Raw genomic sequence first — 56,116 nt, forward strand, 5'->3', positions numbered from 1 at the left:
GGCCAAGGATTTCTACGTCTCGCCGTTTTCCGATCCCGGCGACGAGTTCGATTTCAAACTCGGAATTCCCGGCGAAACGTGGCGGGTGAATATCGACGACTACTCCGCGGGAGAGCGAGTCCTGCTGAGTTCCGTCCGTGGAGAACGTCGCGAGCTGACTTCGCTCCGGCTGCTAGGATATGCATTCAAATACCCGCTGTTGTCCCTGAAAATCATCGGTCTCATCCATTGGCACGCGCTTCTGCTGTGGATTCGCAAGGTGCCGTTTTTCCGGAAATCCGAGCGGCGGGAAGCGCAACTCGACGTGATGAGACCTCACTCAAGCCTCAAGAAAAACCTGCCATGAACGCCACCATCGAACTTGAAGACGAATTGGTCCCAAGCGAGTCCGCCAGCCATGCCACCCGCGGATTTGCCGAACGGATGGTGATCCGCCTGCTCGAAAAAATGCCGTGCGGCGGATTGCGGCTGGAACATGCGGACGGACGCATCCGTTACTTCGGCGCACCCGGCGCGCCTGTTACCGCGCGCGTTGTGGTTAGAAATGATGAATCGTTTTTCAAACGCTGCGCCTTTTACGGCGACATCGGCATGGGCGAGGCCTACACCGACGGCCTGTGGGACACGGATGACATCGCCGCGGTGATTTCCTGGTTCATCGAAAACATGAACGCGCTCAAAGGTGCTGCCAGATCATCGGGCAATCTCCCCGGCGTGAATCTTTTGCAAATCGTCAACTGGTTTCGCCATCTTCGCCGCGAGAACACCGTGGCCACCAGCCGCCGGAACATCGCCGAACATTACGACCTCGGGAATGATTTCTACCGCTTGTGGCTCGATCCCAGCATGACCTATTCCAGCGCAAGATTCGAAAGCGCCACCCAAAGTCTCGAAGATGCGCAGCGTGGAAAATACGATGCCATATGCCGCAAGCTGAAGCTGAAATTCAGCGACCACGTTCTGGAAATCGGCTGCGGCTGGGGCGGATTCGCGGTGCATGCGGCGAGAAATTACGGATGTAAGATCACTGGCGTCACGATCTCCGAGGCCCAGGCAACCTACGCCCGGCAGCGGGTCGCTGACGAAGGATTGGAAGACCGGATCGAGATTCGCATCCAGGATTACCGCCACATCACCGGCAGGTTCGACAAGATCGCCTCGATTGAAATGTTAGAGGCGGTGGGCGACAAATTCCACGATTCGTTCTTCGCGAAATGTGCCGAAGTGATGACACCCGATGGATTGCTGGGCGTCCAGATGATCACCGTGCCGGATTGCCGCTACGCCGCCCTGAGCAAAGGGGTGGACTGGATTCAAAAACACATTTTCCCCGGCTCGCTTCTGCTCAGCGTGGGACGGATCAATGATGTTCTGTATCGGACCGGCGACTTGTTCATGCACGACCTCGAAGACCTCGGCGCGGATTACGCGCGGACCCTTTCCGCGTGGTATGATCGGTTCAACGAAGCGCAGGCCGGGGTGAGATCGCTCGGTTTCGACGAGCCGTTCATCCGGTCGTGGAATTACTATCTGAAATACTGCGAGGCTGCATTCGCCACGCGCAACATCTCTGTGGTTCAGGCGATCTACACCCGGCCTAACAACGCGACGCTGCATCATCGATTCGAGGAGGGCAGGGGATGATGGCGGGCACCGGCGACATGATCGAAGGCTCCCGGGAAACCTGTTGGCGGCGCTGGTTCGTCGCACCGGTGAAAGTGCAACTCGGCCAAGGAATGTCCGCCGAGCGGATTTCGTGGACCATTGCCCTCGGAATCGTGCTCGGGGTTTTCCCCGTCATGGGCACACCCACTTTGCTGTGTTTGTTGGCTGGCTGGGCGCTCTGTTTGAACCACGTCCTGTTGCAGGTATTCAAGGAAGCGATGTATCCTCTCCATTTGGCGCTGATCCTCGTCTTCATCCGTCTGGGAGAGCGGCTCTGGGGAGCGCCGTTGATCAGCTTTTCGATTCCTGAATTGCTCGGAAAATTCAAAGCAGACCCGCTTCAGTTCGCTAGAGACTTCGGCATGGCGGCATGGCATGGCGTCAGTGCCTGGCTGCTGATTGCGCCGGTGGCTGCTGTCCTGATCAAGTGGGCGATCACGCCGGGTGTTAGGCGACTTGCTGAGTCGTTGGAAAAACGCAAGGAGGTCGTGAAATGACTCCGTGGCTCGCCGCTGTCTGTGGTGCCGCCACAATGTCCGTGGCGTTCATCATCGCGTGGGGATTGGCGCGGAAATGGGACAACTATTCCCTTGTCGATGCCGTCTGGGCATTCGGCATCTGCTTCACCGGGATTTTCTGGCTCGCCGCGTGTGGCGACGGGAGTGTGAAACTCTGGCTGGCCGGCGGCCTTCTCGCGATGTGGAGCTTGCGGCTTGGTTCGCATTTGGAACGCCGCATTCGCAGGGCGCATCCGCAGGAAGACGCCAGATATACCAAGCTGCGCGAAGTTTGGTCCGGGCGAGTGCCGGCCGCGTTCTTCTGGTTTTTCCAAGTCCAGGCGCTTTCGGTGGTCATCCTGGCATTGCCGTTTTTATTCATCGCCGCGGATCGCGACCGCGCCTGGAGTCCATGGGAATCGGTGGGACTCGCCATCACTTTGTTAGGAATCTGCGGTGAGGCTTTGGCGGACGCGCAGATGACCCGGTTCAAATCAGGAAATCCCGGTGAAAAGGAAATCTGCCAGAAAGGCCTGTGGCGCTACTCGCGTCACCCGAACTACTTTTTCGAATCCGTGATCTGGCTGGGATTCTACATCTATGCCTGTGGATCCGCCTGGGGTTGGACCACGATCCACGCACCCGCGATCATCGTTTTTCTCCTGCTGAAAGTGACCGGCATTCCACCCACCGAGGCTTCCGCCGTTAGGCGAAAGGGCGACGCCTACCGCCGCTATCAGGAAACCACCAGCTCCTTCATCCCTTGGCCGCCGAAGCGGATGGGCTAACCGATTTTCACCATGATCCACACCAACGACCTCCTCGCCAAAGGCATCATCCCGGACGGGTTGATCCGCATGGGCATCCGCTCCCGACTTGCCGGGACGCTGGCTCCTTTTGAAAATCTCAACTGCGAACAGCGCCAGGCCAGGCTGATGCGGCATGTCAGCGAACTCCGCGCCGCCCCCATCGCCATCGCCACGGATGAGGCGAACGAGCAGCACTACGAGCTTCCCACCCGCTTCTTCGAGCGCGTGCTCGGCAAGCACATGAAATACAGCTCCGGCTATTGGGATGACGGCGTCACCGACATCGACGCATCCGAAGCGCGGATGCTCGCCATCACCTGCGAGCGCGCCGGACTGGAGGACGGCCACCGCATTCTCGAACTCGGCTGCGGTTGGGGTTCGCTCACGCTGTGGATGGCCGCGCATTATCCGAACTCACGGATCACCGCCGTCTCCAACTCGCGCACCCAGAAAATCCACATCGAATCCCAACTCGCCGCCCGCGGCCTAACGAATGTCGAGGTCCGCACTGTCAACATGATCGACTATCAGGGCGAAGGCTCCGCGGTGTTCGATCGCGTGGTGTCGGTGGAAATGTTCGAGCACATGAAGAACTACGAACGGCTGATGGAGCGCATCTCCACCTGGCTGAAACCCGGCGGCGCCCTATTCGCCCATATTTTCACCCATCGCGAATATGCCTATCACTACGAGGCGGAGAGCGAGGACGATTGGATGGCGCGCTACTTCTTCACCGGCGGCCAAATGCCGTCGGACGACCTGCTTCTTTATTTCCAGGACCACCTGTGGATCGAGGACCACTGGCACGTCAGCGGCACCCACTATCAGAAAACCTCCGAGGCATGGCTCACCCGGATGGATGCCGCCCGCGACGAGTTGCTCCCGCTCATCGGCGAAACCTACGGCCCCGACCAGCAAACCCGCTGGTGGGTTTACTGGCGCGTCTTCTTCATGGCCTGCGCCGAACTCTGGGGCTACCGCAACGGCGACGAGTGGATCGTCTCGCATTACCGGTTCCGGAAGCCGATGTGACGGGAGGACCGTCAGGACAACTTCGAAATTGACTTGCTATCAATGATAGCGGACTGTGTCCCCATGGCACAGTTGCTGGTCCGAAATCTTGACGATGAGTTGGTCCGCCACTTGAAGAAGCGGGCAGGCGAGCATGGCGTTTCCGTTGAGGAGGAGCATCGCCGGATCCTTCGCGATGCCTTGCTGGCGGACTCGGGTGTGGAGCGCAAAAGCTTTTGGCAGGTATTGAGCGAGATGCCCGATGTGGGCGGGGATGTTTTGTTCGAGCGGGAACGCAATCTTCCCGGGCGGGGTACGGAGCAAACGCTTTTCGAGGACTGAAATGCGCGGCTACCTGATCGACACCAATGTGCTGAGCGAGATCCGGAAAGGTCCGCGGCGGGCGCAAACCGAGGTTTACCAATGGTGGCTGGGCATGAAGGATCAGGAACTGTTTCTCAGCGTGATGACGCTGGGAGAAATCAGGAAAGGAATTGATCGGCTGGGTTCCCGCGATGTTTCGCAAACCTTGGCGCTGGAGCGGTGGCTTAACGATGTGAAACAGACTTTCAGGGAGCGGCTGATAGAGGTTACTCTGGCCGTCGCAGAGCATTGGGGACGGTTGCAAGCCGTTCGCTCCCTGCCGGAAGTGGATGCTTTGCTGGCAGCGACTGCTTTGGAACATGACCTGACGCTGGTGACTCGTAATGAGGCTGATTTCGGAGGTTTGGGAATTCGGATTTTGAATCCATTTCTCCCTCCACCTGTCCGGTGAATTTATCACTTACCCATGAAAGACATCCAGACCACCGTCGACACGCATATCTCAGAAGCAGATAGACGGTTCGTCGTGCAATCTCTGGTTGCATACAATGAGACCCGAGCCGCATCAGAAGATTACTGTGATCTCACTGCTCTTTCTCGTAGCGACGGCATCATTGTCGGTGGTCTTATCGGATATACACATTGGAACTGGCTATTTGTCCGGCAACTTTGGGTCGCTGAAGACCATCGACAGCGCGGAATAGGTAGCCGCCTCATGGCTGCCGCAGAAGGGGAAGCATTGGCTCGTGGCTGCATTCATGCGCATTGCGATACATTCGATTTTCAGGCACTTCCTTTTTATCAGAAGCTGGGTTACACCACTTTCGGCACCTTGGCCGACTATCCGGTTGGCCATACGAGGTACTTTCTTTCAAAGCAAGGCCTAAAGGAACCGGAACCGAACCAGTTCGTCCAGCCAACGCCGTAAACATCGTGGCTGACGAAAGATATTCGCCAGTAAATGAATCAATTCCCTCATGCTAGAACTTGAAAATGTTATCAAGCGCTACGGTTCGCTAACTGCCCTTGATGGCGTTTCGCTCAAGATCGAAGCCGGGGAATTTTTTGGCCTTCTCGGACCTAACGGCGCGGGCAAGTCCACGCTGATGTCCCTCGTCGCCGGTCTGCGCTCGCCTGACGCGGGCCACATCACGGTAAACCGTCAGGCGCTCTCGAACCGGCCCGAAGCTCGTGCCGCTCTCGGGCTCGTACCGCAGCACATCGCGCTCTATCCGAAGCTCAACGCCGACCAGAACCTCCGCATCTTCGGGCAACTATACGGGTTGCGTGGCTCCGTGCTTCGCGACCGCATTGATGAAGGGTTGGAGGCGATGCAACTGACCGACCGGCGACGCGATCCCGTGCAGAATTTTTCGGGCGGCATGCAGCGCCGGCTCAATATCGTGGCGGCGCTGCTTCATCGGCCCAAGCTGTTGCTCTGCGACGAGCCCACCGCCGGGGTGGACCCGCAGTCGCGCAACGCGATCTTCGAGTTTTTGGAAAAGCTGAATCGCGAAGGACTGACGGTGATCTATTCCACGCACTACATGGAGGAGGCCACGCGGCTTTGTTCGCGCATCGGCATCATTGATCATGGCAAAGTTCCCGCCCTCGGCACTTTGGATGAATTGCTGCTCAAGCTGCCGTTCGAGGAGGAAATCCGATTTCCGCTAGACGACTCCACCACTCCGCTGGCCGCCCGGTTGGCCTCGTGTGGCGCGGTCGAGGAAGGGGAGGGGCATTTCCGTTTTCGGCCGCAGCCGGGCTACAAGCTTTCCAGTTTCTATCAACTCACCGAGTCGCTCGGCCTGCCGGCGCGACTCTTCACCAGCCAGCGGCCGACACTCGAAGCGGTGTTCCTGCACCTGACGGGCCGCACCCTTCGCGAATAAACTCCCCGCCATGCGCACCATTCTGATTCTCGTTCGCAAGGACTTCACCCTTTTCTTCCGAAACAAGGCGGCGGTGTCGCTGACCTTCATCGTACCGTTCGTGCTGATCTGGGTCTTCGGCCAGGTATTCGGCGTGAATCGCAAGGACTCAGGCCCGAACGGTATCCCGCTGGCCGTCGTCAATGCCAGTGCCGACCCCGGAGCCGGGAAGCTGGTGGCGGCGCTGCAAGGCGAAAAAACCTTCAAGGTGGTCACGAAAACCGTGGCCGACGACAAGTCGGAGCGGCCCCTGCGCGAAGCCGACCTCCCGGCCCTGATGCGGGCTAACAAATTCCGCTTTGCCTTGGTGATTCCTGATGATCTTTTCAACGGAAAAAGCATCGGCCTGCACCTCAAGATTTACACCAATCCCCGCAATGAGATCGAAACCCAGACCGTCAACGGCATCCTGCAAAAGACCATCTTCTCCAGTGCGCCGCAACTGGTCGTTCAGTCATTGATGGCTACCGGCCGGGAAGTGATTGGAGCGAATAACATGACCGGTTTCAACAAATCGATGGCGGATAACATCGCCAAGTCGTTTGGTGGGGATCCTGCGCAAATTCTTAAAAGCATCGAGTCAGGAGATTTCACCGGCGGCCTTTCAACAGGAGGCGCCGGCAGCGATCCTGCAGGCGGTTCGTTGATGTCCCGGCTCATTCGTGTCGAGTCCATCCAAGTGGCTGGAAAGGACGTGAAGTCACCTGCGGCCACACGCATCGTGGGTGGCTGGGCGATGCAATTCCTGCTGTTCGCGCTCAGCGCCGCGGCCTCGGCGCTGTTCTACGAGCGCGACCAAGGCATTTTCTATCGAATCCTCGCCGGCCCGGTAAGCCGGGCGCAGATCCTTTGGAGCAAGTTCGTCTTTGGGATTTTGATCGGGATGCTCCAGCTCATCACGCTGTTCCTCGCCGGACGCCTTCTTTACGGAATCGACGTCGAACATCACATCGGATTCCTGCTGCTGGTCTGCGCGTTTGCCGCCGCTGCCTGCACGGCCTTCGGAATGTTGTTAGCGGCGGTGTCGCCCTCGCCCGAGGCGGCCACCGGCCTCGCCACGTTTGTGATCCTGCTCATGTGCGCAGTCGGGGGCGCCTGGTTTCCCGTGACGCTGATGCCGGAGTTCATCCAACAGATCAGCAAGGTCACCTTGGTCTATTGGGCCATGGAGGCGTTCTCCCAGGTTTTGTGGGCAAATGCCACGTTCCTTGAACTGCTGCCCACCCTCGGCATCCTCGGCGGCATGACCGCCCTGGTGATGACCATCGCCGTGTGGCGGTTCAATCGGGGGAAGATCTTCGGCTGAAACTCATCCTGCTGCCGCCGGTGGAGAGGGGCTGATTTTTGATCGCATCGCATCCCCCGACTTCTCGCGTATCCGATTCACCCATGAAATCGAACGATTCCTGCAAACCGTTTACCCGCAGACTCTCCACGGTCCTTTTTCTCCCCGCTTGCCTCGGCCAACCCGACTCGATATCGTCCGGGACAGACAGAGCGAACTGTTAGGCAAATAAAAAACCAGTGCTCCCCGCAAATACAACCGTGGTTACGCCAAAGACTTTCGATCAGCTCTTCTCGGATGAAGCGCTTATCGCAGAGTTTGCGACAACTGAGGAAGAAGAGAAATATGAGAAGCTCGACTCTTTTTTGATTCACCTGATCCAAACCGTAGTAACGCGCCATTTCGGATCGGACGAGTCCAACCAACTTCATGTCGGGGAAGACTGGTGGCCTAATCACACAAGGTATGTCGATACGAATGCGACACAGTTCAAAGTCGGCTTTCTTGACGATCTTCACCAACTACTCACTGACGATTACGAGAATTATCGATTTCAGATATGCGTTTACGAAGACATGATGGAAGGAGCAAGCTACGTAGGATCGATGGCTCTATACTCAGACAGGCTTGTCATTGAGGAAAACTTGAACAAAGCACTGAAGCAACAAATACAAGAATTCTAACAATGCTAGCTGCAGCAACCGCCACTAGCCCCCTTGTCAGCAACATTGCCCGTAATTTGAACCCTAACTCCCGCCTCGACGCTCGCCCCCGCTAGTGGCGGCGCGTGCTGTTTGACTTACTGAAAGAAATGAAAACGCGGCACAACGAGCGCTACGAGAGCGACAACACGCCAAGCAGCGAGGTCGCTCGGAAGTATCGTGAAGTCATCCACGAAGATGAGCACGAAGCCAGCCTTGCATTAATTTCCTATCGGGGAGGGGAGGAGGAGTTTCGCCTCGGTAAGGAATATTGTTCCAGCGACGATCCAGGTGATCGCGCGACGGGAGCGGATATCTTGGCCCAATTAGGTTGGGGGGACCAAACCTTCAGGGATGAGAGCATTGAGATTCTCACTCGCCTACTCGACGACTCAGATGTCTATGTCGTCTATTGTGCTGCGGTTGGACTTGGCCATCGGTCAGCAGATTCAGCTATTCCCGCACTTGTCCGGCACATCGAGCATCCTGATCCGCTGGTTCGGTACGGTGTCGCATTCGGTCTGCTCGGTCTCGATGACGCCCGTGCCATTGCAGGGTTGATCAAGCTCACGGCGGATGACGACCGTGATGTCCGGAATTGGGCGGTATTCGGATTGGGGACGCAGATCGATACGGACACTCCTGCCATCCGAGATGCTTTGCGAGAGGTATTGAGTGATTCCGACCACGAGATTCGAGGTGAGGCGCTCGTGGGTCTAGCGAAGCGTGGGTATCCTGCGATTATCCCGGAATTGATCAACGAATGGAAAGACGATGATGTTAGCATCTTGAGTATTGAAGCAGCGGGGATGACTCGAGACCCACGTCTGTTTCACCGTTTGAACCAGTTTACTGAGATTCTTACTCTTGATGATGACCCTTCCTTTGCGAGCAAGCTGGCTGACGCGATTGCTGCCTGCACACCGAAGGCAGGACAAGGCGGCGCATCCGGCGGCGACAATCGGCCAAATTGAATTCGAGCTTCCATCTGCGCCACGGATGCTATGAAACGTTCTGCGAGATGTTAGTCGAGACCGGCCCCATTCATTTTCAACATCCGTTCGTTCATCCATTTCGAAAATTCTTCTTTCATCTCGAATTTCTCTTCCAAATTTGCAATGAACCACACTTTTCCGACTTTTCGAAACATCAAACCCATCGCAGGAACCGTAGGTGCGCCCTCCATCAGAAATGTGAGCTCATATTGAAATCCAAGTTCCAAACCGTCACAGGGCTTCCGCTTCTTCAAAAGTTCGAAAAACTTCGGGATCTCATCTGGAGGAATTACCGTATAGTCGGGAGCCCCAGCTTCAATTTTACCTGAAAGGCCGAATCTGTCATCTATCACCATGGGTAAAACAATCGCCTCATAACACTTGTTTGTTTCGGCTCTCCGCAGAATTTGTTCAATCGACATAGGCTTTTCCGCTTCCTTTTTTTCGGTTGGCTTCGGATCGCCTGCGGCAAATGCAATTGTGAAAATCGCAATGCCTAACGTTAGTGTGATGGTTCTGATCATCTTTTTTGAGTTTGGAAATAGCGGGTGAGACCATCTGCTTAACCTGCCAGATGCGGATATGGAGTTCCACTTGGGGCGAACAAGCAAGTAGCAAACCGAGTGGGAAGTGAAAGCCGGATCCACAAATGAAAAGAGAGGCCGAAAACAAAACGCCCGGCTTCCATTGAGGAGGCCGGGCGTTGGGGATGGGACGCGGAAATCAAGCTTGTGGCGGATCGGCCGGGGTTACGGGTTCTTCGGGTTCGCCGGGGCGGAGGGCGTAGAAGACACCCCATTCGCGGGCACGGCGGCGGAGGGTGGGGGATTCGAGCTGGCGGAGGGCGAACTCCACCTCGTCCCACACGTCGCGGATGAGTTGGTCGGCCTCGGGGCGGAGTTTGTTCACGTCGGACTGCTCGCTTTCGAGGAGGTCCTTGGCGGCGGTCTGGAGGGTGAGCTCGGTATTGTAAGCCGTGAGTGCGGTGGAAACATCGGCAGCGGAGGGCATGGCCATGGAGGGCTCGGAGAAATTGGCGACGCGGCGCGGGTCGCCCTTGATGATGCGGTCCGCCCAGAGCAGGAGATCCGCCTCGGAGTCGAGTCCGGGGACGGTTTCCTCGTTCACGCTCAGGTCATAAACCGCACGACCGGATGGCGAGAAAACGCCGCGGGCGACGCCGAATTGGAAAACCTGGATGAAATGGCTGACCATCATCCGCAGTTTGTTGCCTGTCAGATTCAAGGCGGTGGTGACGGATGTCTGCCGGCCGAGGGCATCGGCGCGTTCGGTGACTTCCTTTTCCCACTTGGGGACGAAAGCGGTGAGGCGGGTGGCGGTGTCCGCGCTGATGAGGCGGGCGGGGCCGGTGACGGCGGCGGATTTTTTCAATCCGGCGCTGAGAGCTTGGCTGCGGGCGGGATCCGATGCGGGTAGCTGGCGGAATGGCATGGTCGTGATGGGGTTGGTGTAACAGATGGGGACCGCCCTTATGACGGTTTTCCTTCATCTGTTTTTAACAGATGTGAAAATCAGATAGGCGTCAAACCATTACGCCGGAAGTGATGGGTGAATTCGGCTGTTATCAGTTTCTCGGGAAAAATCTGCCGGAGAGCGGATAGGGGGGCCGAATTTTCGCTACAAAACGGTTTCCCGGCCATTTTAGGCAGTTTGGATGCAAAAGGTGCCCGCTGGGTTGTAGTGGACGGGCTTTTGCATGCAAAAGGTGGCCAACTACGTGTGGGGGATGGGCTTTTGCACGCAAAAGGCAGGCGCTGGCGTGTGGGGGACGGGCTTTTGCAGCCACGGAATTCCCGGCGGTAGGATCTTGAGTGGCTGAAATCTGGCGAGAAGGCGGATCTTGGAGGGTGTGATCGAATGTGGGGGGGCATTGGCTCAGAGGCTGTCTGAAAATGCCAATCCGGGTGCGGTGGCTGATACTCCTGCCATTTTTTTCGCGTGAACTGCGGATAGGGGGCATGGACGTGTCGTCCATGCCTGGGGACGAGACGTCCCCACGTCCTATTTTAAGATGGCCTCTCAGTTCGATTTTGTCTGATAGAGGCGGACATAGTCAACGAGCAGGGTGTCCTCGGCAGGCATAACGCTCTCCCACTGACCAGTGGGGCCGCACCACGGCGCGCCTTCCACACTTACTTTGATGAACGCCGGGTTACGGCAAGTGCCCTGGGATTTGGCGAGCGGGTTTCCATCATTGCCCTTTTCGGCACCCAAGCCCATGGCGTCGGACTCTTGGACGGACACGCCGTCGATGGTGTAGATGTACTTCGCCTCGTCCCAGTAAAGGCCGAAGGTATGGAATTGGCCGTCGAAAAGTTCGAGGTGCGGCCCACTGTTCTTGCCGCCGGAGTTGTGATCCTTGGCGTAGCCGCCCCAGTGCAAGTTGTGGGATAGTTGACCGAGGTTCCACTGATTGAAGTTCTCGAAAATGTCGATCTCCGTGCCGAGGCGGGTGTCGGTATTCCGGCCGGCGACGACATCGCCCGCTAGAAGCCAGAAACCAGTCCAATAATCGCTGCGGACGTGGTTAGGGAGACGCAGGCGCGTCTCGAGGTAACCGTATTTGTAGCTGAAAAGGTAATCCTTCGGATCGTAGCCTTTGCTGGTACGGATACACGCGCTCTCGTAACGGAAAATGGGATCGTCGGTCTTGAGGATCTTGATAGTCACGACACCGTTCGCGACCGAGACGTTGCGGCCGTCCCAGCGGGAGGCGCCCTGCCGGTCCTGATGCGGCGTGTCCCACTTGGTTCTGTCGAGCTCCGTCCCGTCGAATTCGTCCTGCCACACAAGCTTGAACCGTGAGAGATTAATCGGTGCGAGCGCTGCCCCGGAGGTCGGCTTAAGGAGATCCGCGAAAAGTTTTTCGAGACCGGCCTTCCACACCACGTATCCTTTTGCGCCGAAGTGGAGCTGGTCCTTTTCGTAGAGCGAGAGGTCCTGCTGCCCATCCGGGCCCATGCAGGCGGCGCTTAAATCGAACAACCTCGCGTTAGGATACGATTTCACCAGCTCGACCAATCCAGCGTTTAACGCCTCGCGGGCACCGGGCTTGAGCGGTGCCTGGGGGTTGCTGCTGGGGGCGACGGAGCTGATGACGACGGGCATCTTGTCGTTGAAAGCGACCGCCATTTTAAGGATGGCCTCGATGTTGGAAACGGCGTCATCAGGGTTGCCATGGGCCGTGAGGTCATTGCTCCCCGCGCACAGGAAGACCATTTGCGGATTGAGGCACAGCACGTCGTGTTGGAAGCGGAAGAGGACGCCGCGTGAGGTGTCGCCCCCGACGCCGCGGTTGGCGATTTTGTATTTTGGAAAGTCCGCTTGGACGGTTCTCCAGTTTTCCGTTAGCGAGTCCCCGACGAAGACAATCGCATTCTCGTCCTTCGCGCGATTGTCGAAGTATTTGCGGCGTATACCGTCCTGCCAACCGAAGGTGCGGATCGGGCCTTTGCCGGGCCACAGCTCCTCGCGGGCCTCGGGATAAGGCGTGTAGGTATCGCCCGTGCTGATGATTTTCGCGGGGGCACGGGTGACGGGCGAACCGTCGGCGGATTTGATTTCGTAGAGATACTCGCTCTGTGCCCCGTTGCGTGGGAGGTGCGAAAAGGTGGTCCACTGATACTCGGGGTTCGTCCAAGCGCGGCGGTCTTTGAACTCTGTGTAGCCGAATGGAAGCGTGATGCCCACCCCTTCACTGCCTTCGCCTTGCAAAAGGAGACGCAGTCCGTCTGCCTGGTAGAGGAATGGATTGTCGCTTTTCGCCTCGGGGAATACTTTCATTTCGCTGTCGTTGATGGACCAGCGGACCTTTCCCCCCCATGTGCCGGGAGCGGCGACCGTGAATTGCTGCGAGACTTTGAAATTGCCGTCCGGCAGGTTAGAGACCTTGAAGACAAGTTTGCCGCCTTCGAGGGATTCCAGCGTTGCCTGAATACCCTCGCCGTAAGTGAGATGCGCGACTTGGTTCGACACGTCCACCGTGCGGGCAGGGCTGCGGTCCGCGCCGTCGCGGAAAATGGCAGGGTATTCGAGTTCAATAGTCCCTACCGGATCCTTTGCCTTGAGTTCGATGAATTTCGCCTCAAGGCTCACTTCCACGGCGAGGGCGGGAAGCGCGGCAAACAAAGCCAGAGAAGAAGGAAGGATAATTTTCATAAGGTGAATCAGGAGCAATGAAACGGGCGGAGAGGTGGGAGTCGTGAAATCGCCGTGCGGCCCCTTTACCACAGTGTGATAGTCGTTCTTTCAGCGCCGCATGCCAGTGGGACGACCTGCGACGAAGTCACTCGGAGCGGGCGAAATGGAGTGAAATTCTCCCACGATTGGGTGACTGAAATTCGGAAGGGTGGAGGAAGCGTGCGGAAATTTTGACAGCCGGGCGAACTTGGCTATGGTCCCGCCGTTCCCACGAACCTACCCTTTTACCCATGAGCGAAACCACCGTCGAAAAACACGTCTTCCAGGCCGAGATCCAGCAATTGCTCGATCTGGTCGTCCACTCCCTCTACACCGACAAGGAGATCTTCCTGCGGGAGCTGATTTCCAATGCTTCCGACTCGATGGAGAAGCTCCGCCACATGGAGGCGACGGAGAAAAACATCCACGAGCCGACGCTGCCGTTGGAAATCCACATCACCACGGACGCGGAGGCGAAGACGCTGACGATCGCCGACCACGGGATCGGCATGACCCGCGCGGAGCTGGTGGAAAATCTGGGCACCATCGCCCACTCGGGGACCAAGGCGTTTCTCAAGTCGGTGAAGGAAAGCGGCAGCACGCCGGGCAACATGATCGGCCAGTTCGGCGTCGGGTTTTACTCGGCGTTCATGGTGGCGGATGAAGTGAAGGTGCACAGCCGCAGTTGGCGCGAGGATGGCGAGGAACTCGTCTGGATCAGCGATGGCAAGAGCGGCTACGAAATCGAGGAATCGCCCGGCCAGGAGCGCGGGGTGAAGGTCGTGATGCATCTGAAGGAGGAGCTGAGCGAGTATTCCGAGGAAATCCGCATCAAGCACCTGATCGAGCGCTACAGCAATTTCGTCGGCTTCCCGATTTTTCTCAACGGCACGCGCGTCAACGAGGTCGAGGCGCTATGGCTGAAGAACAAGTCGGAGATTTCCGAGGACGAATACAAGGCGTTCTATCAATTCGCCTGCAAGGCCTTCGACGAGCCGGCCTACCGCCTGCATTTCAGCGCCGATGCGCCGATCGCGATCAACTCGCTGGTGTTCGCGCCGAGCGAGAATCCGGAGCGGATGGGCTTCGGGAAAGTGGAGTGCGGCGTTTCGCTTTACTCGAAGAAGGTCCTTATCGATGCCGAGCCGAAAGGCCTGCTGCCCGACTGGATGCGTTTCATGAAAGGCGTCGTCGATAGCGCGGATCTGCCACTGAACATCTCCCGCGAAACGATGCAGGACAGCGCGCTGGTGAAAAAGTTAGGCGCGGTGATCAGCAAGCGCGTGATCAAGATGTTTGAAAAGGAAGCTGAAGCTGATCCGGAGAAATACCGTGGCTTCTACAAGAAGTTCGACCGCTTCTTTAAGGAAGGCATCGCCACCGACTATGCGAACAAGGATGCGCTGGCGAAGCTGCTGCGTTTTGAAACCTCACTAACGGATGCAGGCGCGGTTTGTGGTTTGACGGACTACGTTTCCCGCGTGAAGGACGGCCAGGAGTCGATCTACTACCTCGTCGGCGGCAGCCGCGAGCAGGTGGAAAGCAGCCCGTACATCGAGGCATTCAAGGCCCGCGGGCTGGAAGTCGTCTATTTCACCGATGCAGTGGACGAATACGTCGTGGAGTCGCTCGGCCAGTTCGACGGCAAGAAACTCGTTTCCATCCGCCACGGCGGTGTCGATCTGGAAGACCACGCGCCGGAAGGTGATTCTCTATCCGAAGAGCAGACCGCCGCGCTTTGTGATTTCCTCAAGACGGAACTCGGCGACCGCGTGACCGCCGTCGCCAGCGGCAAGCGGCTGGTGGACAGCCCGGTGATCGCGCTGGTGCCGACCGACGGCATGAGCCCGCAGATGCGCCAGATGATGCGGGCGATGGATGAGAATTTCAAAGACGACATCAAGGTGGAGCTGGAAATCAACCCGCGACATCCACTGGTGAAGAAGCTCGCCGAGGCCAAGGACTCGAATCCGGAGCTGGCTAAACTCGTCGCCCTGCAACTGCTCGACAACGCGCTCATCGCCGCCGGTCTGTTGGAAGACGCCCGCGACACGGTGACCCGCATGAACAAGCTGATGGAGAAGGCGATGGGCTGATGAAAGTCTTCTGCCCTGAATGTAAAACCAGTCTATCAGGCCCGAAGTCCGCGATGGGAACGCGGGTGGATTGTCCCGAGTGCCGTCATTCGTTCTTTTGGACGGATCGCCAGCACGCCGGGGATTCCTTCGTGATCTATGACCTCGAAACGACCGGGCTCGACCCGGAGCAGGACGAGTTCATCCAGATCGCGGCGATGCGTTTCACGGCGGGCAGCCTTTGCCCGGAGGACACGTTCGCCAGTTTCGCGAAACCGCGGAGGTCGATTTCCTCATTCATCGAGAGCTACACCGGAGTGGGGAACCGCCACGTCGCGAATGCGAACCGGCCGGAGGAAGTGTTGTGCGAGTTCGCGGCCTGGTCGGGGGATTCCACGCTGATCGCCCACAACGGGCTGCGCTTCGACAGCAAATTTCTAGCAGCCACCTGCCGCCGCCACGGCTTGCCGATGCGCGAGGTCCACAGCATCGACACGATCCACATGTCGAAGATGCTGTTCGGAAAAGTCCGAGGCACGGGGCACTCGCTGGATCACCTGATTTCCCGCCTGCGGATTGATTCCCAAAACATCCGCCGCCACGACGCGCGGGGGGATGTTGAAATCCTTGGTCGTGCAGTGGCAGGGATGTGGCAGCGGTTAGGGCTGGATCGCTCGTTCAACGGCGTGCCCCGGCATGGGGCATTCCTGCCGATAGACCGGGGCTGACCTAAGCGGAAACACGCGCGTAAACCCGGGTGTCACGGAAGCGGCCAGTCAGATCGAGACGCTCGTTGCGGAGGATTCCTTCGAGCTGGAAACCGGCACGTTCGGCGAGCCTCCAACTGGCGGTGTTCCGGTCGTCGGTAGTTAGGAAAACCCGTGAGGCGTTGAGTTTTTCCAACGCATGGTGCGTTAGGGCGCGGACTCCCTCGGTGATCAGGCCGGAACCGGAAAAGCGGGTGCGTCCCCAGTAACCGATTTCAAACTGGCGCAAGTCCCAGTTGGCATCGTGAAGACCGCTTCCGCCAACGAGGTCACCCGTATCGCGGAGAAAGAAGAAGGCCATGAGGTCTTCATTCCGCAAAAACCGTTCGTGGGCGCGAAGGCAGGATTGCTCGGAGTCCTCGACGGTTGGTCGAGGCGTCACCCAGCCGAGCCATGGCGAAAGTTGGTTGATGGATTCGAGAATCGCCTCATTGAAAGCCACACCATCGCCAGGCTTGGCGACCCGGATGAACAAGCGTTCGGTCTCGATTTCCTTGGGGAGCTTTTTCATATCACGACACGAAAAAGCCCGGCCCGCCATGAAGGCGAGCCGGGCTTACAAGTTGAATTACTTGGAGGAGTGCATCATTGGTGCTGGAGCTGGTGCTGGAGCGGATGGGCAGCACGAAGCGGCGAAGATGGCGACAGCAGCAGCGGCGATGATGAATTTAACGGATTTCATGTTGTTTGGTCGGTTGTTGGTTTGATTGCCACCATGCGACCAGCGCATGGCGACCCACAACCACTAGCAGTTCGGAAACACGAATCAAGTGCGGATTGCGCTGGTTTTCAGGGTGCAACCGCTGAAATTCCAATCAAATCCCGAATCACGCCGCGTCCTGGTCCGCGCGCTTGCGGCGAATGTTGGGCGGACGCTCGCCGAGAACCACTTGGCGGTTGATCGTCACGGACTCAATATCGTCGCGGGACGGGATGTCGAACATGACTTCCAGCATCATTTTTTCGAAGATGGAGCGCAGGGCGCGTGCTCCGGTGCCCCGGCGGACTGCTTCCTCGGCCAAGGCGCGGAGAGCATCGCGGGTGACGCGGAGTTTCACGTCGTTCATGGCGAGCTGCTTGCCATATTGCTTCACCAAGGCGTTTTTCGGCTCGGTGAGAATGGACATGAGCTCGTCCTCGGTCAGTTTCCGAAGCGAGGAAATCACCGGAAGGCGGCCGATGAATTCGGGGATCAGTCCGAAATGCAGGAGGTCTTCCGGTTGCACTTTCTCAAGGACGTTCACCGTTGGGTCGTCGAGATTTTCCCGCGAGCGATCCGCGTGGAAGCCGAGGGTGTTGCTGCCGAGACGGCGGCGAACCATGTCTTCCAGGCCGACGAACGCGCCGCCAACGATGAAGAGGATTTTCTCGGTGTTGACTTGGATATATTCCTGCTGCGGGTGCTTGCGGCCACCTTGCGGCGGAACGTTGCAAACGGTGCCTTCGAGGATCTTCAACAAGGCCTGTTGAACGCCCTCGCCCGAAACGTCGCGGGTGATCGAGACGTTCTCGGTCTTGCGGCCGATCTTGTCGATTTCATCGACGTAGATGATTCCGCGTTCGGCGCGGGCGACATCGAAGTCGGACGCCTGGAGCAGGCGCAGGATGATGTTTTCGACGTCCTCACCGACATAGCCGGCTTCGGTCAGGGTCGTGGCGTCAACGATGCAGAACGGCACGTCGAGCACGCGGGCGAGCGTGCGGGCGAGCAGGGTCTTTCCCGAACCAGTGGGTCCGAGAAGCATGATGTTGGACTTCTCGATTTCCACATCCTTGAACTCCTCGCCGACCTTGGCCTGATCCTGGCGGAGGCGCTGATAGTGGTTGTAAACCGCCACTGACAGGACCTTCTTCGCGTTTTCCTGACCGATGACGTGCTCGTTAAGCTTCGCGAGGATGTTGGCGGGCGAGGGGATCTTGAATCCCGCCTTGTCGGCAGGCGTCTTGCCCTTCGTCGGCGTGCTGCCGCCCAGTTCCTTTTCAAGTATGTTGGAACAGACCTCGATGCACTCGTTGCAAATGTATACTCCGGGCCCGGCGATCAATTTTTTGACCTCCGAGTGGCTCTTTCCGCAGAAGGAGCACATCGTCAGATTGGAAGCGCGGGCCATGAGTTGTTAGCAAATGTTGTTTTGGGAATGCGGGGACTGTGCAGTCCTGAAGCGTCAGGCGTCGGACTTTTTGTCTTCGATCGCGGCGACAACGGTATCGGGAAGCTGCTTGCGGCTTTCGAGAACCTTGTCGACGAGGCCGTAAGCCACCGATTGCTCGGCGGTCATGTAGTTGTCGCGATCCGAATCGTTTTCAACCTGCTCGATGGTTTTGCCGGTGTGATGGGCGAGAATACCGTTCAGGCGCTTCTTGAGGTTGAACATGAAACCGATCGTGCGCTCGACGTCGGAGGCGGTTCCCTGGGCGCCGCCCGAAACCTGATGGATCATGACGTGGGAGTTAGGCAGGCAGAAACGCTTGCCCTTGGTGCCTGCTGTTAGGAGGACCGAACCCATTGAAGCGGCGATACCGATGCAGTAGGTGTTCACGTCGCAGGTGAGGAACTGCATCGTGTCATAGATCGCAAGACCTGCGGTAACCGAGCCACCGGGCGAATTGATATAAATGTGGATGTCCTTTTTCGGGTCATGCATCTGCAGGAACAGAAGCTGGGCGATCACCGAGTTGGCCACATAGTCATCGATGCCAACGCCGATGAAAATGATGCGGTCCTTGAGCAGGCGCGAGTAGATGTCGAACGAACGCTCGCCGCGTCCGTCCTGCTCGACGACCATCGGGACATAGTAACTGTTGCGCGGTGGGGCGGAACTCATGGAAGGGGATTGGAAATTAGTCATCGAGTGCGGTGTCATTTGATTCCACGACATTCGCGTGCTCTACCAAGAAGTCAATGGTCTTGCCGATGGCCATCGAGCTGCGGATGTTCTGGATGCGGCCCGCACGCTGCATGTCGCGGATGAACTTTTTCGGAGCGACTTTGCGCGAGGTGGCGATCTGGGCGAGGTGGTTGATCAACTCGCTATCAGTCACGGTGATTTTCTCAATCCGGGCGATTTCCTGGAGGATGAAATTGGTGCGTAGGTTCGACAACGCCTGGTCACCGGCGCTGGCGAAGATTTCCTCCTGTTGGGAGTGGATCTCGTCCTCGCTCATGCCGGACTGGACGCCGCGTTTCACCATGGCATCGGCCTGGTTCTGGGTTTCCTGACTGACGAGTTCGTCGGGGAGTTCGAAATTCACCTGCGCGTTGAAATGGGCGACGATCTGGTTGACCTTCATGTCGTCGATCTTGCGGCGGCGTTCACCTGCCATGTTTTCGCGGATGATGTCCTTGATGTCTTCCATCGACTTGCCGGGAGCAAGGCGGTTGGCGAGTTCGTCATCCAAGGCGGGAAGTGCGGCTTGCTTGAGTTCCTTGACCGTTGTTTGGAAAACGATCTCCTTGTTCTGAAGATCGGCGACTGGGAAATCCTCCGGAAGAGTGATGGTGATTTCCTTGGAATCGCCGGTATTCATGCCGACGAGCTGGGCGGCGAATCCGGGAAGGAATGCCTTTTCATCAAGGCGCACCCAGAAGCCATCGCGGCCGGAGAGATAGCCTGAAGATTTGCCGAGGAATTCGTCGGTGGGCTTGCCTTCGACGGTGGAGGTGTAATCGACGACGGCGAAGTCGGCCATGGCGGCGGCACGACCTTCGATGTCCGAGAAATCGGCGAAACGCTCCTGAAGCGCGGTGAGTTGGGCTTCGATTGCCTCGTCCGGCACGGCGAGAGGAGGCACTGTCACGCTGACGCCTTTGTATTCAGGAAGCGTTACTTCCGGGGCCAAGGTGAGTTTGGAAACGAAAGTGATGTTTCCATTGGGAAGGGTGGTCATGTCCTCAGGCACGCCGAAATCGAGCACGTTGAGCGACTCTTGCTTGAGTGCTTCGTCGTAGGCCTCGTTGATCAAGGCACCGTTCAATTCCTCGTCGATTTCCTTTTGAAAGCGCTTTTCAACGACGGCGCGAGGGGCTTTTCCGGGACGGAAACCGGGGACGCGGGCCTTGCTGGCATAGCCTTTGACGATCTGATCGCGCTGGCCGTTGACTTTGTCCGCTGGGATTTCAACGCGCAGGGTGGCGACGCATTTTGGCTGCTTCTCGACAACAATATTCATGATAGATTGGACCGGCTTTGGCACCGGGGCGGGCAACCTAGTGGATTTGAGCGGGGCTTGTCAAACGACGCTTCTGGTTTGTCCCCACTAAATTGCCGCAGCCTTGCGGGAAATGCCGATCCAACCGCAGCCTCAGATTTTTCCGAGCAGCAGCAGGATGACCAAGATCAGTAGGACCAATCCAAGGCCGCCGCTGGGTGCATAACCCCAGCTTTGACTGTGGCCCCATGTGGGAAGCGCTCCGACGAGAGCAAGGACGAGGATGATGAGGAGTATGGTTCCGATGCTCATGGTTTGATGGGGTTAAGGGTTGGCCGGTGGATTTGCCGGTAACTTTTCCCATCGCAAATACCGGGCCAATTCGGTTGCCCTACACGCAGAGCCTGCAATCGCTTGATGTTTATGGCTCCGGCCGGGATCGCTGTTTGAAAGCTCAGGAGCTGGTTCTCAAGAATTGCACGGATGGGCGTGCAAAATGCGGTTCTTCAAGGGGACGACTCGGTCATTCCCGCCCAATGCCACATTCCGGGATCTAGCTCCGCACGGGCTGCAGCAGCTAACACATCGGCATCGACGCCGTCGTTCAAAACCGCGAAAACGGTGGAACCTGAGCCGCTCATCATCGCGGCGGGGGTCTCCCTTCGCTCCAACAGCCATTCCTTCAGTTCGGCGAGAAACCGGTGTTTTTCGAAAACCGGGCGCTCCAACGCATTTTCCAAGTTGATTCCTTGAAGCGACTGAGGTCCGTAGTGAATGCCGGGAATTTCCGCCGACGTCGTCCACCGCTTGTAAGCATCGGGAGTCGCGACGCAGAACGACGGTTTCAAAAGCAAGACCCGCAAGGCCGGTGGGGATGGAACGGGTTGGATGATTTCCCCGCGACCCGTGCAGCGGGCGGCTCCGGAGATCAGGAAAAAAGGAATATCCGATCCTAAATTCGCGGCGATTTTGTGGAGCTCGTCCACGCCCAGCTTGAAATCATGAAGCCTGTTCAATCCCAGCAATGTGGTGGCGGCATCGCTGCTTCCGCCACCAAGCCCGGCTCCATGCGGGACGACTTTTTTTAACGAAATCGAGCAGTGGCAGGGGACTCCCGCTGCGGATTCATAGGCTCGCACCGCTTTGACCACCAAATTGCTCTCGTCATCAGGCACGTCAGCAGCATTGCAGGTGAACTTGAAATCGTCGGCTTCAGTGAACTCGATGACATCCGCCAAGCCGGGGAGTTTGACCATCAGCGTGTCGATTTCATGGAAACCGTCAGCGCGTTTTCCCAAAACGTTCAACGTGAGATTCAACTTGGCCGGTGCCTGGAGGGAGAAGCTTTTCATGGTTCTACTTCCCGGGTAATCATCGCCATCATTCGGCCGGTTTTTCCGAGTTCCCGGCGGTAGCTGTAAAATCGTTTCAGGTCGGCGGCGGTATTCAATCCACAGTCCGAAAAATTTCCGACTCCGGCGTTTCGTGCTTGTTCGCCGATCTCTCCCGCGAAATCGACATCATAGTCCGGAAAACGGATGCACGGACTGAGCACGGCGGTGACGTCCTCGGGCCGGGTCCCGAACTGGTCTGCCATCACGCCCAGAGCATTTTTAAAAATGTTCCCCTCGGTGCCCTTTTTCCCGGAGTGCAGCAATCCGATGGCGCCTGTCCTCCGGTCGGCCAGCCAGATGGCCCCGCAGTCGGCGGTGTAAATCACCAATACGAAGCCGGGTTGGGAGGTGACGAGACCGTCCACTCCCGGCACCACGGGAAGACCGTCGGGTGCCGTGATCCGAGGGCTTCCGGGAACCATAGCCACTGTTGTCCCGTGGACTTGCTCCGCTCGCCACCATTCGGAATCCGGTCCGGCGAAATCCGAAACCGCCCGGGCATGATACGGCCGTAACAGATTCATCGCCTCATCGCGGTCGCCGGTGATCGACAAATCCGACACGCGCTCGATCCACCCCGCGCGGACGCCCGGGATCGAATTCAAAGGATGTAGAAAGGGGAACGCCTCCGTCACCCGGGGACGGTAACGGAGGCGCTGAGGATTCGCCAAGCTGGATTATTTCAGAAGGAGAAACGATTGATCAAGCGATCGCACGGCCTTGAATGGCGCGCTTCGTGTGTTCAACGGTTTCAGCCTGGTCTTCATCCATGCCTGCAAGAATGCCAGCCAGATCGTTCGCGATTTCCGTACGCATCTTCGCAACAAGTTCAATTCCTTTTGCGGTGATGCGGACCATGATTTTACGGCGATCTTCGGCGGCGTGCATACGCTCAACATAGGACAGCTTTTCCAACCGATCAACCAAGCCGGTAGCGGCTGCGGTCGAATGGCCCATCTTCTTCGCGATGTCGGACATCGTGAGATATTCTTCGCTGGATAGATAGGTTAGGAGGAAGAACTGCGGAAACGAGATGTTTCCTTTGTTGAGTTCTGTTGACAGGTTCAGGATGCAGCTTCGTTGTGTGAAGAGGACGAAGTCAGCAAGACGGTCCGCATCGGCTTTCACCGAAGCGCCCGAGGCGTTCATTGTTTTCATTATGGCTGGTTGTAGTGTTCATGTTTCGGGACATGTAAGGGGGCACAGCCATTGCGAAAGAGAAGCTACCCGGTTTACCGGATAGTAATCAACTCCAAAATTAAATATTTATGGCTGTGCTCAGTTGCTCAAACGGGACTTTTTGAAAATACATAAACATGAGAGGTTTTGGAAGCAAAGAATTCCCGAAAAGTTAATTATTTTTTTGAACATTCTCGGCAGGCGGTTTCTCTTGCAGTTGCGGGGTTTCAGGAGGTGTCGGAGTCGTCACAGGCTTTGGAACGTGCTGAGAATAAACCGCATCACCGACCTCAACCAAACCGGATTGGATGTCGGCGGCGGCAAATTCACCGAGTTTTTCTCCGGTAATTTTTAGGTTTGCGCTCCGATTTTCCGGTCCCCGGGTGGTGAGGATCTGTCCGGTTTCGCCCTCCCAGGTGCCGTAACTCTGAATCAGGATGAACTTTTTCTCGGTGGGAACCGATGCAACCCGACCCACCAGTTTTGGTCCTTCAACGGGAGCCTTTTTCGGTTCCTCTTTGGGGGAATCCGGCTTGGTGGATTTGGTGGTACCACAGGACACCACGATCAGGGAAAGCGATGCAGCAATCAGAAAGCCGGACTTCACGTTCATGAGCGAAGTCTGGCGTCGCTTCGCTCAAAATGAAATCCGAGAATTCAAGTGTGGGCCAAACGGATCTCATCCGCTTGAATCAAGCGTTCCAACCCGGCATCCGTGCGCAACATCAATTCTCCGCCCGCCGCGATGCCCTCCACGGTTCCATCGCGTGGTCCGCCTGCCGTGATGAGGGTCACTTTTTTTCCGGTTAGGACGCAACGCTGGGAAACCGCGGAGATCAGCATTTCGAAATGGTCGCCGACGTGTTGGCGTCGGCTGGCGAATCGATGGATGATTGCCGACAGGACCTCGGCTCTGGAAAATTCCCGCGAAGTCTCCATGCGAAGCGAAGTCGCTATTTCGGAAACTTCGGCGGGAAATCCGAGGGTGTTCACGTTCAGCCCGATGCCGACGACTGCGAAGTCCGTTCCCGCTTCAACGAGGATCCCGGCGACTTTCCGCTGCCCGATCCAAACATCGTTAGGCCACTTGATCCCCGCCTGCACGCCGAAGCTCTCGATGGCTTCCGCCACGGCGACGCCGGCCGCCAACGCCAGTCGCGGCCACAACGCCTTTGGTTCCTCAGGGCGGACTAGAATGGAAAACGCAAGCGATTCGCCCGCTGGCGAGAACCATGCTGCCCCGCGTCTCCCGCGTCCGGCAGTTTGACGTTCGGCGAGGACGATCAACCCGTCGGCCGCACCCGCCATGGCCAGTGCGCGCACTTCATCGTTGGTCGACTCCACGGTTTCACGAACCAGCAGGCGGAATGGCTCGGGAAATTCCGCGGCGGCTTCATTGAAATTTTCGCCGATCATCGAAGTCACAAAGTTTCGAAGTCCAAACCGACGTCGAGCGCCGGAGCGGAGTGCGTCAGCGCCCCAACGGAAATGAAATCGACGCCCGTTTTGGCAATCTCCCGTAGGACCTTCAACGTGATGCCGCCACTTGCCTCGAACTTCGGCTTGCTGCGTTCCCCGCGCATGAGCACGGCCGCGGCGAGTTCATCCACGGTCATGTTGTCGAGCAGGATGTAATCCACGCCATCCATTGTTAGAAATGTGTGAACCTGATCGAGATCGTCGGCTTCCAACTCCACTTCGACTTCCGGTTGTTCCGATTTCAACCGGCCGATTGCCGCTTGGATGGCTTCCGGTCCACCTTCCGCAACGAGGTGGTTGTCCTTCACCATCGCCCGGTCGTAGAGGCCGATGCGATGGTTGGTTCCTCCGCCATGGACGACCGCCTGTTTTTCCAACAGCCGGTAACCCGGGGTCGTTTTCCGCGTGTCGAGAATCCGGGTGTTCGTGCCTTTGATCTGTTCGACGTAGCGGGCTGTCAGGGTGGCGACTCCGCTAAGGCGTTGGAGAAAATTGAGCGCCGTCCGCTCGGCAGTTAGAATTGATCGCGCGGATCCTTCGACCCGGATTAATAGAGCTCCGCCGGCCACGCGGCTGCCGTCAGGGATCAGGATTTCCACATCCAATTCCGGATCGACCGTGCTGAATACCCGTGCCGCCAGTTCCACTCCGGAAACCACGCCGTCCTTGCGCACCGCCACGAAAGCGCAGGCCCGGCGTTCATCAGGAATGAAATAACGGGACGTCACGTCGCCCTCGCCGATGTCTTCGGCGAGGGCGAGTTGGATGAGAGTGTCGGAGTGATCGTTCATCAGGGAGAAATGGATAGTGCGGAACTCGGCGGAAAATTTCAACTCATTCGCCGATCACGCTGACCACAATTTCGCGCCGGTGAGGATCCCGCCGATGTTCGAATAAGAAAACTCCCTGCCACGTTCCCAAGGTCATCCGACCGTCGATGATCGGAATCGCCTCGCTGGTCCGCGTCAACGCCATGCGGATGTGGCTCGGCATGTCGTCCGGACCTTCCTGCGTGTGGATGAACCATGGAGTGCTCTCGGGCACCAGTTTTTCAAAAAACAGCTCCAAATCCCGGCGCGCGCTCGGATCGGCTTTTTCCATGATCACCAGGCTCGCGCTCGTGTGGCGGACGAAAACGGTGACTGTTCCCGTGCTGACACCGGATCGCACGACGATCCCCGCCACTTCACGGGTGATCTCGGTCGTGCCCTTGCCGTGCGTCCTAACTGAAAATGTCTCGTTGTGTGCGGTCATGTGAAATCACCAGCCGGATAGAACCCACTTGCCATGTGCCGAGCCCGCCTCCATCGCGGCATGGGCCTCGCGGAGATTGGCCACGGAAATCCTGTCGAACGTGCGGGTTGTGATTTTCGGAAAATCCCCGGCATCACACCGCCGTGCGATTTCCGCGAGGATTTCTCCCTGCACATGCATGTCTGCTGTTTGGAATCGCGACCGCGCCGGCATGTATTCCCAGACGATGCGCGGGCTCTTCAGCCGAAATGGATTGCCGATGTGCACCGGCTCCTTCGTTTCCACGATCAATCCAAGGGTTCCGAGCGGAGCTAACAAATCCGCCGTCGTCTCCCAGTAGCTCTCCGTGTCGTGAAGGTTCGCAATATAGGGGAAATCCGAAATTCCCAACGCCTCGGCCTGCGGACGCAATGGTTCGCGATGGTTGATCACCTCATCCGCTCCCAGCGATTTGCACCACGCCACCGTTTCCGGACGGGAGGCCGTCGCCACCACCCGCAGCCCTGCGGAACGGGCGAGGGGAATCAAGGCGGAACCGACTCCGCCCGCGCCATTGATCACCAAAATCTCTTTTTTCCGATCCGTGCCATCAGAGCGGATTCCCATCCGCTCGAACAACAGTTCCCAAGCTGTTAGTGCGACCAGCGGCAGTGCCGCCGCATCGGAAAAACTCCATATCGAAGGCTTCTTCGCCACCAGTCGCGCGTCCACCGAATGAAACTCCGAGTTGCTGCCCGCGCGGGTCACGTCGCCGGAATAGAACACCTCGTCTCCCGCGGAAAATCCCGTCACGCCGGCACCCACCGACTCGACGATGCCCGCAGCATCGAATCCGAGAACGCGCGGCGGGTCATGGGGTCCCTCGCCCAGCAATTTCCGCACCTTCGTGTCCACCGGATTCACCGAAACCGCCAGCACCTTGACTCGCAGATTCATGGCCCGAGGCTCTGGCATGGCCGTCTCGAACTCCACCAGACAACCCGGATCACTGAAGGGGAAAAACTGGCGTGCGCCGATGGCTTTCATGGCCGTCATTGAAAACCCTTCCGGCCGCTCATGGCAACAAGGGTTTCAGTCCGATCCATGCGCTCCCCCACGTGATGATCCATGGCAGCGTGAGGAGGCTCACCACCGTTGTTGCGATCACCACCTGAACCGCCACTGCCGGTCGGCCGCCGTAGAGCCGGGCTAACAAAATCGACGTCAGCCCCGCCGGCATCGCCGCCTGCACCACCAGCACTTGCTTCAGCTCCGTCATCTGGATCGGTAAAAGCTTCGCAGCGCACAACATTGCCAGCGGCACCAACGCCAGCCGCACCAACGCCGACCCCAGAATTACTCTCAAGTTGAACCTCTCCGCCCCCAACAGATCCATGATCGAGCAGCCCGTGATCAGGATTGCCACTGGAAACGCCCCCACGCCGATCATCGACATCGCCTTTCTCACAGAGCCCGTCACGTGGTCATCCAGCCCCAGCGCCACCAGTGTCAGGCCGATGGCGACCGCGATCACCGGGCCGTTCACCAGCCGCCGCCACGAAAACCCGCGCTCGCCGCTCATCATCATCACCCCCACCGACCACATCGCCGTTTCCACCCCGATGTTGTGCACGAACATCAACGCCAGCGCCCCGGATCCCCATAAAATCTCCGTTACCGGCGCCGCCGTGAAGCCGAAGTTCTGGCAACCCGCACTCAAGGCAAACGTCCGCATTCCTGTACCGCGCTCCAGCCCGATCAACCGGCCCACCGCCAGCCCGATCAAAATCCCCGCCACGATGAATCCCGCCCCTAGAAAAATCGACCACACCACCACCGAGCCACTCTTCAACACCGCGCTCCCCAGAATCTTGTCCAGAATGTAGCAAGGCAGCATCGCCCGGTAAACCACCTGCATCACCGGCACATCGCACTCCCGCGGCAAGACTCCCGTCCGGCGCAGCACCGCGCCCGCGATCATCAGCAGATACACCGGCAACACCGATGCGATAACGGTAAGCGGCGAAATCACCGCGCCACGCTCCCGACCCCGCCCCGCCCGTGCAAGTTCAATTCTTGATGTTCGATGTTCCGGGCGATCATCACTCTCCTCCCGGCGCTCTCCGCATTGACTTCTTCTGAGACAAATTCCGCTTGTCCGCCACGCTGCGGTTTTTCGAATTCCGCGACCTCGGCCGGTTCGTGCGGCGCATTTTCTCGATCGCCTGCGTTTTTGCCACCGCCTTGCCTTCGCGGATCGCGTCGAGCTGGTCGCACAGTTCCCGCCTTGCGAGGAACCGGTTCATTTCCCGCGAGCGATCCATCTGGCATTTGATGCACACGCCAGTCGGCAGGTGTTTGAGAAAAACACAGTTCGACGTCTTGTTGATCTTCTGCCCGCCGGCTCCCGAACCGCGCACGAATTTTTCCAACAGATCGCCCTCCGCGATTCCAAGCGCCGCCATCCGCTGTTCCAGCGCGGCGGTTTTCTCGGATGTAATCGGACTCTGCACTCCACGGAAAATGCGGGGAAATCCCGAAATGACAAGGTTGGAAAGAGAGCTCTCCGAGATCAGTTCCACCATTTTCATTCTTGGCGCACCTGCGTCCAACAGCTTTCATTCCCCTGATGAATGGGGAATGGAAAACCACATGCTGCCGGACAATTTCGAATATTGAAACCACGTCATTTTGTCCATGAATTCTGATTTCTATTGCGACTCCATTCTCAGCGGCCGAGTTCCATTCGTGACGATTGCGGAAAGTTCCGGCGTCCTCGCCTTCGAGCATACTCAGCCGACTTGGGAGATCCACATCGTGGTGATTCCCAAGCAGCATGTCCGTCAACTCATCGAGGTTCAGGATGCGGCTCTGTTCGGTGAGATTTTCACTTTGATGTCCGGCATCATCATGGATCGTGGTTTCGCGGAAACGAACTACAAGATCATCACCAACGGTGGCTCCTACCAAAGCACGCAGCACCTGCATTTCCACTTGGTTTCCGGCAAGCCGCTGGACCCCGGCAATCCGGCTCAAAGTGGAGAGATGATGGTTTGATACAATCGTAACGGTGACACAAACGACTTGACCCCTCTCTGTCTGAAGGACTACACGTCCGCCGATGTCTAAGTGGATGCGCCAACTTGGCCAATGGCTCCTGATCGGGATGCTGTTGGTGTCGATGGGCGGCCACTTGGCGCTGCTCCAGACAATCGCCTGGGGCAACATGCTGGTGGATTTCTCCAGCAAGGCGTCGCTTTCCGAAGCGATGGAAAAAACCTTCGACGGCGAGCATCCGTGCCCGCTGTGCAAGGTCGTGAAGAAGACGAAGAGCGAGGATGAAAAAAAGCCGATGCTCAAATCCGAGATGAAGATGGAGGTCGCCCTGCCGGTTCCGGTCAAGGTGCCGTTTCCACGATCAACGGATCTCGTGTTCCGCGTGACGGAATACTCGGGAACCTTCTCCGAGGTGTATCTCGCCGTGCCGATGCAGCCGCCGCGCGCTGCTTGATGCCTGGATGATCTGATATTTTGTGATGGCTCCCGGAAATTGCCGGGACGCTCCACCACTGCGGAACGGAAAATGATAGAGGCTGCGGAGCAACATGCTTCGGCATCATCATTCCACCGGTCCATGAAGATCGATCCCGGGCTCACCGAACCTATTGGAGCGCGGAATTCATTCCGCCCGCTCAACGCATGACCCGACCCGCCGTCCGGCGGCTATCCGTCCATTCGCATCTTTGTGATGCCGGTGACGGAGTATGCCGTGATGGCCTGTCTTTCTCCTCCATATTCCTTATTTTGAAAAAACAACATCTCTCTATCAGGGGCTTCACTCTTATCGAGTTGCTCATCGTCATCGCCATCATCCTGGTCCTTGCGGGTGTGCTCGCACCGGTGGGGCGAGGGCTCATCACCCGCAGCCAGGCCGTCAATTGCAGCAAGAATCTGCGCCAGATCGGCATCGCGTCGATGATGTATGCCGGTGAAAACAACATGACCCTGCCTCAATCCACACACCAAGGAATCGCCAAGTCGTGGCGAAAAAGCCTGCAACCTTACGCTTCTGGAACGATCACCTTCAAGTGCCAGGATGATCCCTACGAAAAGCGAACGTTCACTTACGTGCTCAACGATTTCCTAACACAAAAACCGTCGGGAGCTCCACCGGATCTCAATTATTCCATCCTCGCGAAAATCGACAGCCCGGCGGAAACCCTGATGTTCGCAGAGGCTTCGACTTCCTATCTCAACACCGACCACTTCCACTTCGCCGAATATTACGGCCAGAAAATGCCGTCGTTCGCCTTCGAAAGCCAAGTCGGCGTAAAGTTCCACGGTGACAAATCCAACTACCTTTTCGCAGACGGACATGTCGAAACCTTGTCGTGGCGGGAAGTCCAAGCGCTCCTCCGCAAGGACGGCGGCCGTTTTCTGAATCCGTCCGGCAAATGACTTTTCCTCCCAACCTTTCAATCCCAATCATGATCAATCTAACGAAATTTACCCGTGCCCTGGCGATTCTCATCGCATCCGCAACCCTGCCGGTTTCCGCCCATCAACACCGGGCCGTTGGCGTATTGGACACCAATGCCAACGGCGTGGCGGATGCCGGTGAGCCGCTGCAGATCATCGGCGTCAATGGCACCGACATCATTCATTATCTCAGGCCCCGCGGAGTGGGAGAGCAGCCAAGACCAGAAGGGTATCATCCGGAGTTGCGGGGCGGCGGCTACTACTATCTGGACGAACGTCCCCGCAGGGTTTACGACGCACAGGGCAGCCCGGCATTTGACAATCTCGGTCAACCCATCGTGGCGGACGAGGGTTTTTCGCTCGTCGCCCTTTCGTCTGATCCCGATTTCCCGGAGCCCGGTCACGCTCATCCCGGAGCTCTGATCTCGTGCGAAATCGTTAGCGTCACAGGACCTCAGGGCGGCAGCTTCGGCTTTTGGGACGCGGCTCAGTCCTTTTACTACGGCACCCCGACGTTTGTGCTTCCGACGAATCAGCCTACCGGAAGCCGGCGATTTATCATCAGCGAGGGCGATGACTACGCGGACGCCGATCCTTACGGCCACATCCACGACCGGGCGTGGTCGGCTAACATACCCGGCGGCTATTTTGTGACGATCCGTTTCATCGACATCAGCACGAACCGTCCGGGCGGATCCCCATGGCACACTCCGAGCAGAAACTACGTTTATCACTTCAAGGCGGGGCCTGATTTCAAACCTTCCGGCCGTCGGGTGGCGGGTGCCGAGTTTGTCCTAACATGGTCGAGCCAGATGGGGATCTCGAATACCGCCTATCCGCCGGAAACGGGAATGGTTTTCCGGATCCTGCGCAGCACCACGCTTGCTCCCGGCGAGTGGACATCGATCGGCCAAGTGACCGGAACGACTACCGCCACTCTCTCGTTCACCGACCCTTCTCCCCCTGCAGCCAAGGCGTTTTACAAGCTGGCCTACGACTGGTCCGCGCCATGACACAAATTTTCCCCTACATCAATGAAAACGAACTCTGGAACAACGGCCCTCGTGGCATCACTCGCATTTCTCTCCATCGGCCGGGCGTCCGCTCACATCGGTTACGGCGGCAGGGACTTCGGTTCCTATCTCGGAACTCCGCAGTCAAATCCCGCATCGATCTCCATCACCAACATTTCCAGCGATTTCGGCTGGGCGGCGGCCACGGATGCCAACTTCGGCGACAGCCACCGGACGCGCGCCTTCCGTTTCAATCTGGCCAGCCCTGGAACCGTCATTCTAACGGTTCAGGGTGGTCCTGGTTTGCTCCCCGGAGTTTCGCTTTACGGCGGGCTCGGTCATCTGGCTCCGGTACAGGGATCGCATGATGCGGCGGCGCTGTCCCAACAATACCTCGCCGGACTTTCGGGTCCCACGAAGATGGGTGCGCTGAATGCCCTCGACGATTGGGCGATCGGAAATGATCCCACTTACACCATCCCGGACGATCCGCTGAGCGGAGTGCTTTACGCCGCGTCGCTGCGTTATTTCGACTACATTGGAAACGTGGCGGACGGGACGAGCACCAATTATGGTTCCGCTTCGGGAATCAATGGCGACGGGAATGCCGATGGTTTCATCACGGCCACGTTCAATCTACCCGCAGGTGACTATTCGTTCTTCCTCGGTGGAGCGAATCTCGCATCGGAATCACCCGGACCGACATGGACCAACTACGGTGCCACGGTTTCACTAACCGTGATTCCCGAGCCATCCTGTGCGGCGTTGGCCGCGTTGTCTTGTGCGTTGCTTTTCCGCCGCAAGCGTTAGGGCTTGGTGAGCGCCTTGAGGATCTTATCGCGCACCGGCTCCTCGATGATTTTCGCGTCGCAGAGATCGTTGGCGAGGCGCTTGGCGGCGGCGATCTCGATGTCTGTCGGGACGTGACCGCCGTCAGGCTGGGGCGGACGGATTTCGAGGTTGGCCATGACTTTTTCGATGCCGGGAGAAGCGGACATCGGGATGAGGGTTTCCACGACCGGCTTCTTGCCGCTCTCCGGACCGCTCGGGATCGGCGGGAGCTTTCCGGATTTCATGTCTTCGAGCGTTTGAAAATCCGCCTTGTAGCCGAGCTTATGGAAGTTTTCGTAATTGGCGCGCAGGCTGGCCATGACGATTTGAATCTTCAGCGGAGGCTCGTTGCGGTCGTCATCACTGGCGAACAGCTTGGTGTCGATGCCCTGGCTCTTTTTGATGGCGATCTCGGGCGGAGTTCCCAGCTCGTTGGCCTCGGCGATCAGGCCGATCGCGCGAATCATCGATTTCTGGGCATCCTCGGCATAAAACTGATGGAAAAAGGAGCTGTCGCTGGAGATCGACCTCAAATCCGAAATGATGGCGGACTGGCGCTGTATTTTTTTGACAAACCGCATGCCGTAAAGGCCGACGACCAGCGCGACAATGATGAAGGTGGCGCGGGTGAGGATGTAACGTGGGCTGGGTGCTTCCATAGGGTGTTAGGTCCAGATTGATTTCGGTTTGCGGGGTTCCTTGGGAGAAACTTCGAAGGTTTTGCGTTCGCGGCAATGGAAGATCGCCTCCTCGCGGGTGATGATATTTGCATCGAGCAGGGCTGCAATGCTTTGGTCGATGGTGCGGTTGCCTTCCTTATAACCGATTTCCATCAGACCGACGATTTGTTCGAGTTTGCGCTCGCGGATGCAGTTGCGCATGGCGTGGCTGGGCCGGAGGATTTCCGAGGCGAGCACCCGGCCCTGGCCGTCGGCGCGGGGAATCAGCCGCTGGCAGACGATGCCCTCCAAGGCACCTGATAGCTGCGTGATGATCTGCGCCTGTTGGTCCGCGGGGAAGACATCGACGATGCGGTCGATCGTCTGCGGGGCATCCGGCGTATGGAGCGTGGCGAGGACAAGGTGACCGGTTTCCGCTGCTGTTAGAGCGATGCGGATGGTGTCGAGATCGCGCATTTCCGAGACCACGATAACGTCGGGGTCCTGCCGCAGCGCCTGCCGCAGCGCGCGCGGGAAACTGCGGGTGTCGCTGCCGACCTCGCGTTGTTTGATCAGGCAGGAGCGGTGTTCGTGAATGAATTCTACCGGATCTTCGAGAGAGATGATGACTCCATTCCGCGACTCGGCGATGCGGCGGACCATCGAAGCGAGCGTCGTGGATTTCCCGGAGCCGGTGATGCCGGTGACAAGCACCAGTCCGCTGCGGAGATTACAGAATTCGAAAATCGGCGAGTGATGACCGAGCGTTTCCAGTGCGGGAATGTCTTGGGAAATGAATCGGAACGCGGCCTCAGCATGGCCACGGGCGATATGGACATTTCCGCGGAAGCGGCCGACACCATCTACCTGAAGTGCGTAGTCGAGTTCCAATTCCTCTTCGAGGGTGGCACGCTGGGATTCGGTGAGCGTGTCGAGAATCAGGTCGCGGACCGTGGTCGGGTCGAGGATGTTCTGATCGAAAGGGACGATGGAGCCGTTGACCCGCGCGCAGGCGGGTGCCCAAGCGCTGAGGTGGAGGTCCGAACCGCCGAGGGCGATGGTCTGGCGGAGGTATTCGGTGATGTCGCTGGCCATGGGTTGATGGGATTATCCGGTGATGCCGCGCATGGCGCGATCAAAATCCTGTGGCCGGGCGCAGGAACTGCGGGCGACATCCGGATCGAGATAGCCTTGCTGGACGGAGGCCACCAGGTATTCGAGCAGGGAGCAGTTGGTCGCTTCATTCGATTTCAACAAGTGGTCCTGGAGATCAGTTAGGCGATTTTCCATAATCCATCGCCGGGTGGCGGCCTCGTTCTGCATGTATTCCAGTGCGGGAAACAACCCGCCGCCGAGGCGTGGCAGGAGTTGCTGGGAAAGGATGCCGACGAGCTGGGAGGCTAGCAGATTGAGCGCGCCGGTGGTCTCGGATTTGAGCAGATGGGAAAAACGGTCGAGCGTCTCAATGACGCTGCTGCTGTGCAGGGTGGAAATCACGAGGTGTCCGGTTTCCGCCGCGTGGAGGGCGGTTAGGGCGGTTTCAGCATCGCGGATTTCACCGAGAAACAGAACGTCGGGGCTCTGCCGCAGCGCGGATCTCAACCCAGTCGCAAAATCCGCGGAATCGTGCCGGATTTCGCGCTGGGAGAATAGCGATTTGTCGTTGGTGAAAAGGAACTCGATCGGATCTTCCAACGTCACGATGTGGCGGGAAAGGTTGTGGTTGATCCAGTCCAGACAGGACGCGACGGTCGTCGATTTTCCCGATCCGGTGGGGCCGGTCACCAGAATGAGCCCGTAGCGACGCTGCATCCATGACTCCAACAACGGGCCCGGCAGACCGAGTTCTGAAAGCGGCGGAATCGAGTCCCGGATCGGCCGGAGAACCGCTGCGAGCCGGCCGAGCGTGTGGTATAAATTTACCCGCAGCCGGCTTCCGCCGGGCAAGCGCCAGGAAATATCGACTTCAAGTTGGTTGGTGGGATCGACGCCGCACGATTTCCAGAACTCTTCCAATGCCACCCGCGGGATCGGCCCTGGATGGAGCACCACGACGTCACCGTCACGGCGAATGCGCGGCGGTTCGTCTTCCACGAGGAAAACGTCGGTCGCCGCGTCAGCGAAGGCGTCGCGGATGAGTTGGTTGAGAGCGGAATTCATGAAGCCGGGCGACGTTTCGAATGTTCAGCATTTCTTAAGTGACCAAGTGGAACGCGAGAAGCGAAAACCGCGGGAATTCCGTTAAGATTTTGTGAAGGGCAGTTCGTCCGACAGTTTGTTCGCCTCATCGGAAACCCGCTCCCGCGCCGTTTCCAAATAATGCCCGTCCAGCTCGATGCCTGTGAAATTCTCCAGCTTCTGCCGGTATGCCGCGACGGCCGAGGTGCCGATTCCCAGAAACGGGTCCAACAGGCGGGTTTCCGGGCCCTTGCCGTGGAGGCGGACGCACTGCTCGACCAAGGCCAAAGGAAACGTCGCGGGGTGGGGACGATCCTTGTCGCGCGAGTTGATCGTCTCGTAGGGAATAAACCAGGTGTTGCCCCGGCAGCGGAGATCCTCGCCGCCGGTGTGGCCCCAGCGCGCGATGTTGGATTTGTCCTGATAGGGAACTCCTGCGGCGCGGCGGTTCAGCTCGACCGTTCCGGATTTCGTCAGATGGAAGACATACTCGTGGCAGTCGTTGACGAAGCGCTTTGAGTTGATCGGCTTGAAATGCCCGGCGCTGATTTGTTCGCCGGCGCGGGTTTCGATGCTGATGGATTTGATCCAGTGGAATGTGTTTTGCAGCGTGAACAGAGGGTTCTGTCCGTCAGTTAGGGCGAGAACCAACTGGTGTGGCAGCAGCGGATTCGCCGGAGCCGCGCCGACATTGAGGAAAAACGACGCGTCGTCCGTCATCACGCGTTTTAGTTCCGCAGCCCACTGGCAGCACCATGTTAAAAACTCCTCGCGCGGGGCGGTGTCTTTGAAACTCTTGTAGGCGATGCCGAGGTTGTAAGGCGGAGAGGTCACCACCAGATCGACGGAGTTTTCCGACAGGGTTGGCAGGACTTGCAGGCAGTCGCCGTGAAGAAGTTTCATAAGTTCGATAGGTCTTGGAAGTCCTATCTCTCCTCAAGCATGATGCAGCAGAATCGAGTTCGCCGCGAAATGATCTGATAGAATATCCGAAACAATCACCAGCGGGGTGCCGGTCCGGACGAGTTCTTCTTTTCGTAACAGTTCGCAGACGCGCTGGATGGTTTCCTCGATGTTGGACGCGAACGGCATCTTGAACGCGCGGACGCCGCGGGTGAGCGAGAGCTGGCAGCAAACGCGGTCGGTCGGAGTGAAGGCGTAGAAACCGGAAGTCCGGGGGCGCAGCATCGCCACGTGGTTTGCCAACACTCCGCGGCGGGTCAGCACGACGAGGCGCGCGTCCGGCAGCGAGTCGGCCAGAGTGACGGCGGCGCGGGCGGTTTTCTGGCGCTCGTCGCGGAGCAGAACGCTTTGGCCGAAGCCGTGGCCGCCGGAGCGCTCGATGCGGGAGGAAATTCTAACGAGCGCGTCAACGCAGCGTTCCGGATAGCGACCGACCGACGTTTCTCCCGACAGCATGAGGCAGTCGGCTTCCTCGTAAGCGGCGTTCATGACGTCGGTGACTTCGGCACGGGTCGGGGTTGGGTTGGTGATCATCGATTCCAACAACTGCGTCGCGACGATGACCCGCGTGCCGAGTTCGTGGCAGCGCTTGACGATGCGGCGCTGGAGGATGGGAAGCTCTTCAAATTCCACTTCGGTGCCAAGGTCGCCGCGGGCCACCATGATGACGTCGGCGGCATTGATGATGGCGTCGATGTTGCGGATGGCCTCCTGATCCTCGACCTTGGCGACGATCTGAGCCTCGCCTTCCATCGCTTCCATCGCGGCACGGAGTTCGTGGACGTGCGCGGAGTCCCGCACGAACGATCCGGCGATGTAGTCGGCCTGGCACTCGACGGCGAGTGCCAGGTCCTTGTGGTCTTTTTCCGTTAGGGCTGGAAGATTCAGGCGGACGCCGGGAAGATTGATGTGACGCCGCGAACCCATGGAGCCCGGCGTTTTCACATAACAGAGAATGCGGTCGGCCTCGACCACGTCGATGCGCATGAGCAGCGCGCCGTTGTCCACCACCAGCGTGTTGCCGACAGCGACATCGCCCATCAACCCGTCGTAGTTGACCGTGGTGGAAAGCGGAACGGACGCGGTCGAACCGACCTTGCGAAACTCGACGACGTCGCCTTCGAGTAGCGTGTAAGGTTTTTCCAAATCGCCGGTGCGGATCGACGGTCCGGTGAGGTCGAACAACACCGCGATGTGGGCGTTTCTCTTGGCGGATTCGCTGCGGACGCGCTTGGCCATCTCGGCGGCCCATTCATGTTTCGCATGGCTCATGTTGAGGCGGAAAACGTTGGTCCCGGCTTCGATGAGTTTTCCGATCATTTCTTCGGATTCAGTGGCAGGGCCAAGGGTGATGATGATCTTCGATTTGCGTGACATATGGTTTGAAAATGGAGTAATGGCACCGGAAACGAGCAATCCGGTTGTCCGGCACCGCCACCGGATGCATGAACCGTGCCGGACGCAGGAAACACGGTCACCTCTGCCAAGGCAAGCCACTATGGCTGCCCGCCGACCGCCCTATTCGGGGTGATCGCGTCAGATCAACGCATTGGCTGTAAGAATGATGGCGATGGACACTACGGCGATCCCGGTTTCCACAACCGTCCATGTTTTCAGCGTTTCCGAGATGGTGAGGCCGAAATATTCCTTCACGAACCAGAATCCGGAATCGTTGACGTGGGAACAAATCAGCGATCCGGCTCCCATCGCCAGAACCAGCAATTCGCGATTCGTATCCGGCCGGGCCTGGACGATCGGCAACATCAGACCCGCCGCCATCGTGATGGAAACCGTCGCGGAACCGACAGCGATCCGGAACATCCCGGCGATGATCCAGCCGAGCAAAATCGGCGTGACGGGAATTCGCAACGCGAGTTCTGCGATGGCCGCGCCGACCCCGGAATATTCCAGAATCTTGCTGAATCCGCCGCCCGCGCCGACTACCAGGAAAATGCTCGCGGCGGGGGCGACGCATTGTTCGGTGAATTTCAAAATCTGATTTCCTGTTAGCCCGCAATGGGTTCCGAAACTCCAGAACGAAACCAAGACCGCGATCAACATCGCCACCACCGGCGCGCCGATGAAATCCGCGATTTGGCGCATGGGATCGTTCACCGCGAGAGTCACATCCGCAGCCGTCGCCAACAACATCAGGATCACCGGCAGCAGCATCGTGAAAATGCTCAGAGCAAATCCGGGAGGGTGGGGGGCTTCCGCCTTGCAGGTGGTTTCCGCGCCGAGTCCGCCCAGTTCCACCGGCACCCGCGGTGCCACCCAGCGGGCTAACAGCGGCCCAGTGATTAGCGCGGTGGGCAGGCCGATGACGATCGACCAAAGGATGGTTTTCCCGGTGTCCGCCCCAATTTTTCCAATCGCCACCATCGGCCCCGGATGTGGCGGGATGAGGCCGTGGGCGACGGATAGGCCAGCGGCCAGCGGCAGCGCCAGATAGAGAATCGGCGTCTTCGTCTGGCGGGCCAGCATGAATGCGATCGGGCCTAGCAGAACAATGCCGACTCCGAAAAACACCGAGATGCCGACAAGAAACGCGACCAGCATCAGCGCGTAATCAAGCCGCTTCACCCCGAGCAACCGCACCATCCGGTTCGCAATCACCTCGGCCGCGCCGGACTCCGCCAGCAGCTTTCCCAAGATCGTCCCCAGGCCGATGATCATCGCGAGGAAACCCAAGGTATTTCCCACGCCTTCCTGGAAACTTTTCGCGATCGTCGGCAACGGCATTCCCGAGCCCACCCCGACGACGAGTGACGCGAGCATCAGTGCGATGAAGGCGTTGCACTTGAAGCGCGCGATCAGAACGATGAGTCCGACGATGGCCGCCAGCGTGAGCAACAGCAGGCCGTTGGAAGAGAGCATGGCAATGGGTAAATCCATGAAACGAACCGTGAAGGATCGTCCGCGTCGTGGGAATCCCTAATTGGAGCGCGTTCATTCTGAACGCTATTTGCCCCGGACATCCTGTCCGGCGCATTCGAATCGCCCAACAGGATGTCGACGCTCCTTAGAGCCCCGCTTCCGTCAGTCGCTCGTCCATCTCCGTCTTCTGCAGCTCCGCAGTGAACTCGCTGAGATCTCCGGCGATAACTCCGGTTAGGTTGTGCGAGGTGAAGCCGATGCGGTGGTCGGTGATGCGGCTCTGCGGAAAATTGTAGGTGCGGATTTTCTCCGAGCGATCACCGGAGCCGATGAGCGACCGCCGATGCGACGAATACGCCTGCTGCTGTTCATGGAGCTTCTGATCGTAAAGCTTGGAACGGAGAATTTGCAGCGCCATTTCCTTGTTCTTGATCTGCGAGCGGCCGTCTTCGCAACGGACGTAGGTGCCGGTGGGAAGGTGGAAAATCTGCACGGCGGACTCGGTCCGGTTGACGTGCTGGCCGCCGGCACCACCTGCGCGGCAAACTTCGATGCGGAGGTCTTCGGGCTTTAATTCGATATCCACCTCTTCCGCCTCGGGCAGCACGGCGACGGTGACGGTGGACGTGTGAACCCGGCCTTGAGTCTCGGTGGCAGGCACGCGCTGGACGCGGTGGACGCCCGACTCGTATTTTAAATAGCGGAACACTTCCTGCCCGGTGATTTTCAGGATGACTTCCTTGAACCCGCCAACCTCGGACGGCGAACTCTCCAGATGCTCGGATTTCCAACCGCGGAGATCGGCGTAGCGTTGGTACATCCGCATCAGCTCGGCGGCGAAAAGCGACGCCTCGTCGCCACCCGCACCGGCGCGGATTTCCACCAATGCATCTCGGTCCTCGCTGGGGTCGGACGGCAGCAGGGCGTATTGGAGGTCGGTGGAAAGCTTCTCAATCTCGGTTTCCAACCCCGGAATCTCGTCGGCGGCCATTGCGGAGAAATCCGGATCGTCGGACTTCGCGAGTTCCTGATTGTCGGCCAAGTGCCGTTTGGCGGCTTCGATTTTTTCCCACAGTTCCAAGGTCTGCTTGAGTTTTCCATGCTCGCGCAGGATCTCGGTAGCGCGCTTCGGGTCGGAAAAAAGATCGGGATCGCCCACCGCTTCTTCCAGCTCGGAGAATCGGTCGCGGCGTTTGGAAATGAGAGAAGAGTAGTCCATGAAGCAGGGAAAGCGCGGGGCAGGAACCTGAGTTGCGGAACAGGGAATTGCAAGGGAAGGAAAAAGCAGCAGGCTGGTAGCGATATGGCCTTCATAGCGACCCTTGGAAAAATCTTCTAAGGACTGACCGTTTCGCGTGTCATAGTGGCTGTTATGAAAACCTTGGCTTGGATCTACCTCGTCGCCCTTTTTGCCCCACTTACCCTTATGGCCCAAGAACCGGAAGCTCTCCGCGCGGAACGCGACAAGCTGAAAGACCGTGGAATGTGGCGGGATGTGGTGAATTTTTACGTGGAGAAATTGCTGCCGCTCTCGGATGCGGGATCGGGATCGGATTTGGAGCGAGCGACGGAGGCGTTGGGGCGATTGAACGCATGGAACGAGCTCGATGGTCTCGTCGAGCGGGCGGTTTCCGCGCATCCCGAGAATCCGAGCCTGCTCACCTCGGCGGCGAATGTCTATCAGCACGCGTCGCATTACGGACAGATCATCGCGGGGGAATTCACGCGCAGCCGAGGATACGGCGGGAGAGGATTTCGTGGCGGGGAAGACGATTCGACGGCGGAGTCCGGGCAAGCGGTGAATACGCAATACCGCGATCACATCCGCGAACTTCAACTGCTGCGACAGGCGGTAAGCCACCCGGGATCGGCGGCGGAGGGAATTCTCGCGTGGCGCGAGATCGCGGAAACCTTCATTGAGAATGAACCATGGAAATTGCAAACGCTGACGCCGCTGGACAAGCTTCCCGAATGGGGCGAGCCGGGGCCGGAAGGTGGAACGGAAGGCGCGCCGTGGGCGGGGGATGCGCCGGTGGTTTATGAAGTGCCGGCGTCGTGGGAAGCAGCGAAGAATGATGGCGAGCGCTGGCGGTTGGCGCTGGCCGAGCAGGTGCGATTGAGCACGGAAGTGGACATGGCGGCTGTGATGATTTCCCAGCGGGCACGGTTTTCCGAATCCCAATTCGGCACGGAGACGCTCTCGTCCTACGGCTGGTGGGCCGAACAGGATCCGGACAGCGCGAAGGGGATTCTGGAAATGGACACGCTGGCGGAGGACGAATGCCTCGCAAAAACATCCGATGGCGTGCGCCGGTTCAAGTTGTCCGCGGAGTATCATTTCATCGCGCTCTATCGGTCGATCCTCGATAACAAGCTGGTCGGCGGCACGGCGGGCGATGCACTCACCGAGGCGTTCCTGAACCGCCGCCAGTATGACAAGGCGCGCGAGGTGCTGGAGCAGACGATCGCGAAATTCGGACCAGGCGATGGAAATTCGCGGAAGAAACTTCTCCAACAGATCATCGGCAACTGGGGACGTTTCGAGCCCGCCGAAACGGTGGCCGCGGGAACCAAACCGAAGTTGCCGCTGGTGTTCCGCAATGCTTCTAACATAAAACTGTCCGCCGCGCCGGTGGACATGGAGGCGGTGATCAAGGACACGCAGGAGTATCTCAGGAGCAACCCGGCCAAGTTCGATTGGGAACGGCCGAATCCCTCCAACATCGCGAGCCGCCTCATTTCCGGCAACGCCGATAAATATATCGGGAAACCTGCGGCGAGTTGGGAAACGAAGCTCGCGCCCCGTGACAAGCACCGCGACACGCGGATGGATCTAACCGTTCCGTTGGACAAGGCCGGCGCGTGGTGGATCAGCGGCACCATCGAAAACGGGAATTCATTTCAAACGCTGGTCTGGATCGTGGACTCGGTGATCGTGGATCACGATGTGGGCGGCAAGAAACAATGGTGGGTGGCCGATGCCGCGGGCGGTGCGCCGGTGGCCGGGGCGGATCTTGAGTTTTTCGGATATCGCACGCTCTATCTGGACAGGAGCAAGCCGTTGGAGCGGAACATGAATATCCTCACCAAGGACCTCGCGCTGAAGACGGATGCCGACGGGAAAAGCCTGTTGGCTCCCGGAGCTCTGGATGACAATTACCAATGGCTGGTGATCGCGCGGAAGCCGGATCGGACGATGGCGTTTTATGGATTCCGTCCGTTTTCCATCACGGAGCCGCAGTTGGAAAACGGCAACCGCGACATGACCTACGGGATTTCGGACCGGCCGCTTTACAAACCCGGGGATACGGCGCACTTGAAGTTCTATCTCCGCAACGTCGGCTATTTCCAGCCGGACGAGAGCCGCTGGGCTAACAAGACGGGCACGCTGATCGTCACCAACGGCCGCGGTGAGGAGGCGATGAAAATCGAAAAGCTCAAGACCGACGATCTCGGAGCAGTGGAAAGCGAGGTGGTCATTCCCAAGGACGCGGTACTCGGGACATGGAACGCGACGTTTCAAATCGGCAATCAGATCGCGGCGACGGTTAGCTTGCGGGTGGAGGAATACCGCAAGCCGGAATACGAGGTGAAGGTGGAGGCCCCGACGGAACCGGTGAAGCTGGGGGATAAATTCACGGCGACGGTTAAGGCGACGTATTTCCACGGATCGCCGGTTAGAAATGCGGATGTCGAGATCATCGTGAAACGCAGTTCCATCGGCGAGCGCTGGTTTCCCGTGTGGCGATGGGATTGGCTCTATGGCTCCGGCGCCTGGTGGAATTGTGGCGACGCTTCCTGGCACCCTACGTGGAGTCGCTGGGGCTGCATTCCGCCACATCCGTCTTGGTGGCAGGGGAACCGCTGGACGCCGGACGAACTGGTGATGAAGCGCCATATGGCGATCGGTCCGGACGGCACGGCGAAGATCGAAATCGATACCGCGCCCGCGAAGCAGACGCAGGGCGACATGGATTCGAAATACACCATCGAGGCCCGTGTGGTGGATGCTTCGCGGCGCGAGGAACGCGGCACGGGATCGGTGATCGCTGCTAGAAAACCCTTTGAAGTGATCGTGTGGACGGATCGCGGTTACACCCGCGCGGGTGAATCTGTGGAAGCGACTGTTTCCGCAGCGACGCTGGCCGGAAAACCGGTCGTCGCGGCGAAGGGAACACTGAAGATTTTCCAGATCGTCGGCGGTGAAAACGGCCGGGTGGAGGAAAAGGAAGTGCAGTCGTTTCCTGTCGAAACGGATGCGCAGGGTGAGATCCATCAGAAGTTCGCCGCACCCGTCACGGGGCAATATCGTCTCGCCGCGAGTCTGTCCTTCAAGGACGGCGAAGCTGCGGAAGGGGCGACGATTCTCAACGTCCACGGTCCGGGGCGCGCCGATCCCAAGGACTGGCATTTCGGCCCGCTCGAACTGATCGCCGACAAGACGACACATGCGGCGGGTGAAACGCTGAAACTCCGTGTGAACAGCGACAAGGAGGACGCGAACGTCTGGCTGTTCCTGCACATCGCTGGGACCGCGGGACGCGAGGCACGCCGCATTCAACTCGATGGAAAGAGCCTGGAAGTGGAGGTGCCGCTCGATTTGCGAGATATGCCCAACATGTTCATCGAAGGTGTCACGGTCTTCGGCGCGGAGGTCCACACGGCGGTCCGGCAAATCCTGTTGCCACCGGTGAGCAAGCTGATCGAGGTGACTCTGGAACCTGCGAAGGACAGGGTGAAGCCGCGTGAAGCATCGGCCCTGCGCGTGACCCTGCGCGATGCCGAGGGCAAGCCGGTGACCGGCATCGCGGTTCTATCGGTTTATGACAAGTCGCTGGAAGCGATCACGGGCGGCTCCAATGTCGGGCTGATCCATGAGAATTTCTGGACGTGGAAGAATAATTACTATCAGAACTGGAACATGGGATCGGTTCCAAATTCACCCGGCAATTTGCTCCGCCCGAAAGCTGCCGGGATGGAATCGCTGGGGAGGTTTGGCGATCAAACGTTGCTTCTGGAAAAGTCCGGCGGATTCGGCGGCGGTGGTGGTCGTTCCAGAATGGCGGCCAAGGGCATGGCCTTTGGACGGGCCGACAGCGCGCCGATGCCCGCGACCGCCATGCCGATGGAGGCCAAGGACGAAATGCTAGCCGACAAAGACACGGCAGCGGAAGCCGCGCCCAATCCAAATCCGATTCTGGTCCGCAAGGATTTCGCGGATCTCCTGAAATGGTCCGGTGCGATCCAAACCGATGCCGATGGCCATGCGGAGATTCCCCTCGAATTTCCCGATAATCTAACAACGTGGAAGGCTCGTGTCTGGGTGCTTGGCAAAGGAACGCAGGTCGGTGAAGGAAGTGCGGAGATCATCACTTCGAAGGAGTTGTTAGTCCGACTCCAGGCACCGCGATTCCTGGTGGAGCGCGACGAATCCGTCTTCAGCGCGGTGGTGCAGAACGATCACGATGCAGCCAAGACGGTGAAGGTTTCGCTGGAGCTTGATGGCAATACGTTGGAAGCCATCGATGGCGCACCGCAGACGGTGGAGATCGCGGCGAAGTCGGAAGCGCGCGTCGATTGGCGGGTAAAAGCGCTGCACGAGGGCGAGGCGAAATTCCGGATGCGCGCGGATTCCGGCGACGATGGCGATGCCGTCGAACGCACGTTGCCAGTGCGGGTCCACGGCATGCTACGCCAGGACGCGTGGAGCCGCACAGTCGAGCCTGGCAAGGATTCCGCCAGCATCAGCGTGGATGTGCCTGCGGAGCGCCGGCCGGATCAATCGAAGCTCGCCGTTCGTTTTTCCCCCACCATCGCGGGAGCGGTCGTCGATGCGATTCCCTATCTGGCCGACTATCCCTATGGTTGCACGGAGCAGACGTTGAACCGTTTCGTTCCCGCCGTCATCGCGCAGAAAATGCTCAAGGATCTGAAGATCAATCTGAGCGAGGTGAAAGCGAAACGCACCAACCTGAACCCGCAGGAACTCGGCGATTCCGCCGAACGCGCCGCCCAGTGGAAGCAGTGGCAGACGAATCCCGTGTTTGATGAGGTCGAGATGGACAAGATGGTCGCCAAGGGCGTTGAAAAACTCATGTCCATGCAGAACTCCGACGGTGGCTGGGGATGGTTTTCCGGCTACGGCGAGGTTTCCTATCCGCACACGACGGCGGTGGTGGTGCATGGTTTGTTAGCAGCCAAAGGAAACGGCGCGAAGATTCCGGACGCGATGCTGAACGCAGGCAGCAACTGGCTGACGGGCTACGAGCGCAAGCAGGTCGCCGCCCTTCAGTTGTATGTCGAGCGCGAGGCATTGCGCAAGGAGGGGAAGAAAGTCCCGGACGATAACAAATACGAAAAGCCGTCGGGCGATGCGGTGGATGCGTTCGTCCGCGTTGTCCTCGGCGAGGCGAAGCGGAACTCGGAGCCGATGCTCGCTTTCCTCTATCGGGACCGCGTGGGGCTGCCGGTTTATGCGAAATGTCTGCTAGGCCTGGAAGAACACCGGACGGGCGACGAAGCGCGTCGCGACGAGGTGATGAAGATGATTTCCCAATTTCTCAAACGCGATGCGGAAAACCAGACCGCGTATCTCGATCTCCAGAACAACACTTATTGGTGGAACTGGTATGGCAGCGAGGTGGAGGCGCACGCCTGGTATCTCAAGCTGCTCGCCGCCGTGAAGCCGAATGATCCCGATACCCGCGGACTGGTGAAGTATCTGGTGAACAACCGCAAACACGCGAGCTATTGGGAATCGACTCGGGATACGGCGTTTGCCGTGGAAGCCATTGCCGCCTATTTCAAAGCCAGCGGCGAGGATGCTCCGGAAATGGAAGTGGAAATCCTGATGGACGGAAAATCGTTGCGCAAGGTTTCCATCAACCGAGACAATTTGTTCACCTACGATGGCTCCGTCGTTCTAACGGGAGATGCCGTTGCTACCGGAAAACACGACATCGAACTCCGCCGCAGCGGCAAAGGCACGCTTTATGCGAATGCCTATCTGCAGGTCTTCACGCTGGAAGACAAACTCCGTGCCGCCGGGCTGGAGGTGAAGGTGAGCCGTCGTGTTTCGAAACTCATCGCCTTGGAAAAGGAAACCGAAGTTCCCGATTCCACCGGATTGGTCGCCAAACAACAGGTCGAACGTTTCCGCCGCGAACCGCTGGAAGACGGAGCGAAACTCGCATCGGGTGACCGCATCGAAGTGGAACTCATCCTCATCAGTAAAAACGATTATGAGTATCTTATCTTCTCCGATGCCAAGGCCGCGGGGTTCGAAGCACTCGACGCGCTCAGCGGTTATGTCGGAGGCAGCGGTGGCTTCAGTGTCTATATGGAGCCGCGCGACCAGACGGTGGACTTTTTTGTCCGCGCCCTTCCGCGGGGGATGAACACGGTGCGCTATCAACTCCGAGCCGAGTCTCCAGGAATTTACAAGGCGCTCCCGGCCACCGTCGAAGCGATGTATGCCCCGGAACTGAGGGCGAACTCGGAGGACCTCCGTTTGGAGATCATGAAATGATGCTTCCCCCACTCCGAGTGTAATTACCATCACGCGTCCCGACGGATGATCGCTGCCAGAGAATCAGGCGTCTCATTCGCCAGTGTGCGCACATTGGCGCAGACCGAATCAAGCGGACGGATCTCGAAGGTTAGTCCGATCTGGACGCACGGATTTTCAGCGGCCAGCTCCGCAGCCTCCTGGAGACTGCGGGCCACGATCAGCCAATACCCGCCGATCACTTCCTTGGTTTCGTTGAACGGTCCGTCCACCGTGATTCCCTTTCTCCCGACGACCATGCGCTCACGTTTGAGGCGGCTACCCATTTTCATCCGCCCTTCCGCGACATTCCTATCCAGCCAGTCATAGAACTTCGCGATCGTGTCCTCGATTTCCTTTTCCGGTGCGTGGTCGTCCCACTTGCCACGGGACAGGACAAGAAATTCGGCGAGTGGTTCTTTCATGCGGAGATCCGTTTTTGAAATTCAATGGGCCTGATCGTTGTCGGCAGCCGCCTTGAGGCGGGCGATGTCGAGTTTGTTCATTTTCAGCATCGCCTGGAGCGCGCGCTGCGAGCGGCCGTCGTCTTCGTCGCCGAGCAACTCCCCCAAGATCTCCGGAACGACCTGCCATGACATTCCGAACTTGTCCTTCAACCAGCCGCAGCGGCTTTCCTTCCCGCCTTCCGATAGCTTGTCCCAGAAATAGTCGATCTCATCTTGGGTCTCGCAGCTGACGAAAAAGGAAACCGCCTCGTTAAAGTGGAATTGCGGGCCGCCGTTCAATGCCATGAACCGCTGCCCGGCCAGCTCGAACGTTGCGGACATCGGCGATACGCTGAGGACCTTCGAGTTTTCAAAGATGGACGTGTAAAAAGTGACAGCCTCTTCCACCCGCCCGTCGAACCAGAGAAAGGGAGTCACGCATTTAGCTGCAAATTTTTTGGGATGTTTCATGATTGGTTTTCTGTTTCCGGACTTCGATCTCCACTTGGAGTGTGAGCGATTCTGTCCAACTAAGGATTCGACGAACCGGTCCGGCGGCGCAGGACAAATCGTGTGGAATTTTTTCCAGCGCCGTTCCTCATGCTGCCCGGACCAGTCCGAAGGAGAGAAACTCCATAACCCTATGTGAATCACCCCAAGAAAAATAGTTGGAATATCGCAGGGAAGTGCGACTCCTATTCCATACAAGGCCGCTAAATCAAAGAGACCTTGCTTCAACCAACAACCAAACCTAAAAAAACGATTATGAAAACTACCACTACCCTCATGGCTGCCGCCCTCGCCGGAGTCTTCGCCGCTGGAACCGCAGTGTCCCACGCCACCACCCTCAAGTTCTCCCCGGTCGCCGCCGAGAAGGAAAAAGACAAGTGCGACGGCAAAGACGGCTGCAAAGGCAAGGACAAGGAGAAGAAGGAAGGCACCCTCAACGTGGTCGCCGCCGCCGATGCCGACAAGGACAAGTGCTCCGGCAAGGATGGCTGCAAGGGCAAAGACGGCTGCAAGGGCAAGGATAAGGAAAAAGAAAAGAAAGGCGAAATCCTCTGATTTTCACAGAAACCCCGCAGTGACCCAAAGTCCTGCGGGGTTTCTTTTTCTCTAGGGAATGGAATCATGAGTGCCTCGCGATTTACCGGCGGTGTGGAATTGGCAACGGGGATCGGTCTTCGATCGCCTCATTACGCCCACATCCTGTCCGAAAAACCGACGGTGGACTGGTTCGAAATCATTTCAGAAAACTACATGGTCGAAGGCGGGCGTCCGCTCGAAGTCCTCGACATGATTCTTGAACAATACCGCGTCGTCCAACACGGCGTCGGACTCTATCCGGGAAACGCCGGCGGTATCGACCGCGATCACTTGAAGCGTCTCAAGCGCCTCGTGAAACGCACGAACACCCCGTGGATTTCGGATCACCTTTGCTGGGGCAGCATCGATGGCAGCATGAGCCACGATCTGTTACCCATCCCTTTCACCTTCGAAGCGGTTAGGAAGACCGCGGAAAACCTGCGCATGACGCAGGATTTTCTCGAAGTCCCTCTCGCGGTCGAAAACGTCAGCAGTTATGGAGATTTCAACGGCAACGAAATGACCGAGTGGGAATTTCTCGCGGAAGTCAGCGAGCTGGCCGATGTCGGAATTCTGCTCGACGTGAACAACATCTATGTTTCCTCGATCAACAACGGCTTCGATCCGCTGGAGTATGTCAATTTCGTCCCGCCGGAGCGCGTTGCGCAGATCCACATCGCGGGGCATTCGCGTTACGAACGGTTCATCATTGATACCCACGACCATCCGGTGATCGATCCGGTGTGGAAACTTTACGAACGCGCGATCGAGCGCTGCGGCACGGTGGCCACTCTACTCGAATGGGACGGCAAGATTCCATCGTTCGAGGAAGTCTGGACCGAGGCCCGTAAATCCGAAACGTGGCGCGAATCGGCGCTGGCGAAAAAAGCAGATCATGCGGCCGCTTGAACAAACCCAGCGCGAGTTTTTTTCCGCCCTGCAAATGCCCTTGCGTGGCAGGAGCCGGGCAAGCACCGAACTTGCAGCGGTGGACGAAGGGCACTCGCCGGAATTTCTCGCGAAGGCGGAGGAACTTCTGAAGCACGGCGCGAATCTAACTCCCGCCGAGAGTCTCGAACTCTATCACCGCCAGTATTGGTTCCGGGTGCTGGATTCCATCGCCGAGGATTTTCCCACACTGCGGAAAATGGCGGGCGAGGAAACGTTCTGGGCGTTGATGGAGGCGTATTTGTTAGCTTGTCCGTCGTCCAGTTTCACGCTCCGCCATCTCGGAAGCCGTCTCGCGGATTTCACCGCCGAATGGAATGCACTCGATGAATCCAAGCGTCGGTGGTTTTCCGCGATCGCGCGGTTGGAATATACCTACATGGCGGTTTTCGAGGCGGCCGAATGGGAACCGGTGACGCCGGAACAATTCGCCAGCGCCGAGCTCGGGTTGCAGCCGCACGTCATGCTGTTGGAGCTGCCGGTTCCCGCCGATCTCTGCGTGGACTGGGAATCCTTCGCGCCCGAAGCGGAGGATCCCGTCTATCTCGCCGTGTGCCGTGGCGATGGAGGTAAAGTGGTGCAATGCCGGATGGATCCGCTCGAGTTCGTCCTCCTGAGCCGTCTCCGCCGTGGAGGAACGCTCGCCTCGCTCTTCGCCGAACCGACCGACCGCGAACCCACCCCGGAAGAAATCTCCGAGTGGTTCGCGAATTGGCAAAGCCGCCGCTGGATCGCACTGGCACCTACCGCCGAAGCGGAGAATTTTTCCGTCGTCCAACACCGGGGAGTGCGCGAAATGGACTGGAGCGGCATCGACAAGATGGGCTCTCAGGCACGGGCGATGGAGGATTGAGGCGGCGTCAGATAGGGGGCGGGGACGTCTCGTCCCCGCGCGGCTGAGAAACACTTCACCCTGCCGGTTATTTCTGTCAGAGTCCTATCCATGAATTCTTCCGGGCGTTTTCTGAACCTTTGCAGGCGTCTCGCCATCGCTGATGACGTCAGTCAGCACGTTGGGAACTTGATCGTGGAACATTACTCAGAGTCGCATCGGCATTATCACAGCCTTACTCACGTGGAATCGATGTTAGGGGATTTGGATCGGATGGAATCGGGGGATGTGGCCATCGAACTGGCGATCTGGTTCCACGATGTCGTCTATGATCCGAAGTCACGCGACAATGAAGCACTGAGCGCCCGGTTTTTCGAAATTTATCTCGCGCTGTGGTTGGATTCCACTCTGTCGGACAACGTGGTCCGATTGATTCTCGCAACGGATTACTCGCAGGAACGGAGCGGCAGGCCGGATGAAGATCTGATTCGAGATATCGATCTCGCCATTTTAGCTGCTGATCCTGCCGATTATCTGGTCTATGCGGAGGCGATCCGGAGGGAATATGGCCATGTGCCGGACTCAGAGTTCGTCGCAGGTCGTAGGGCGATTTTGAAACGATTTCTAGCGGGGCGGATCTATTTCACCGATGGATTTTCCGCATTTGAAAGTTTCGCCCGACGGAACATCGAATCCGAAATCGAACTTCTAGGTATAGACCTTGAATCAAAGTGAGCTAGCCCTTGCAGCCGAAGAACCGCCGTTTGCAGATGAGATCGGAAACACCTTCCGGCACCATTTCCTTCCACGCTTCATCACCGGCGGCGATCTTTTTAAGCACGTCCCGCGAGAAGATGCTGAGATATTCCGGTTTAAAATTGTCCAGGTTCACGAAGCTGCCGCGGTCGGCGAGGTAGCCATAGAGCTTCTTGAGCTCGGGGGCGACCTTGAGGTTTTCGATGGTGGTCAGTTCGCCGGTCTCTCCGTTTTTGAGTGGATAGACGTAGAGTTTGAGTTCATTTTTGAACAGCCGTCCGAACGATTCCAAAATCCCGCCGGGGAGTTGCGTGTAGTATTTTTCCTCGAACAACTCGGTAAGGCTCGGCGCTCCCAGCACGATGCCGATCCGTTCCTTCGTCCGCCACGAAATGTAGGCGGCGAGGCGGTAATATTCGAAGTAGTCGGAAATCAGGACCGTCATCCCGCATGCGGCTAGCAGGTCCGCGCGGGCGAGGAAATCCCGCCGGTCGATCTGGTCGCCACCTGCCAACAGGTTGCGCATGGTCAGTTCGAACAGAGGAAGTACTTCCTTTCCCTGGACCGCCGGGTCGGCTTTGAATTTCTCCAACGCGCTTTGCAGCATGTCGAAGTTCACATGCGTCGGCGGTCGGAAGCTGCCGCGTTCGACGAGTACCGCTTTTTTGTAGAGAATCTCGGACGGTTGCAAAACCTGACCGTCCGCGCCGAACATCGCCGCGCCGCTGAGGCCGAGTTGGACGAGCTTCAGGCTGATCAGGCGGTTGTCCACCGCGCGGAACTCGATGCCCTTGAACTCGATGACGTCGATCTCGATGCGGCCGGTGGTCAATTTGTCCAGCAGACTCTCGACTAACAAATCCGGCTCGTGATGCAGGAAAAACGCGCCGTATAACAGATTGACGCCTACGACGCCCAGCGCCTCCTGTTGGAGCGATGCTTCGGTGTCGAGCATCCGGACGTGGATGAGAATCTGGCTCGGTTCGTCACGCGGGCGGGACTGGAATTTGATGCCCATCCAACCGTGGCACTCGTTGCCGCCCTTGAAACTCCGCGCCACCACCGTGTCCGCGAATGCGAAAAACGCGGTGTTGTCGCCTCGTTTGTCGCTGAGCCGCTCGACGTTCAATTCGAACTCGCGGTCCACCATGGCCTGCAAGCGCGAACGCGAGACGTAGCGGTCGCCGCTGCCGTAGATCGCGTCGCTGACGATCATGTCGTAGGCGGAAATGCTTTTCGCCACCGTTCCCGCCGCCGCGCCGACCCGGAAAAACCATCGGACCACTTCCTGGCCGGCCCCGATTTCCGCAAGCGTCCCGTACCAGCGCGGGTCGAGATTGATTTTCAACGCCTTGGAATGGGTGTCCAACTCTTCCTGTTGCATGCCGGGCATTAAGCACGGTTCACGCCAATCCGGCGGCGCGTTCGCCAGCCGGAATCAAGGCCGCGCTGATGTTTTTTCGCCAGCCGGCAGATCTCACTGAGCGTTGATCGGCTCGTCGGAAATCGCACCGGTTTGATGGCGAAGGTGGTTGTCGAAGAACTGGTGGATGCGCTGGTTGAGCGTGTTGTTGGAAAATCCGTGGCCTGCGCCTTGCATGGCGATGAGGTGGGATTCGACTCCAGCCTTGAGTAGAGCTTGGTGGATTTCCTCGGCCTGGGCGAACGGCACGAGCGGATCCTTGGTGCCGTGGGCGGTGAGGAATGGCGCGGAATTTTTTGTCACCCAAGTCACCGGTGAGGCTTGCTTGGCCTTTTCCTTCAGGTCCGGGCCGATGCCGCCGAGCAGGGCGGTGACGGGATTCGGCTGGAGGGCGTCGCCACTCATGGTGAGAAAATCCGTCGGGCCGAAGAAGTTTACCACGCATTGGACTCGGCTGCTTTGCTTGGGAAATGGTCCGATATCGCCTTCCAGCGCGGCGATTTCCCCGCTGGTTCCTAACATGGAAACCAGGTGACCGCCGGCCGACATGCCGATGATGCCGACATTCTCGGCGTCGATGCCGTATTCATCGGCCTTGCCGCGTAGGAAACGGATCGCGGCCTTGCAATCGTAAATCTGTGCGGGCCAGACCGCTTCCTGGCTAAGCCGGTAATTGATCGTCGCCGTGACGTAGTCGCCGGTGGAGGACAACAGACGCATTGCGGCCAATCCATCTTCCTTGCGGCCGGAGTTCCAACCACCGCCATGAATGAAAACCACCAAGGGGCGTTTCTTCGTGGCGTGGTCCTGCGGGACTAACAAGTCCAGAGTCTGCGCCGGATCGCCCTTGCCGACGTAGTCCACGTTGCCCAGCAATTCGATTTCCGCACGGGAGGATGCCGTCAAGGCGAGAATGAAGAGCAGGGCACGCATGGTGGTATTACTGATTGTCGTCCTCGTCTTTTTCGTTCACTTCGCCATCGTCGTCCGCGGCAGGGACTGAAATCGGTGGAGTGACGGCTTCGATCGGGGCCGTGGTGGCGCTGGTTGGTGGCGGGGCGATCATGCCGCCTGGGAACTTCTGCATAGGGGAGTTCTGGGTTCCGGCTGCGGGAGGAGGTGTGGCCTTGGTAATGATCGCGGTGCGGTCCTTGAGCAACGCTTCAACGCTGGATTTACCGATCTCGAAGGTGACTCCGGTAAAGGCTTTTTCCTTCGCGATTTTTTCAGTTAGGGATTTCAAACGATCGGCGAAGGCTGTGTCCTTGGTCTTCGCGTCCTCAGGCTTTTCACCGTCTTCCTTCTTGCGCTCTTTCGGGAGTTCAGCCGTTACATCGACCGTCATCAGGAAATTGTCCGTAGCGGCTGGCTCTTCTCCGGCTGCCGGAGGAGTGGCGGGAGCTGCCGCCGGCTTGGTTGGAGAAATGTTGATGGTGTAAACAAATCCTTCAAAAGTATCGATGGTGACCGTGCGCTTTTGATCAGCGACGATGCGGTCGGCCACCTTGTCTGGAGGGACGACGTCTTCAAACCGTGCATAGGAGAAGATGCTCTTGAGCGGAGCGGTCGCCGTGGTGTCCGGAACTTCGGTGGCGGTTCCACCTTCGAGTTTGAACTCGGCGTCCTCGCCCTCGCGGACGAGTTTCCATGCGATGTCGGTTTTGCCGGGCTGGGTGACGGCGATGGACTTCACTTTCTCAGGGCTGATGAATCCGTCTGCGAGCCAACGCTTGGCCTCCGCGCTAACAGACGGGAACATTTCACTCACGGCGTAGAAACCAGACTCGTCGGCGTGGTTGCGGACGTAGCGGCCGACCGAGCTGTTGCCCATCGGAGAAGGCTCGGAGCTGCTGTCGATGCTCTTGCCTAACGAAACCTTGGCGATTTCCTTGCCGCTGGCATCCTTGAACGTGGCGGTGAGACCGCGGTCCTCGGCCTTGGTGGCGCTTTCATCCATTCCGAAGCGCGGTGCGAACGACGGCCCCGCCTGCATTCCGAGCGTGATTTTCAAATCGGCGAGCGTGCGGAGGAAGTCGTTCACATAGGTGCTGTTCGCCGGATAGTTGTTACGATCCACCACTACCCATTTGCCGTCTTTCTTGGCAAGCGAGACGGTGCCCGAGGCACCTTGGATTTCGATGGTCGCCGCATCGCTGGCGGGAAACGACTCGAACAAGGTCTGGCTGCGGGAACGCTGGGTCGCGCTGACGATCGTTTTGTTCTGACTGTGTTTCACGGCCGCCACCGCGGCACCGAGAGCGATTGCGATGACCCAGAGGATGATAACCTGGCGTTTGTTCATTTGAAGAAGTGGATGGTTGAGAGTTGATGGTTGATGGTAAGAGGATGGGATGTGGAAAATTGAGGTAAGCCGAATATTTGCTATCAACCATCAACTATCCACTATCAACTTCCTCATCTGGCCCGTGTGGCCGAGCGGCGTTTGAAGAACAGCGCGAGGCCGATCAGGATCACGAGCACCGGCATGGCGGCGACGTTGAGCAAGGTGATCTTGCCCGCGAGTTTGTCCTTCTGGCGGCGAAGTTCCTTTTCCTCCTCGCGGATTTTCTTGGAGTAATCCACCTGCTCCTGGCGCAGTTTCTTGATTTCGTCCTCCTGTGCGGGTGATAGATAGAGATCGGAGCTGTTGGATTTCTGAGACTGCAGGGCGCTGAGCTTTTGCTGGGCGTCTTTTTGCTTGGTTTGGAATTCCTCGATTTTCACGCCGACGGTCTTGTTGAAATCGTCCTCCATTTTCTGGACAACGGTGAACGGACGGCGGATGGCGGAACGCGAGCGGGCACCGATCAGATATTTCGAACCGACCGCCTGATCGAGCAGGTTGAGGAGGAGCGAAGAGTTTCCGTTGGATGGGGACGCCATTTGCTGGCCACCAAAGTTCTGCACGTTGTAGGCGAAGCGGTCGTAGAAGGCGTCCACGTCGGCGATCAGGAAAACATTTCCCGGAGTTGTGGATTCCTTCAGATAGGCGGGTTTCGGAGCGTCCTTATTTTCCGGGGCCGGAGTGCCTTGGGTGGTCGGCTTGGGTTTGCCACCAGGGAAGGCGGTTTTAAAGGTGCCGGTTAGATGGGTGACGAGGTCGTACGCCGTGCCGCTGGATTTCATCGTGCGTGAGAGCGACGGATCCAACTGGGAGGCTTTCATGGAATCCACGAATCCCGCCTTGGCGGAGGATTTGATCAACGAGGTGGCGGTTACGCCGGAAGCACCCTTGATGGTGAAGGCACCGGGCAGGAAGAATGTCACCGAACCGAGATCCTTGGTGATGACGTTGTCTTTTTGCGGCATGGTGTCCTTGCCGCAGGTGAGGACGGCGAGGCCGAGGCGGTCGCCGCCGAGTTTGGTTGCGAGCGAAGGATCTGCGAGCACCTGGGCCGACTCGTAGGAAACTCCCCATGCCGGAAGCAGGGTGGGGAGGGTCGATGTCGTCGGATTGGGCTGCTGCTGCATCATCGGATTCTTGCTGCCGGATGTCATTTGCGCGGCCACGGAGTAGGCGTCGAGACAGGCGACGACGGTTCCACCATTGAGCAGGTATTGATCGACGGTGAACTCGGTTTCCGGATTGATATCAGCGGGGTGGAACAGCAGGAGAACCTTGATGACTTTCGGATCAATGGTGGCACCTTCCATTGAAATATCGACCACGTCGAAGGTCTGCTTGAGCTGCTGATAGATGACCCAGCCCGGAGTCGGAGGTTGGCCAGGCATCATCGCAGGCGCCCCTTTGAGATCGAGTGCCGTCATGATGCCGATCTTCGGCTTCGTGGGAGTGCTTACATCCGAGATGGCCTTGGAAAGATGATACTCGAGCATCGTCTCATCGCGGGGATCGATGAAAGGAATCACGCTTTTCTTATCGAGGCAGGAAATGGCGAGGCCGAAGAACAGGTTCTGGTCGTCCATTCGCTGGCCGTTGATGCCGTCGAGATTGGCGGAGTCCTCGGCATCGGTATCGGGTTCGGGATCGAGGTTGTCGATTCGGAGTTTGCCCTTGGAAATGGACGAGTATTCCTTGAGCAAGTCATCGACGCGGCGCATGTGGAGTTTGAGATCCTCCGGCATGTAGTCGGTATTGCGCGAGGCGTAGTAACGGATCACGACGGGCGTATCGAGCTCGGTGAGGATGGCGCGGGTACCCGCGGACAGGGTGTGGACCTTGTTCTCGGTGAAGTCTGCGCCGCGATTGCCGAGGGGGGTGAGCGAGACAAGCCAGTTGGCCAGCAGGGCGATGGCGACGAGCGCGGCGACTCCGAAAGCTGCGCGGGTGACCGGATGGGTGGTTTTCATGAGAAAATGAAGATTTGAAATTCGGGAAGAAGTTAGGCGCGCTTGGACGAGAGGATCGCGCTGGTGCCGAGGAG

At 58.2% G+C, this 56,116-nt stretch carries 57 protein-coding genes (2 of these 57 running past the window's edge); 25 read left to right on the forward strand and 32 right to left on the reverse strand.

All coding sequences use genetic code 11. The annotated features are described in order from the left end of the window. From ABIQ96_RS26025 to ABIQ96_RS26080, 12 genes are all read left to right on the forward strand, one after another. Window positions 1-346: the 3' end of a DUF1365 domain-containing protein gene (locus tag ABIQ96_RS26025; RefSeq protein ID WP_348217589.1), read on the forward strand. The gene continues 449 nt to the left of window position 1, outside the view; only the last 346 of its 795 coding nucleotides appear in the window; its start codon lies beyond the left edge, outside the window; the stop codon is at window positions 344-346. Next, window positions 343-1,644: a cyclopropane-fatty-acyl-phospholipid synthase family protein gene (locus ABIQ96_RS26030; protein WP_348217590.1), complete on the forward strand. Its 1,302-nt coding sequence runs from the start codon at window positions 343-345 to the stop codon at window positions 1,642-1,644. Before ABIQ96_RS26025 ends, ABIQ96_RS26030 begins: the two co-directional genes overlap by 4 nt. After that, window positions 1,641-2,162 (forward strand): DUF2062 domain-containing protein, encoded by a 522-nt coding sequence (locus tag ABIQ96_RS26035; RefSeq protein WP_348217591.1) that lies wholly within the window; start codon window positions 1,641-1,643, stop codon window positions 2,160-2,162. The genes ABIQ96_RS26030 and ABIQ96_RS26035 overlap by 4 nt, the downstream gene beginning before the upstream one ends. After that, window positions 2,159-2,950, forward strand: coding sequence for a DUF1295 domain-containing protein (locus tag ABIQ96_RS26040; protein ID WP_348217592.1), 792 nt, complete (start codon window positions 2,159-2,161; stop codon window positions 2,948-2,950). The genes ABIQ96_RS26035 and ABIQ96_RS26040 overlap by 4 nt, the downstream gene beginning before the upstream one ends. Before the next feature lie 12 nt (window positions 2,951-2,962). Further along, window positions 2,963-4,003, forward strand: coding sequence for a cyclopropane-fatty-acyl-phospholipid synthase family protein (locus ABIQ96_RS26045; protein ID WP_348217593.1), 1,041 nt, complete (start codon window positions 2,963-2,965; stop codon window positions 4,001-4,003). 63 nt (window positions 4,004-4,066) lie between these two features. After that, on the forward strand, window positions 4,067-4,324 hold the full coding sequence (locus ABIQ96_RS26050; RefSeq protein ID WP_348217594.1) for a DNA-binding protein: 258 nt from the start codon (window positions 4,067-4,069) through the stop codon (window positions 4,322-4,324). 1 nt (window position 4,325) lies between these two features. Further along, window positions 4,326-4,757: a type II toxin-antitoxin system VapC family toxin gene (locus tag ABIQ96_RS26055; RefSeq protein ID WP_348217595.1), complete on the forward strand. Its 432-nt coding sequence runs from the start codon at window positions 4,326-4,328 to the stop codon at window positions 4,755-4,757. Between the two features lie 15 nt (window positions 4,758-4,772). Beyond that, window positions 4,773-5,234 carry a GNAT family N-acetyltransferase gene (locus ABIQ96_RS26060; protein ID WP_348217596.1) on the forward strand — a complete coding sequence of 154 codons (462 nt, stop codon included), beginning with the start codon at window positions 4,773-4,775 and terminating at the stop codon, window positions 5,232-5,234. Window positions 5,235-5,283: 49 nt separating this feature from the next. Next, entirely contained in the window at window positions 5,284-6,198 is a 915-nt protein-coding gene (locus tag ABIQ96_RS26065) for an ABC transporter ATP-binding protein (protein WP_348217597.1), read from the forward strand. 10 nt (window positions 6,199-6,208) lie between these two features. Next, a complete protein-coding gene (locus ABIQ96_RS26070; RefSeq protein ID WP_348217598.1) occupies window positions 6,209-7,543 on the forward strand; it encodes an ABC transporter permease in 1,335 nt (444 codons plus the stop codon). Between the two features lie 239 nt (window positions 7,544-7,782). Next, window positions 7,783-8,205 carry a hypothetical protein gene (locus tag ABIQ96_RS26075; RefSeq protein ID WP_348217599.1) on the forward strand — a complete coding sequence of 141 codons (423 nt, stop codon included), beginning with the start codon at window positions 7,783-7,785 and terminating at the stop codon, window positions 8,203-8,205. A gap of 128 nt (window positions 8,206-8,333) precedes the next feature. Then, the gene (locus tag ABIQ96_RS26080) at window positions 8,334-9,197 is read left to right on the forward strand and encodes a HEAT repeat domain-containing protein (RefSeq protein ID WP_348217600.1); all 864 of its coding nucleotides are present in this window, start codon (window positions 8,334-8,336) and stop codon (window positions 9,195-9,197) included. Window positions 9,198-9,247: 50 nt separating this feature from the next. On the opposite strand, the gene ABIQ96_RS26085 is transcribed toward ABIQ96_RS26080, so the two are convergent. From ABIQ96_RS26085 to ABIQ96_RS26095, 3 genes are all read right to left on the reverse strand, one after another. Continuing rightward, complete coding sequence (locus ABIQ96_RS26085; RefSeq protein ID WP_348217601.1) at window positions 9,248-9,742, reverse strand: hypothetical protein; 495 nt, start codon at window positions 9,740-9,742, stop codon at window positions 9,248-9,250. Between the two features lie 199 nt (window positions 9,743-9,941). Next, on the reverse strand, window positions 9,942-10,670 hold the full coding sequence (locus tag ABIQ96_RS26090) for a hypothetical protein (RefSeq protein ID WP_348217602.1): 729 nt from the start codon (window positions 10,668-10,670) through the stop codon (window positions 9,942-9,944). A 588-nt stretch (window positions 10,671-11,258) separates the two neighbouring features. After that, window positions 11,259-13,397 (reverse strand): GDSL-type esterase/lipase family protein, encoded by a 2,139-nt coding sequence (locus ABIQ96_RS26095; RefSeq protein WP_348217603.1) that lies wholly within the window; start codon window positions 13,395-13,397, stop codon window positions 11,259-11,261. 272 nt (window positions 13,398-13,669) lie between these two features. On the opposite strand from ABIQ96_RS26095, the gene htpG reads away from it, so the two are divergent. After that, window positions 13,670-15,514, forward strand: a complete 1,845-nt coding sequence (gene htpG, locus ABIQ96_RS26100) for a molecular chaperone HtpG (protein ID WP_348217604.1) — start codon at window positions 13,670-13,672, stop codon at window positions 15,512-15,514. A 131-nt stretch (window positions 15,515-15,645) separates the two neighbouring features. Then, window positions 15,646-16,221, forward strand: coding sequence for a 3'-5' exonuclease (locus ABIQ96_RS26105; RefSeq protein WP_348217605.1), 576 nt, complete (start codon window positions 15,646-15,648; stop codon window positions 16,219-16,221). Window position 16,222: 1 nt separating this feature from the next. Here ABIQ96_RS26105 and ABIQ96_RS26110 read toward each other — a convergent pair whose 3' ends face one another. Further along, window positions 16,223-16,771, reverse strand: a complete 549-nt coding sequence (locus ABIQ96_RS26110) for a GNAT family protein (protein ID WP_348217606.1) — start codon at window positions 16,769-16,771, stop codon at window positions 16,223-16,225. Window positions 16,772-16,799: 28 nt separating this feature from the next. On the opposite strand from ABIQ96_RS26110, the gene ABIQ96_RS26115 reads away from it, so the two are divergent. After that, the gene (locus ABIQ96_RS26115; RefSeq protein ID WP_348217607.1) at window positions 16,800-16,967 is read left to right on the forward strand and encodes a hypothetical protein; all 168 of its coding nucleotides are present in this window, start codon (window positions 16,800-16,802) and stop codon (window positions 16,965-16,967) included. A gap of 120 nt (window positions 16,968-17,087) precedes the next feature. Here the strand turns inward: ABIQ96_RS26115 and clpX are convergent, their stop codons facing one another. The 14 genes from clpX to ABIQ96_RS26185 all read right to left on the reverse strand — a co-directional run bounded on the left by clpX (window position 17,088) and on the right by ABIQ96_RS26185 (window position 28,207). After that, window positions 17,088-18,371, reverse strand: coding sequence for an ATP-dependent Clp protease ATP-binding subunit ClpX (gene clpX, locus ABIQ96_RS26120; RefSeq protein ID WP_348217608.1), 1,284 nt, complete (start codon window positions 18,369-18,371; stop codon window positions 17,088-17,090). A 54-nt stretch (window positions 18,372-18,425) separates the two neighbouring features. Further along, window positions 18,426-19,085 carry an ATP-dependent Clp protease proteolytic subunit gene (locus ABIQ96_RS26125; protein ID WP_348217609.1) on the reverse strand — a complete coding sequence of 220 codons (660 nt, stop codon included), beginning with the start codon at window positions 19,083-19,085 and terminating at the stop codon, window positions 18,426-18,428. Between the two features lie 16 nt (window positions 19,086-19,101). Beyond that, on the reverse strand, window positions 19,102-20,430 hold the full coding sequence (tig, locus tag ABIQ96_RS26130; RefSeq protein ID WP_348217610.1) for a trigger factor: 1,329 nt from the start codon (window positions 20,428-20,430) through the stop codon (window positions 19,102-19,104). A 132-nt stretch (window positions 20,431-20,562) separates the two neighbouring features. Continuing rightward, window positions 20,563-20,721: a DUF3309 family protein gene (locus ABIQ96_RS26135; RefSeq protein WP_348217611.1), complete on the reverse strand. Its 159-nt coding sequence runs from the start codon at window positions 20,719-20,721 to the stop codon at window positions 20,563-20,565. A 194-nt stretch (window positions 20,722-20,915) separates the two neighbouring features. Continuing rightward, window positions 20,916-21,761 carry a 4-(cytidine 5'-diphospho)-2-C-methyl-D-erythritol kinase gene (gene ispE / locus ABIQ96_RS26140; protein WP_348217612.1) on the reverse strand — a complete coding sequence of 282 codons (846 nt, stop codon included), beginning with the start codon at window positions 21,759-21,761 and terminating at the stop codon, window positions 20,916-20,918. Next, a complete protein-coding gene (locus ABIQ96_RS26145) occupies window positions 21,758-22,408 on the reverse strand; it encodes a polyphenol oxidase family protein (RefSeq protein WP_348217613.1) in 651 nt (216 codons plus the stop codon). Before ABIQ96_RS26145 ends, ispE begins: the two co-directional genes overlap by 4 nt. 97 nt (window positions 22,409-22,505) lie before the next feature. Further along, on the reverse strand, window positions 22,506-22,961 hold the full coding sequence (locus ABIQ96_RS26150; protein ID WP_348217614.1) for a MarR family transcriptional regulator: 456 nt from the start codon (window positions 22,959-22,961) through the stop codon (window positions 22,506-22,508). A gap of 193 nt (window positions 22,962-23,154) precedes the next feature. After that, entirely contained in the window at window positions 23,155-23,595 is a 441-nt protein-coding gene (locus ABIQ96_RS26155; protein WP_348217615.1) for a hypothetical protein, read from the reverse strand. Window positions 23,596-23,639: 44 nt separating this feature from the next. Next, the gene (locus ABIQ96_RS26160) at window positions 23,640-24,398 is read right to left on the reverse strand and encodes a biotin--[acetyl-CoA-carboxylase] ligase (protein WP_348217648.1); all 759 of its coding nucleotides are present in this window, start codon (window positions 24,396-24,398) and stop codon (window positions 23,640-23,642) included. 5 nt (window positions 24,399-24,403) lie between these two features. Beyond that, window positions 24,404-25,252, reverse strand: a complete 849-nt coding sequence (nadC, locus tag ABIQ96_RS26165) for a carboxylating nicotinate-nucleotide diphosphorylase (protein WP_348217616.1) — start codon at window positions 25,250-25,252, stop codon at window positions 24,404-24,406. Between the two features lie 43 nt (window positions 25,253-25,295). Further along, window positions 25,296-25,715, reverse strand: coding sequence for a secondary thiamine-phosphate synthase enzyme YjbQ (locus ABIQ96_RS26170; RefSeq protein WP_348217617.1), 420 nt, complete (start codon window positions 25,713-25,715; stop codon window positions 25,296-25,298). 6 nt (window positions 25,716-25,721) lie between these two features. Next, window positions 25,722-26,741 carry a zinc-binding alcohol dehydrogenase family protein gene (locus ABIQ96_RS26175; protein ID WP_348217618.1) on the reverse strand — a complete coding sequence of 340 codons (1,020 nt, stop codon included), beginning with the start codon at window positions 26,739-26,741 and terminating at the stop codon, window positions 25,722-25,724. Between the two features lie 28 nt (window positions 26,742-26,769). Then, window positions 26,770-27,696 carry an AEC family transporter gene (locus ABIQ96_RS26180; RefSeq protein ID WP_348217619.1) on the reverse strand — a complete coding sequence of 309 codons (927 nt, stop codon included), beginning with the start codon at window positions 27,694-27,696 and terminating at the stop codon, window positions 26,770-26,772. 100 nt (window positions 27,697-27,796) lie between these two features. Then, a complete protein-coding gene (locus ABIQ96_RS26185) occupies window positions 27,797-28,207 on the reverse strand; it encodes a peptide chain release factor-like protein (protein ID WP_348217620.1) in 411 nt (136 codons plus the stop codon). 184 nt (window positions 28,208-28,391) lie between these two features. Between ABIQ96_RS26185 and ABIQ96_RS26190 the strand changes: the two genes are divergently transcribed. The 5 genes from ABIQ96_RS26190 to ABIQ96_RS26210 all read left to right on the forward strand — a co-directional run bounded on the left by ABIQ96_RS26190 (window position 28,392) and on the right by ABIQ96_RS26210 (window position 31,996). Beyond that, the gene (locus ABIQ96_RS26190; protein WP_348217621.1) at window positions 28,392-28,751 is read left to right on the forward strand and encodes an HIT domain-containing protein; all 360 of its coding nucleotides are present in this window, start codon (window positions 28,392-28,394) and stop codon (window positions 28,749-28,751) included. Window positions 28,752-28,815: 64 nt separating this feature from the next. After that, window positions 28,816-29,205: a hypothetical protein gene (locus tag ABIQ96_RS26195; RefSeq protein WP_348217622.1), complete on the forward strand. Its 390-nt coding sequence runs from the start codon at window positions 28,816-28,818 to the stop codon at window positions 29,203-29,205. Window positions 29,206-29,498: 293 nt separating this feature from the next. Next, window positions 29,499-30,152 carry a prepilin-type N-terminal cleavage/methylation domain-containing protein gene (locus ABIQ96_RS26200; RefSeq protein WP_348217623.1) on the forward strand — a complete coding sequence of 218 codons (654 nt, stop codon included), beginning with the start codon at window positions 29,499-29,501 and terminating at the stop codon, window positions 30,150-30,152. Window positions 30,153-30,181: 29 nt separating this feature from the next. After that, window positions 30,182-31,186, forward strand: a complete 1,005-nt coding sequence (locus tag ABIQ96_RS26205; RefSeq protein WP_348217624.1) for a hypothetical protein — start codon at window positions 30,182-30,184, stop codon at window positions 31,184-31,186. Window positions 31,187-31,207: 21 nt separating this feature from the next. Then, entirely contained in the window at window positions 31,208-31,996 is a 789-nt protein-coding gene (locus ABIQ96_RS26210) for a PEP-CTERM sorting domain-containing protein (protein WP_348217625.1), read from the forward strand. Here ABIQ96_RS26210 and ABIQ96_RS26215 read toward each other — a convergent pair. From ABIQ96_RS26215 to prfA, 7 genes are all read right to left on the reverse strand, one after another. After that, window positions 31,993-32,676, reverse strand: a complete 684-nt coding sequence (locus ABIQ96_RS26215; RefSeq protein ID WP_348217626.1) for a hypothetical protein — start codon at window positions 32,674-32,676, stop codon at window positions 31,993-31,995. The genes ABIQ96_RS26210 and ABIQ96_RS26215 overlap by 4 nt on opposite strands. Before the next feature lie 6 nt (window positions 32,677-32,682). Then, a complete protein-coding gene (locus tag ABIQ96_RS26220; protein WP_348217627.1) occupies window positions 32,683-33,771 on the reverse strand; it encodes a PilT/PilU family type 4a pilus ATPase in 1,089 nt (362 codons plus the stop codon). A gap of 12 nt (window positions 33,772-33,783) precedes the next feature. Beyond that, entirely contained in the window at window positions 33,784-34,836 is a 1,053-nt protein-coding gene (locus ABIQ96_RS26225) for an ATPase, T2SS/T4P/T4SS family (protein ID WP_348217628.1), read from the reverse strand. Between the two features lie 81 nt (window positions 34,837-34,917). Continuing rightward, window positions 34,918-35,757 (reverse strand): site-specific DNA-methyltransferase, encoded by an 840-nt coding sequence (locus tag ABIQ96_RS26230; protein WP_348217629.1) that lies wholly within the window; start codon window positions 35,755-35,757, stop codon window positions 34,918-34,920. Between the two features lie 33 nt (window positions 35,758-35,790). Beyond that, window positions 35,791-37,194: a pyruvate kinase gene (pyk, locus tag ABIQ96_RS26235; protein WP_348217630.1), complete on the reverse strand. Its 1,404-nt coding sequence runs from the start codon at window positions 37,192-37,194 to the stop codon at window positions 35,791-35,793. A 159-nt stretch (window positions 37,195-37,353) separates the two neighbouring features. Then, complete coding sequence (locus tag ABIQ96_RS26240) at window positions 37,354-38,712, reverse strand: gluconate:H+ symporter (protein WP_348217631.1); 1,359 nt, start codon at window positions 38,710-38,712, stop codon at window positions 37,354-37,356. A gap of 127 nt (window positions 38,713-38,839) precedes the next feature. Continuing rightward, window positions 38,840-39,913, reverse strand: a complete 1,074-nt coding sequence (prfA, locus tag ABIQ96_RS26245) for a peptide chain release factor 1 (RefSeq protein ID WP_348217632.1) — start codon at window positions 39,911-39,913, stop codon at window positions 38,840-38,842. Between the two features lie 207 nt (window positions 39,914-40,120). Here prfA and ABIQ96_RS26250 point away from each other — a divergent pair, with 207 nt between their 5' ends. Next, window positions 40,121-46,222 carry an MG2 domain-containing protein gene (locus ABIQ96_RS26250; protein WP_348217633.1) on the forward strand — a complete coding sequence of 2,034 codons (6,102 nt, stop codon included), beginning with the start codon at window positions 40,121-40,123 and terminating at the stop codon, window positions 46,220-46,222. A gap of 29 nt (window positions 46,223-46,251) precedes the next feature. Here ABIQ96_RS26250 and ABIQ96_RS26255 read toward each other — a convergent pair whose 3' ends face one another. Continuing rightward, window positions 46,252-46,665 carry a YciI family protein gene (locus ABIQ96_RS26255; RefSeq protein WP_348217634.1) on the reverse strand — a complete coding sequence of 138 codons (414 nt, stop codon included), beginning with the start codon at window positions 46,663-46,665 and terminating at the stop codon, window positions 46,252-46,254. 21 nt (window positions 46,666-46,686) lie between these two features. After that, window positions 46,687-47,157, reverse strand: a complete 471-nt coding sequence (locus tag ABIQ96_RS26260) for a VOC family protein (protein ID WP_348217635.1) — start codon at window positions 47,155-47,157, stop codon at window positions 46,687-46,689. A gap of 294 nt (window positions 47,158-47,451) precedes the next feature. Here ABIQ96_RS26260 and ABIQ96_RS26265 point away from each other — a divergent pair, with 294 nt between their 5' ends. The 4 genes from ABIQ96_RS26265 (at window position 47,452) to ABIQ96_RS26280 (ending at window position 50,287) form a co-directional block, all read left to right on the forward strand. Next, window positions 47,452-47,751, forward strand: a complete 300-nt coding sequence (locus ABIQ96_RS26265; RefSeq protein WP_348217636.1) for a hypothetical protein — start codon at window positions 47,452-47,454, stop codon at window positions 47,749-47,751. A gap of 66 nt (window positions 47,752-47,817) precedes the next feature. Beyond that, a complete protein-coding gene (locus ABIQ96_RS26270; RefSeq protein WP_348217637.1) occupies window positions 47,818-48,681 on the forward strand; it encodes a DUF692 domain-containing protein in 864 nt (287 codons plus the stop codon). Then, a complete protein-coding gene (locus ABIQ96_RS26275; RefSeq protein ID WP_348217638.1) occupies window positions 48,668-49,573 on the forward strand; it encodes a DNA-binding domain-containing protein in 906 nt (301 codons plus the stop codon). The genes ABIQ96_RS26270 and ABIQ96_RS26275 overlap by 14 nt, the downstream gene beginning before the upstream one ends. A gap of 231 nt (window positions 49,574-49,804) precedes the next feature. Further along, a complete protein-coding gene (locus ABIQ96_RS26280; protein ID WP_348217639.1) occupies window positions 49,805-50,287 on the forward strand; it encodes a metal-dependent phosphohydrolase in 483 nt (160 codons plus the stop codon). A gap of 1 nt (window position 50,288) precedes the next feature. On the opposite strand, the gene ABIQ96_RS26285 is transcribed toward ABIQ96_RS26280, so the two are convergent. The 5 genes from ABIQ96_RS26285 to ABIQ96_RS26305 form a co-directional block, all read right to left on the reverse strand. Beyond that, window positions 50,289-51,692 (reverse strand): TonB-dependent receptor, encoded by a 1,404-nt coding sequence (locus ABIQ96_RS26285; protein ID WP_348217649.1) that lies wholly within the window; start codon window positions 51,690-51,692, stop codon window positions 50,289-50,291. 93 nt (window positions 51,693-51,785) lie between these two features. After that, a complete protein-coding gene (locus ABIQ96_RS26290) occupies window positions 51,786-52,664 on the reverse strand; it encodes an alpha/beta hydrolase (protein WP_348217640.1) in 879 nt (292 codons plus the stop codon). Between the two features lie 7 nt (window positions 52,665-52,671). Continuing rightward, the gene (locus tag ABIQ96_RS26295; RefSeq protein WP_348217641.1) at window positions 52,672-54,033 is read right to left on the reverse strand and encodes a DUF4340 domain-containing protein; all 1,362 of its coding nucleotides are present in this window, start codon (window positions 54,031-54,033) and stop codon (window positions 52,672-52,674) included. 113 nt (window positions 54,034-54,146) lie between these two features. After that, window positions 54,147-56,042 (reverse strand): Gldg family protein, encoded by a 1,896-nt coding sequence (locus ABIQ96_RS26300; protein WP_348217642.1) that lies wholly within the window; start codon window positions 56,040-56,042, stop codon window positions 54,147-54,149. 32 nt (window positions 56,043-56,074) lie between these two features. Continuing rightward, on the reverse strand, window positions 56,075-56,116 hold the 3' portion of the coding sequence (locus ABIQ96_RS26305) for an ABC transporter permease (RefSeq protein WP_348217643.1). It continues 690 nt past the right edge of the window; only the last 42 of its 732 coding nucleotides appear in the window; its start codon lies off the right edge, out of view; it ends in the stop codon at window positions 56,075-56,077.

Origin of the sequence: Luteolibacter sp. (assembly GCF_039920825.1) — a bacterium.
In the GTDB taxonomy this organism is placed as follows: Bacteria; Verrucomicrobiota; Verrucomicrobiia; order Verrucomicrobiales; family Akkermansiaceae; genus Luteolibacter.

Bases quoted from the DNA above. Each gene is read 5' to 3' on its own strand.
- ABIQ96_RS26175 (WP_348217618.1), bottom strand. From the start codon at position 26,741: ATGAAAGCCATCGGCGCACGCCAGTTTTTCCCCTTCAGTGATCCGGGT.
- ABIQ96_RS26095 (WP_348217603.1), bottom strand. From the start codon at position 13,397: ATGAAAATTATCCTTCCTTCTTCTCTGGCTTTGTTTGCCGCGCTTCCC.
- prfA (WP_348217632.1), bottom strand. From the start codon at position 39,913: ATGGACTACTCTTCTCTCATTTCCAAACGCCGCGACCGATTCTCCGAG.
- nadC (WP_348217616.1), bottom strand. From the start codon at position 25,252: ATGAACGATCACTCCGACACTCTCATCCAACTCGCCCTCGCCGAAGAC.
- htpG (WP_348217604.1), top strand. From the start codon at position 13,670: ATGAGCGAAACCACCGTCGAAAAACACGTCTTCCAGGCCGAGATCCAG.
- ABIQ96_RS26110 (WP_348217606.1), bottom strand. From the start codon at position 16,771: ATGAAAAAGCTCCCCAAGGAAATCGAGACCGAACGCTTGTTCATCCGG.
- ABIQ96_RS26260 (WP_348217635.1), bottom strand. From the start codon at position 47,157: ATGAAACATCCCAAAAAATTTGCAGCTAAATGCGTGACTCCCTTTCTC.
- ispE (WP_348217612.1), bottom strand. From the start codon at position 21,761: ATGAAAAGCTTCTCCCTCCAGGCACCGGCCAAGTTGAATCTCACGTTG.
- ABIQ96_RS26125 (WP_348217609.1), bottom strand. From the start codon at position 19,085: ATGAGTTCCGCCCCACCGCGCAACAGTTACTATGTCCCGATGGTCGTC.
- ABIQ96_RS26205 (WP_348217624.1), top strand. From the start codon at position 30,182: ATGATCAATCTAACGAAATTTACCCGTGCCCTGGCGATTCTCATCGCA.
- ABIQ96_RS26085 (WP_348217601.1), bottom strand. From the start codon at position 9,742: ATGATCAGAACCATCACACTAACGTTAGGCATTGCGATTTTCACAATT.
- ABIQ96_RS26270 (WP_348217637.1), top strand. From the start codon at position 47,818: ATGAGTGCCTCGCGATTTACCGGCGGTGTGGAATTGGCAACGGGGATC.
- ABIQ96_RS26190 (WP_348217621.1), top strand. From the start codon at position 28,392: ATGAATTCTGATTTCTATTGCGACTCCATTCTCAGCGGCCGAGTTCCA.
- ABIQ96_RS26225 (WP_348217628.1), bottom strand. From the start codon at position 34,836: ATGAATTCCGCTCTCAACCAACTCATCCGCGACGCCTTCGCTGACGCG.
- pyk (WP_348217630.1), bottom strand. From the start codon at position 37,194: ATGTCACGCAAATCGAAGATCATCATCACCCTTGGCCCTGCCACTGAA.
- ABIQ96_RS26210 (WP_348217625.1), top strand. From the start codon at position 31,208: ATGAAAACGAACTCTGGAACAACGGCCCTCGTGGCATCACTCGCATTT.
- ABIQ96_RS26040 (WP_348217592.1), top strand. From the start codon at position 2,159: ATGACTCCGTGGCTCGCCGCTGTCTGTGGTGCCGCCACAATGTCCGTG.
- ABIQ96_RS26080 (WP_348217600.1), top strand. From the start codon at position 8,334: ATGAAAACGCGGCACAACGAGCGCTACGAGAGCGACAACACGCCAAGC.
- ABIQ96_RS26155 (WP_348217615.1), bottom strand. From the start codon at position 23,595: ATGAACGTGAAGTCCGGCTTTCTGATTGCTGCATCGCTTTCCCTGATC.
- ABIQ96_RS26115 (WP_348217607.1), top strand. From the start codon at position 16,800: ATGAAGGCGAGCCGGGCTTACAAGTTGAATTACTTGGAGGAGTGCATC.
- ABIQ96_RS26295 (WP_348217641.1), bottom strand. From the start codon at position 54,033: ATGAACAAACGCCAGGTTATCATCCTCTGGGTCATCGCAATCGCTCTC.
- ABIQ96_RS26275 (WP_348217638.1), top strand. From the start codon at position 48,668: ATGCGGCCGCTTGAACAAACCCAGCGCGAGTTTTTTTCCGCCCTGCAA.
- ABIQ96_RS26220 (WP_348217627.1), bottom strand. From the start codon at position 33,771: ATGGCCAGCGACATCACCGAATACCTCCGCCAGACCATCGCCCTCGGC.
- ABIQ96_RS26265 (WP_348217636.1), top strand. From the start codon at position 47,452: ATGAAAACTACCACTACCCTCATGGCTGCCGCCCTCGCCGGAGTCTTC.
- ABIQ96_RS26300 (WP_348217642.1), bottom strand. From the start codon at position 56,042: ATGAAAACCACCCATCCGGTCACCCGCGCAGCTTTCGGAGTCGCCGCG.
- ABIQ96_RS26215 (WP_348217626.1), bottom strand. From the start codon at position 32,676: ATGGAAGCACCCAGCCCACGTTACATCCTCACCCGCGCCACCTTCATC.
- ABIQ96_RS26285 (WP_348217649.1), bottom strand. From the start codon at position 51,692: ATGCAACAGGAAGAGTTGGACACCCATTCCAAGGCGTTGAAAATCAAT.
- ABIQ96_RS26230 (WP_348217629.1), bottom strand. From the start codon at position 35,757: ATGAAACTTCTTCACGGCGACTGCCTGCAAGTCCTGCCAACCCTGTCG.
- ABIQ96_RS26030 (WP_348217590.1), top strand. From the start codon at position 343: ATGAACGCCACCATCGAACTTGAAGACGAATTGGTCCCAAGCGAGTCC.
- ABIQ96_RS26090 (WP_348217602.1), bottom strand. From the start codon at position 10,670: ATGCCATTCCGCCAGCTACCCGCATCGGATCCCGCCCGCAGCCAAGCT.
- ABIQ96_RS26240 (WP_348217631.1), bottom strand. From the start codon at position 38,712: ATGGATTTACCCATTGCCATGCTCTCTTCCAACGGCCTGCTGTTGCTC.
- ABIQ96_RS26035 (WP_348217591.1), top strand. From the start codon at position 1,641: ATGATGGCGGGCACCGGCGACATGATCGAAGGCTCCCGGGAAACCTGT.
- ABIQ96_RS26055 (WP_348217595.1), top strand. From the start codon at position 4,326: ATGCGCGGCTACCTGATCGACACCAATGTGCTGAGCGAGATCCGGAAA.
- ABIQ96_RS26280 (WP_348217639.1), top strand. From the start codon at position 49,805: ATGTTAGGGGATTTGGATCGGATGGAATCGGGGGATGTGGCCATCGAA.
- ABIQ96_RS26150 (WP_348217614.1), bottom strand. From the start codon at position 22,961: ATGAAAACAATGAACGCCTCGGGCGCTTCGGTGAAAGCCGATGCGGAC.
- ABIQ96_RS26290 (WP_348217640.1), bottom strand. From the start codon at position 52,664: ATGCGTGCCCTGCTCTTCATTCTCGCCTTGACGGCATCCTCCCGTGCG.
- ABIQ96_RS26050 (WP_348217594.1), top strand. From the start codon at position 4,067: ATGGCACAGTTGCTGGTCCGAAATCTTGACGATGAGTTGGTCCGCCAC.
- ABIQ96_RS26195 (WP_348217622.1), top strand. From the start codon at position 28,816: ATGTCTAAGTGGATGCGCCAACTTGGCCAATGGCTCCTGATCGGGATG.
- ABIQ96_RS26070 (WP_348217598.1), top strand. From the start codon at position 6,209: ATGCGCACCATTCTGATTCTCGTTCGCAAGGACTTCACCCTTTTCTTC.
- ABIQ96_RS26160 (WP_348217648.1), bottom strand. From the start codon at position 24,398: ATGATCGGCGAAAATTTCAATGAAGCCGCCGCGGAATTTCCCGAGCCA.
- ABIQ96_RS26060 (WP_348217596.1), top strand. From the start codon at position 4,773: ATGAAAGACATCCAGACCACCGTCGACACGCATATCTCAGAAGCAGAT.
- ABIQ96_RS26255 (WP_348217634.1), bottom strand. From the start codon at position 46,665: ATGAAAGAACCACTCGCCGAATTTCTTGTCCTGTCCCGTGGCAAGTGG.
- ABIQ96_RS26170 (WP_348217617.1), bottom strand. From the start codon at position 25,715: ATGACCGCACACAACGAGACATTTTCAGTTAGGACGCACGGCAAGGGC.
- ABIQ96_RS26065 (WP_348217597.1), top strand. From the start codon at position 5,284: ATGCTAGAACTTGAAAATGTTATCAAGCGCTACGGTTCGCTAACTGCC.
- clpX (WP_348217608.1), bottom strand. From the start codon at position 18,371: ATGGCCCGCGCTTCCAATCTGACGATGTGCTCCTTCTGCGGAAAGAGC.
- ABIQ96_RS26135 (WP_348217611.1), bottom strand. From the start codon at position 20,721: ATGAGCATCGGAACCATACTCCTCATCATCCTCGTCCTTGCTCTCGTC.
- ABIQ96_RS26250 (WP_348217633.1), top strand. From the start codon at position 40,121: ATGGCCCAAGAACCGGAAGCTCTCCGCGCGGAACGCGACAAGCTGAAA.
- tig (WP_348217610.1), bottom strand. From the start codon at position 20,430: ATGAATATTGTTGTCGAGAAGCAGCCAAAATGCGTCGCCACCCTGCGC.
- ABIQ96_RS26045 (WP_348217593.1), top strand. From the start codon at position 2,963: ATGATCCACACCAACGACCTCCTCGCCAAAGGCATCATCCCGGACGGG.